This window comes from Bacillus sp. PK3_68 (genome assembly GCF_003600835.1).
In the GTDB taxonomy this organism is placed as follows: Bacteria; Bacillota; Bacilli; order Bacillales; family Domibacillaceae; genus Pseudobacillus.
In genome coordinates this window covers 4,014,044-4,071,714 of record NZ_NQYC01000001.1, presented here as the reverse complement: position 1 = coordinate 4,071,714, position 57,671 = coordinate 4,014,044, and the positions used below count along the sequence as shown (strand labels likewise).

Sequence of the window (57,671 nt, the reverse complement as noted above, 5' to 3'; positions counted from 1 at the left end):
AGCAATTCATCTCCCGGCAAACATTTGTAATTTGATTTGACAGGTTTGCCGTTTACTTTTATTAATCCTGCTTTAATCCAGTCCTGCACCTGGGTACGTGACCACTCTTCATTAATGCCCGCGGCTACTTTGTCTATCCTTACATTCTCTTCCTCTTCACGGACAATATATTCTATGCTATCCATTCAACTTCCTCTTTTCTTTCTTGTCCTCAATAAATACGGCGATGAGCAGCAAAATCACACCGATTGTCAGCGCTGCGTCAGCAATATTAAATATTGGGAAATCATAGTTGAAAATATACGTGTTCACAAAATCAACAACTTCTTTACGGAATACACGATCAATAAAATTTCCAATCGCTCCTCCAAGCAAAAAAGCCAGAGCACTCTTCATGAGCGGTTTGTTTTTTGCCTCTGTCTGCATATAATAAACAATTCCTGCCACCACAGCAACCGTAATGACATAGAACAGCCAAAACTGCCCTTCCAACATCCCCCAGGCAGCTCCCCGGTTACGATGGGAAGTAATATAAAAGAAATTTTTAATAATTTCTACGCTTTCACCGATTTCCATACCCTTTACAACCAACCACTTTGTCCACTGATCAAGCAAAATTACTAGCAATGCTAATAAATAGTACAAGGAAACTCCTCCATTCTTGCCCATCTTTTTCGATCCATTAAAAAAGCTGCCCTGCAAGCAACAGGCGTTTCCGATAATTACCCGTAAGGCATAATTTATCAGAACCGACACTTGCAGGACAACCTCCCATTTAAGCCGATATTACCGACTTTCCTTTATCCATCTTACTTTACTTCTGAATAATGCTCTGAAACAACTTCCGCACACCGTGGACAGAGTGTCGGATGCTTCGAATCCTCTCCTACTTCAGTAGAAACAATCCAGCAGCGCTCACACGTTTCTCCTTCTGCTTTTTCAACCACAACCGCTACATGATCAAAATGAAGGGCATTTTCAGGGGCTTCGGCTTTTGTTCCTCCCCGTTCAAAACCAGAAACGATTAACAGTTGTTTCACATCTTCCTGGATAGAGTCAAGCAGGGCACCTGCTTCATTATCCGTATAAACGGTGACTTTCGCCGTTAATGATTTTCCAATCACTTTTTCATTTCGTGCTGCTTCAAGTGCTTTTAAAATATCATCGCGCAGATTCATAAACTTAGTCCATTTATCTGTTAGTTCTGCTGCGCCGGTTAATTCTTTCCACTCAGGCATATCTGTCAGCTGGACGCTTTCTTCCGATACTCCTGGTACATGTGCCCAAACTTCATCAGCCGTATGCGATAGAATTGGCGATAAAAGCTTCGTTAAGGCAAGCAATGTTTCATAAAGAACCGTTTGAATCGCACGACGATCTTTATGGCTTTCCGGTTCAATATATAAAATATCTTTAGCAAAATCAAGATAGAACGCACTCAAGTCGACTGTGCAGAAATTATTAACCGCATGATAAATGGCCGCAAACTCATAGTTTTCATAATGATGATGAACTTCTTTAATTAGACCATTCAGTTTTACGAGCATGAATTGATCCACTTCTCGTAGATTTTCGTACGTGACTGTGTCACGAGCTGGTTCAAAATCAGCCAAGTTACCAAGCAAGAAACGGAATGTATTACGGATCTTCCGGTAAACTTCTGCTACTTGCTTCAAAATCGCATCGGATACACGAACGTCTGCCTGAAAATCCACTGATGCTACCCACAAGCGTAAAATATCAGCTCCGAGCTGCTTCATTACTTTGGAAGGGACAACAACATTTCCTAGTGACTTACTCATTTTGCGGCCTTCACCATCAAGCGCAAAGCCATGGCTGAGCACCCCTTTGTAAGGAGCCTTGCCAGTAACAGCTACCGCTGTTGTTAATGAAGAGTTAAACCAGCCGCGATATTGGTCTGATCCTTCAAGATAGAGATCAGCCGGACGCTGCAAATCTTCGCGCTCTTCAAGTACAGCCTGATGAGAAGAGCCTGAATCAAACCACACATCCATAATATCCGTTTCTTTTGTGAACTGGCCGTTCGGGCTGCCTGGATGGGTAAAGCCTTCTGGAAGCAAGTCCTTTGCTTCCCTTTCAAACCAAACATTTGAACCATGCTCGCGGAACAATTCAGATACATGAGCAATTGTTTCGTCTGTGATAATTGGCTCGTTATTTTCAGCATAGAAAACCGGGATCGGCACTCCCCATGCACGCTGACGAGAAATACACCAGTCTCCGCGGTCACGCACCATGTTGAATAGGCGTGTTTCTCCCCATGCAGGTACCCACTTTGTTTCTTTTACTGCTTTAAGAAGTTCGTCGCGGAATTTGTCAATCGATGCAAACCACTGTGCTGTTGCTCGGAAAATAACCGGTTTTTTCGTCCGCCAATCATGTGGATAAGAATGCGTAAAGAACTCTAGTTTTAAAAGAGCACCGGCTTCTTCTAGTTTTTCGGTAATCGGTTTGTTTGCCTCGTCGTAGAATAGACCAGCAAAGCCTGTTGCTTCTTCTGTCATAACCCCACGATCATTAACCGGGCAAAGAACGTCCAGCCCATATTTTTTACCGATGATAAAGTCATCTTCCCCATGGCCTGGTGCTGTATGTACACAGCCTGTTCCCGCATCTGTCGTTACGTGTTCTCCAAGCATCACGAGAGAATCCCTTCCGTATAGTGGATGCTTCGCTACGATATATTCTAGCTCTGCTCCTTTTACTGTTTTCGCTACTTGATAGGATTCCCAACCTACTTTAGAAGCTACTTCTTCCACTAAATCTTCCACTACGACGTATCGTTCTCCGTCCGCTTCGATCACTGCATACGTTAACTCAGGATGAACGGAAATTCCGAGGTTGGCAGGAATCGTCCACGGTGTTGTCGTCCAAATAACAATTTTTGTACCTTCCTCCAACACGCCTTTTCCGTCTTTCACATCGAAAGCAACATAAATAGATGGAGAACGCTTATCTTTATATTCAATTTCAGCTTCAGCAAGAGCAGACTCACTGGATGGAGACCAATATACAGGTCGCAATCCTTTATAAATATATCCTTTCTTCGCCATCTCACCGAATACTTTAATTTGCTGCGCTTCATATTCTGGCTTTAACGTAATATAAGGGTTGTCCCAGTCTCCGCGTACGCCTAAATGCTTAAATTGTTCTTTCTGGTTAGCTATTTGTTCATAGGCATACTCTTCACATAGCTTACGGAATTCCGCGATTGTCATTTCTTTCCGTTTTACCCCTTTGTTTGTCAGCGCCTGCTCAATCGGCAGTCCATGCGTATCCCAACCAGGCACATATGGTGCCTGAAAGCCGCTCATTGATTTATAACGGACAATAAAGTCCTTCAAAATCTTATTAAGCGCATGTCCCATATGAATATCACCATTCGCATATGGAGGGCCATCATGCAGGATAAACATCGGCCGCCCTTTCGTCCGCTCTTGAACCTTTTTATAAATATCCATTTCTTCCCATTTTTTCTGCATATCCGGTTCACGCTTTGGCAAATTGCCGCGCATTGGGAATTCTGTCTTTGGCATTAATAACGTATCTTTATACTCCATTCATAGCTCCTCCTTTTTTTACAGCTGTGGCTTTAAACAAAAAAAACCTTCTCATCCCTAAAAAAGGGACGAGAAGGTTTCCCGCGGTGCCACCCTGCTTAACACAAAAATGTGTTCACTCAAGCATTCGTATCGTGAATGACTCGCTCTTCCCTACTTGATCCGTCGTTCGAAAAGAGCGCTCCAGGGTGATTTTCCATTTTTCGCTTATATCAGGCTCACACCGTTCCCCGACTCGCTTAAAAAATTGAAAAATGTACTCTCCCTATCATCGCATGTATGTTATTCGCTTTTCTAATGTTTCAATTATAAAAATTGTCTAGCGGTTCGTCAAGCTTACAATTTTTCTTCACTTAGTTTCTCAAGTTCATCATTATCTACTTCAAACTCCATTAGTGCATCCCAATCATCATTATTAAGCAAATCAAGCTGCGCTTCCATTAACATCTTGAAGCGTGTGCGAAACACCTTCGATTGTTTTTTCAGCTCTTCGATTTCGATAGCAATCTTTCTCGCTTTTGCCAGCGACTCATTTACAATGCGGTCTGCATTCTTTTCCGCTTCCCGAATAAGAAGCTTGGCTTCTTTATGGGCATTTCTTTTAACTTCCTCTGCTGTTTCCTGGGCAATAACAATAGATTTATTTAGTGTTTCCTCGATATTCGAAAAATATCCAAGTCTTTCGCTTTGGCTATTAAGCTGCTCTTCTAGCTCTTTTTTTTCTCGGATAATTAATTCGTAATCTTTAATAATTTGATTCAAAAAATTATTTACTTCATCTTCATCATATCCGCGAAACCCTCTGCTGAACTCCTTATTATGTATATCTAACGGCGTTAAAGGCATAAGCCCACCTCCATTGCAAATCTCTCATTCACATTTTTTTGTCCACTGCTTAATATTATAAAGGTTTTTCAACAGTTTGTGGTAAAATTCCTCTAATTTTGAGAATTTATTTTACCATTCCGAGTATAATTCGCCACTTTTCTTTCTTTGTTTTTCCTTCAATGGCTAACAGCTTGGCTCGCCCTGCTCCTCTGACAGAAAATACATCTCCTTCTGTACATTCAAAAGCCGGATTCTCTTGCTGCTTCCAATTTACTTTTACAAGTCCTCCTCTGATAGCAAGTTGTATTTTGTGTCTTGACTGCTTTGTAAAAGCGGATAAAATTGCATCGAGACGCAACGAACTAACAGTCGTGCTCATTTCCTTCCAGCTCTCCTCTTGCACCACAGCTTCCTCATAGCTTCTTCTATCCAGTGCAATAGCTGTTTTTCCAACCTGGCTAAAATTCAGCTCAATATAATGGCTGACTTCTTCTGCAGCTAAAAATTGAATCCTTCTTCCATCAGTTAGGATATCGCCAAACTTCCCACGGCGCAACCCAAGTCCCATTAAACTGCCAAGCACTTGAGGATGGGTAATAGAGACAAATTTATCAGGATATTTAATTTCATATAGAACAACATCAAAGTCCTTCTCTTGGGGGTAAAATAGCCGGGACAAATATAAGCTCTTTTCCTCTCCGATTGATCCGTTCCTCCGAAGAAGAAAGCAGCCGTGTCATCATGCCCTCCAACAATCGACTGAACGATTTCCTGTTCTCTCGGATCAAGGAAGTCTGTCAGCTTTGGCGCATACATTTCAGCCGCTTCTCTCTTCCATTCAAGCACCTGGTCAATAAATTCTCTTTCCTCCGGGCGGAAATGCTGATAAATGGATGACATAGTCTGCTCTCCTTCCATAATAAATAAAAAGCAAAAAAGGAAGCCATCGCTTCCCCTTGCAATCCAATCAAGTTATCAAATTACCCAAATGGCAAGCTGATGCAATCCTCTCACTGCCAGGTTTAACACTAAGAAAGCAACAAGTGGCGAAATATCAATCATGCCAAGCGGGGAACAATCTTCCGAAAAGGTTCTAAATACGGCTCGCAAATTCTGGCAAGGAAGCGTCCAATGGATGTTTCGCGGGCATTCGGAAACCAAGACATTAAAATATAGATAATAAGAGCCCATGAATAGAGCTCAATCAGTCTAACGAGCAAATCGACTACGATTAACATATTGCTTATGACCACCCCGTATTATTAGTATCGTCTTCTGTTATAAACTGTGTAATGTTGCCATCCACCTCCACATTATCCGGCGTACAAAGGAAGATTTTCTGGCCAAGCTGTTGAATGTCTCCACCGACTGCATAAACCGTTCCGCTTAAAAAGTCAATGATCCGCTTTGCCTGATCATGCTGGATGCGCTGCAAATTAACGATGACAGCCCGTCTGCTTTTCAAATGATCGGCAATTTCTTGTGCTTCCGCAAATACCCGCGGCTCACTGAGAATCACTTTGGAGGACTTTTGCACACTTTGCAGGCTTACTACATTTTTCTTTGCGGATTTTGGGCTCTTTGCTGTTCTTTCCTCTTCATCAGACTCAGTTTCTTCCACTAGCTGATAGTCATCCTCATCTAACAGAAAGAAAGCTTTAAATTTCGATTTGATTCCCATTACTCCACCTCCTGGGCTTATTCACCAACAAGTGCCGTTCCAATTCTCACCATTGTTGCGCCTTCTTCGATGGCAATTTGATAATCATTGCTCATTCCCATTGATAGCTCCGTGCATGGGGCATAAGGCAGCTGCTTATTTTGAATTTCCTCCTGAAGCTGTTTTAACTGTTTGAAGCAAGTTCTCAGCACCTTCTCATCATCTGTTAACGGCGCCATCGTCATTAGTCCGCACAGGACAATTTTCTCGTAATTGGCAAGCTGCTCCACAAATGTAATTACTTCTGCAGGCGACAATCCATGCTTTGACTCTTCTCCTGATACATTCACCTGAATGAAACAATTAATCGGCTTTTCCGCTCGTTTATTAATTTCCTTAGCTAGCGAAAGACGATCGAGTGAATGTATGTATGACACTTTATCAATGATATTTTTAACTTTTCTGGACTGTAAGCTGCCAATGAAATGCCATATAGGCTCTCCTTTTAACTTGTCCCACTTTTCCAGCAACCCTTCATCACGGTTTTCACCGAGATGAACGAGCCCGGCCTCGAGTGCTTCCTGCGCTCTCTCCACCGATACATACTTAGTTACAGCAATCACTTTTACTTCATCTGTTTGTCTGCCCGCTCTTTCGCAGGCTTCTTGAATTCGCAGCTGTACACCCTGCAACTTTTCTGCTACTTTCACGTTGAAACTCCTTCCTTCCATCCAATGAACCCTAGCATTCTTCCTGTTTTTCCTTTATCGCGGCGATGCGAAAAAAACTCTGCACCACAGCTTGTACATTGCATCGTTGATCGAATATTTTCCGGAGGAACTCCAGCTTTCATTAAAATCAGCTTATTCAGCTCTTGTAATGAAAGATGGAACTGTCCCGCTTCCCCAGCGACCGGTGAAAACGGCAGAGGATAACAATCGTCCAGCCACTGGCGCGCCTTATCGATCACCCTGCTGTCCACTTTATAGCAACTCTGGCAAATCGACGGACCGATCACCGCTTCTATCTCCTCCGGCTTAATTCCATCTCTCTTCCACTGTTCTACCATGCTGGCTCCAATGCCAAGCACGGTTCCTTTCCAGCCCGCATGAGCCGTTCCCACTCTTTTATGCTTTCTAGATAAAAAGTAAAGAGGGACACAGTCAGCAAAAACAAGCGTTAACAGGATGCCCTTTTCCTCCGTGTAAAAACCATCTGTATCCGAAAAGCTTGACTCATAGTCGAGGGCACCTTTTCCGCTGTCTGCTCCGGTTACGCAAGCAATACGGTTTCCATGTGTCTGGCAGGCGCCAATCCATGACTCTGCTGATAAACCTAGAAGCCGGCCAACCTTCATCCGGTTGGCTCTTACATCTTCCGGGCGGTCATTCACATGAAAACCGGTATTCAAACTGGCAAAATCCCCGGTGCTCACGCCGCCTGCTTTGGTAGAAAAACCTGCGACGAGGCCGGGTACTGCCTCGTGCCAATCTTTAATTATATAAAAGCTGTCATGCGCAGAAACAAAGGGTTCCGTCATTTTTCTACTCCCGAGCATTTTCTTTTAGTGTAACATAATCAAACAGGAAACGTCACTGAAAAACAAATTATTCCTCTCTTGATCCGCCCTCTGCAGATAATGAGTTCCCAGAATAACGGACAAGAATAACATCTTCTCCAATCTTAACAATCTGTGACCAAGGAATAACAATTTCTTCTTCTTTTCCAAAAAGCCCAAATATTTTTCCGGAACTACTAATGACAATAGAGTCGATCGTTCCCGCTGTTAAATTCAAATGAATATCAGAAATGTTTCCAAGTTTCTTGCCGTTGGCTACATTGACAATATCCTTCAGCTGAAAATCAGATATTCTTCCCAATGCCTTGCCCCCTTTAATGCTTAGTTGCCGATATATTACTATATGCAGAAATAAAAAATAAGACTCTTAGGCGGCCGCCCTGGAAGAGTCTTATTTCAACTTTTAATTAATATTTTTATTCATTTGTTTAATAGCTGCTTTTTCAAGCCTGGATACTTGAGCTTGCGAAATACCAATTTCTTCAGCAACTTCCATTTGTGTCTTTCCTTGAAAAAATCGTTTACGGATAATCATTTTCTCTCGATCATTCAGCCTTTTCAATCCTTCTTTTAAAGCGATCTCCTCGATCCATTGCGTATCTTTATGACTGTCATCACTTAATTGATCCATAACAAAAATCGGATCACCGCCATCATTATAAATTGGCTCAAATAAAGAAACCGGATCTTGAATCGCATCGAGGGCGAATACAATTTCTTCCTTCGGTACATCAAGCTCCCTGCTGATCTCTTCAGCCGTCGGCTCCTTTGATGTTTCAGCAATCAACCTCTCCCTCACCTGCAGGGCTTTATAGGCAATATCCCGCAGCGAACGAGAAACTCTGATTGGATTGTTGTCACGCAAATATCGCCGAATTTCGCCGATAATCATAGGCACAGCATATGTAGAAAAACGGACATTATGGCTTAAGTCAAAATTATCAATCGATTTCATTAGTCCAATACAGCCGACTTGAAATAAGTCATCTACATATTCACCGCGATTATTAAACCGTTGAATTACGCTTAACACGAGCCGCAAATTTCCATTTACAAGCTTTTCCCGTGCACTCAGCTCTCCTCCCTGAAGACGACGGAATAAATCTCGCATCTCTTCATTTTTTAACACGGGAAGCTTCGAAGTATCCACACCGCATATCTCCACTTTATTACGCGCCATTATGAAATTTCCCTCCTCGCAGGAACTGCTGTACAACCAACAGTATCTCCCCACAAAAAGAAAACTATGCATAAAAGAAATGCGGAAGGCGCTCGTTCTGCGCGATAGCGGATTGGAGCTCTCGACGAGGAGTTGCTTTCCAAACTCCGACTGAGAGAGCGAAATCCGTGTACGCGCAAGCGCCTGAAGCTGGACAAAGAAAAGCAGAAGCGGCTCAGTCAGAAGCAGGAGGAGCGCTACACTAAATAAATAACGATGTTGATTCGTAAACAAACTCTAACTTTAAAGAGCTCCTGTTCCAGCTTATAAGTATAATTTGAAATATGCACACAGTTACTTTCGTTCACAAATAATAAAAATTCCCCATTTTGTCTGCTTTCTGTTAGGCGCTTAGCCATTCATTTGCAAATGGGGAATACGAGTCAGTCAAACCATTTTATTAAATTCTTTTTGCAGCCGCTGAATAATTCTTTTTTCTAGTCTGGAAATATAAGATTGCGAAATTCCTAATAAATCCGCCACATCTTTCTGTGTTTTTTCCTCTTCTCCTTTTAGACCGAAGCGCAGCTCCATGATTTGTTTTTCTCTATCAGACAGATGTTCCATCGCTTTAAATAAAAGACTTCTGTCTACTCCTGCTTCAATGTCTCTTGTGATGATATCGTCATCTGTGCCAAGAACATCCGAAAGCAACAATTCATTCCCATCCCAGTCGACATTCAACGGTTCATCGAATGATACCTCTGAACGAATTTTATTGTTGCGACGCAAGTACATTAAAATTTCATTTTCAATACATCTGGATGCATACGTGGCTAGTTTAATTTTCTTTTCCGGGTTAAACGTATTCACCGCTTTAATTAAACCAATCGTGCCGATACTAATTAAGTCTTCAATATTGATGCCCGTGTTTTCGAACTTTCTTGCAATGTAGACAACAAGCCGCAGGTTTCTTTCAATCAGCAGCGCTCTGGCTGCCTGATCGCCTTTCGGCAACTTGATAAGCAGTTTTTCCTCTTCGTCCCGTGATAAAGGTGGGGGAAGCGCCTCACTTCCGCCAATATAATAAATTTCATCCGTTTTCAGCTTCAATTTAATAAGCAGCTTGTACCAATAATAAGTGATTTTTAATCGCAAACTCCTCATAAAGCAACCTCCTCATTAATAAGAATAAATATCGCAAGTTATGATACTTCTTCATAAGACAAAGACAAGGCCATTTTGGGGTGCAGAATACATGAAAACTGATTGTCAGATGACAAACTCATAGATGTAAAAGAAACAAGCGCTTTTGACACGACTGCTTTTTTCTGACCATTGCTAATCTCTACATAATCGGGTTTAAAAGCTGGTAGTAGCTGATGGGCCTTTCCGACAGACTTAGCTGGAATTAATCTCATTTTATCAAGCCATTCCCCTGGCAAATATTCATCCTGGAAAAGCAAAATTTCTGGCTGATCTGCGGCTTTAACCACTTCTTTAGGCAACTGTTCCTCTAAACCAGTAATAGAAACCAACATAACAGGCGCTTTAGAAAGAGGATCGTGTAATTGGTTCCCTGTATCAACAAGTCCCTTTAAAAGAAATTCCGCGCCGTTAATCATGATCTTTACATCAAGCAGTTGATCATGCTGAAGTTTTGCTGTCTCGAAATCGTCTGCCCGGCTCCTGGCAAAATAGAAGGCAATTGGCAAACCGAACATGACAAATACCCAGCTGATAGGGTCTCCAAATCCCTTTAATCCCGCCAGAAAAAATTCCGACTCCATCTGCATATCAAATTGAATAAAATAATGGGCCCCCAACAGCATGCCCCCGGTTAAAAATGTAGAGAAATAAAAGGCCATTAAATTAACAAAAAGTATTTCCATCGCCGATAGCCAAATACGGCTAACACCATCGCTACTGATAAAGAGAGTTTTGCAAATGGGTGTCCTGCAACTCCCGCAAAGGGTGTAACCATCAACAAAATACTAATGGAACCGATCCCTCCTCCAATTAGGAGGCGATACCATTTTACAGATCTTTTCAGAAAGATAGCCGTCATCCACAATAACAAGCTGTCCGCAAGTAGATTCAATAGCCATAGCGCGTCTAAATATAAAACCACACGTACCCTATCCTCCTTTTAGGTTCACTTGCATTTAATAAGAGTATTTATTAAAAGTATATCGGGCAATAAAAAAGAAGTGTGTCACAATATAGAAGGGAAATGAAACAATTTTTAAAGGAAAATTCCGGTTTTTGTCAGATTAGAGAGAGGAAAGAATTGCGCTTTGAGAACAGATGTTCTATAATAAAAAAAGATAAAGGCTGTCCCAATGGAACAGCCTTTATCTTTGTCGCTTACCCGTTTATTAGCGGCGTCTATTTCTATTTCTAAGGAATGTCGGTATGTCTAAGGTCTCTTCAGCTGGCTGAGACGGCTGTCTTGATGGCATCTCTTGTTGTGGAGGGGCCTCTTCTTGTCTCAGTTCGCGCTTCGGTGGAGAAACAGGTGCTTGAACAGACTGCTTCATTTGGCCAAAACCAGCTCGTGGCTGCTTCGGCTGCTGTAAATCCGACTCTTTAAAGCCAGTCGCAATAACAGTTACAACAATTTCGTCTTTTAAATTTTCATTAATCACGGAACCGAAAATCATGTTTACTTCCTGGTCTGAAGCAGAAGCGACAATATCAGCGGCTTCCTGTACTTCATAAAGGCTTAAATTCGTTCCACCTGTGATATTCATGATTACACCTTGCGCTCCATCGATAGATGTCTCAAGCAATGGGCTCGAAATCGCCTTTTTCGCGGCTTCTGCTGCACGGTTTTCGCCGGAAGCAATCCCGATTCCCATAAGGGCGGATCCTTTATTGGACATAATTGTTTTTACATCGGCAAAATCCAGGTTAATTAAACCAGGAGTAGCGATCAAATCCGATATCCCTTGAACCCCTTGGCGTAAAACATTATCCGCTTCTCGGAATGCTTCAAGCATTGGTGTGCTTTTGTCAACGATCTCTAGCAATCGGTCGTTCGGAATAACAATTAACGTATCAACCGATGCTTTCATTGCTTCAATACCACTAGCTGCTTGTGTGGCCCGTTTGCGTCCTTCAAATGTAAACGGACGGGTCACAACGCCAACCGTTAACGCACCAAGATCTTTAGAAATCTGGGCAATAACCGGAGCGGCTCCCGTACCTGTTCCACCGCCCATTCCGGCTGTAACAAATACCATATCGGCTCCACGCAACGCTTCCTCAATTTGTTCTTTGCTTTCTTCTGCTGCTTTCTTTCCTACTTCCGGATTTGCACCTGCACCTAGTCCACGTGTAAGCTTTGAACCGATCTGCATTTTCACTTCAGCTTTTGATAGATTAAGTGCTTGGGCATCGGTATTAACCGCAATAAATTCAACCCCTTGCACCCCGTGTTCGATCATACGGTTAACAGCATTGTTTCCGCCGCCGCCTACGCCAATAACTTTTATAGTCGCTAATGAATCTAAATTAGTATCAAACTCCAACATGACAAATCCTCCTAATTCGTCGTTATTTCTCTACGATGACTTATTCTTCGAAAAAGTATCCGAAAAACTTCTTTACTCTTGAAGTCAGCTTCTGTTCCGGCTGCTTCTCAGGCTTTGCTTTTTTAGGCGGCAAAGGTTCTTCATGCCGCGATTCAGGCACCATAATTGGTTCTTGGACAGCATTAACTTTTCTTCCTTGCAATTTAGCGTTTTTATAAGCATATTTGATTAAGCCAACCGATGCCGTATATTGCGGCTCCCTTACTCCAATATAATCAGGAATCGCCATGCGAACGCGGTTTTGGAAAACATCTTGAGCTAAATCCAGTATTCCTGGTAGAGCGGATGTTCCGCCCGTTAAAACAAATCCACCAGGCACATCCTGTACCCCCTGATGTCTTAACTCGTCAAGAATCATCTCAAATATTTCTTCTAATCTCGCTTCGATAATATCGGAGATCTCCAATTGACTAAATTGCTGATGCTGATCACTGCCAATAATAGGAACACTAAACACTTCTTCTTCAGAGGCCATGTCATAAAAAGCATGCCCATGCTTTAATTTAATTTGCTCTGCATCTTCAGTAGTCGTCCGTAATCCAATAGATAAATCTTTTGTAATATGGTCGCCGCCAATTGGAAAGACGGCTGTTGCCCTTATATTCCCTTGACTGAATGCGGCTACAGTAGTAGATCCTCCTCCAATGTCAATAAGAACAGTTCCTAAATTTTGCTCATCTTTCGATAAAGCAACTTCTCCCGCTGCCAGCGGTTGAAAAACAATGTCCATTATTTCAAGACCAGCACGCTCTACACAACGTAATGTATTATGTAAAAAGGTCTTAGAGCCTGTAACAATGATTCCTTCCATTTCCAGCCGGACGCCAATCATACCGCGCGGATCAGTAATTTCATCTAAACCATCCACGATAAATTGCTTTGGGATCACATTGATAATCTCCCGGTCTGGAGGAATAGACATTACCTGTGACGCATCGATGACTCTGGCTACATCCACATCAGTAATTTCTCGGTTTTCACTAGAGACAGCCACTACCCCACTGCATGGCTGTAGAAGAGCATGATTGCCGGCGATGCCGACAACCACCTGTTTAATTTCTATTCCTACCATTCTTTCTGCCTGTTCAATTGCTTTTTTTATTGAATGAACGGTTTCATCAATGTCTACGACTGAACCCTTTCGAATTCCTTTCGATTTTACGTTCCCGACACCGATAATATTTAACGATTCATTTACCATCTCACCAATTATTACCTTTATAGCGGACGTACCGATGTCAAGACTTACTAATACTTCATTGCTGTTCATTCTGTGGCACCTCCCTTGGCTCTGAAAAACTCATTGTCCGAACAACAATTTTTTCTCTTTTGGTCGAATTATTTATATAATAGAAAACATTCGTCATTTTCAACATAATTCCCTTTTAAAATTTAATATTTTTTGTTATTTTGCTTTTTTCATAGATTAATTGGAAAACTGTTAAAGATAAAAAATATCTAAAGTGTTACAGAACCGCTATCTACAAGTCTACACCAAGTTGCGACCCTAGAAAAGCCAATTTTACTGAAAGAAAGCGATTGTTTCCTTCTAAATAAAGGGATTTCAAACATTTTTTACCATTAACTAATTGACCTTTTAAATTCGAGATAGTTACAATTACTGTTGAGGGGTTGGTTCTTCAGCCTTTTTTCCTTTTTCTGAGTCATAGGCTTTAAAGTATGAGCCCACTTCCAAATCAATAATCCCTTTGACGTTGGGATCAAGCTGGCTGACAATCGCGGGGTAATAAACCATCTTGTCAGAAAAGGTTTTAAGGGTGGCTGAAACCTCAAATCCATCGTTCATGAATAGTTGAATATGAAGAGAGTCCGTTTTTTTAGGCGCATAGTAAATTTCTGAGATGGAATTTACTATTTCACTCGGCAACTTTTCCAATGATCTCATCAGCCGACTCAATTCTTTGCCCGACTTGAAACCATACAGAACTGGTAATTGTTCAGGTGTGCCGTCTGCTGCGTCTCTGAGTATTGTTCCATTGTTCAACACTGGGAATAGTTTTTTCCCTTTTGCCAGATAAGCGAGCTTTTGTTGTTCTTTCACAGAGATTTTTAATTTGTTAGGAAAAACAATTGACACATCGGCCTGATGAATTTTCGGATCACTTTCAAGTTTTTTCTCTGATCGGTTCATTCCTACTTTCCAGATGCTGTCTCCTTCTTTAATGCCGCTTTGGGCAATGATGTCAGCATTTGAGGACAGCTCGTTTCCTTCTACTTTAATAGATGAAACTTTGCTGAGTGGCGACTGAAGGTAACCAACAGCCAATACGATCAGGAAAAACAAGGAAATAATGAAGATGAGCCGCCGGTTTGTTTTTCTTTTTCTCAACTTTTTCAGCTTTGGAATTCTCTCTTCAATGGAGACGATTTTTCCTTTTTCCATATCCTTTCCTCCAGGTTCACCGATCTGTCCGATTAAATAATAAGTAGAAGAGCGGCTAAACATCTATGCCGCATCCCCCTATTACACTTATTGTAATGCAGAGAGAAAGAGGATAAAAGAAAAAACCACTCTTTTATTTACTTCCTATTAATTCTGCGTTTAGAAATTGTTCATTTGTTATTTATTGGCTAGCTCAAGCATGACTGCGAACAACCGCTCTGATGCGTCTTTAATGCCTAAATGAGCTGCAGCTTCCTTCATTCGATGCCATTCATCTTCATTTAACAAAACATTATCAAGATTTTTTAGCAGCGAGTCGGAAGTCAGCTCTTTTTCTCCAAGCATGATAGCAGCCCCATGGTCTGTCAGTGAACGGGCGTTTTTCTCCTGGTGATTATTTGTCACGTACGGACTCGGTATGAGTATGCTGGGAACACCAAGAGCGGTTAGTTCAGCTAAGGTGGTAGCTCCGGCTCTTGAAACAACAAGGTCGCATTCAACGAGTACCTCAGGCATGTTATGAATAAATGGGACGACGACTACATTTTCAGGCTTGCCTGCAGCTTCCGCTTCTTTTTGAACTTGCTCAAAATGGACCTCACCTGTTATATAGAGAACTTGATAGGGCCTGTCAGCGAATTGGGCAAGCGACTCCACAACGGCTTCATTAATCGGACGCGCGCCCCTGCTGCCTCCGAAAATGAGCACAGTTTTCTCTTTCTCAGATAAACCCAAGTTTTTTAAAGCATTAGACCGCTTGGCGTTGGCGACTTCTGAAGCGCGCGGATTTCCGGTTAGCACCACTTTGTTTTCAGGAAAAAAGCTGCCTGCCTCCTCAAAACAGATAGCTACCTTATCTACATATTTGCTCAAAAACTTATTCGTCAGCCCAGGTACGCTATTTTGCTCGTGAATAACGGTCGGAATGCCGAGCTTGGCAGCAGCATAGACGACAGGCCCGCATACGTATCCACCCGTACCAATCACAGCATCAGGCTTAAATTCTTTTATCATTCTTTTACATTCTTTTACACCTTTTAGAAAGCGCATTACTGTTTTTACATTCTCCATGGAAAGGCTGCGTTTAAATCCTGTTATCTCAATGGAGCGAAACGGAATATCTTCTCTCGTGACGAGTTTAGATTCCAAACCCTTTTCCGTACCGATATACAAAAATGAAGTTTCAGGATATTTTTCTTTTATTGTCCTTATAAGGGCGAGAGCTGGATAAATATGTCCACCAGTTCCTCCGCCGCTGACCACTATTTTCATTTTCTTTTCACCTCAAATTAATCACTGCACGTCTTGTTTCTATAAGTGTATGTATCGTTAAATCAAAAGGTTTCTTGCCTTCTCTCCATAAAAGCAGAGATAGGTCGCTGTCCTTTATCATACTACAATCACCCATTATATAAATATAACTTTGCTTATTTGAAAAGGAAACAAAAAAAATGTAGCAATTCTCACCTAATTGTTACATTTCTGACTCAAGCAATAATCTTATTCTTGTCGATTTCACTTAATGCAATCTCATATTAAATCAATAGATAGCGAGAATCAAATGATATCAGGTTAAAATCAAGGTTTTTCAAAAAAAAAAGAAACCTGAATAATCAGGTTTCAAGCTGTCGTAGGGATAATATACCTTAAAAAATTAGCAGCTGATCTGACAGAAGGCGCTTTTAACGTTTGGCGTAGCGGCTGATGTTAAGTAAAATACCAAACGCTGCGAGCATGAGCGTTAAAGACGACCCTCCATAGCTCAAGAAAGGGAGAGTAATACCAGTGACAGGCATCAAGCCGGTGACTACACCGATATTAATGATGACTTGTATGGCCAGCATCGAAATAATCCCCGCTGCAAGGAAACTGCCAAATAAATCAGGGGCATTAAGAGCAATCCTGATGCCCCGCCAAAAGAGCAATGAGAAGAGCAAGAGGGTGAAAATCCCTCCGATAAAACCAAGCTCCTCTGCTAATATCGCAAAAATAAAATCAGTTTGCGGCTCGGGCAAGTAATAATATTTCTGACGGCTTCCACCGATCCCAAGACCAAACAGTCCTCCAGGTCCAATGGCATAAAGCGATTGAATAATTTGAAACCCACTTCCTAACGGATCCGACCACGGATCCAGAAAGGAGGTAATCCGCTTGATTCGGTAAGGCGCTGACAACACCAACGCTGCAAAACCAGCAATTCCAGCGAACCCCATAAGAGCAAAGTGAAAAATCCGAGCACCGGATAAAAAAATCATCACAAGACACGTTCCTATCATGACCGTTCCTGTTCCGAGATCCGGCTGCAGCATAATTAATCCAAAAGCAGTAAAGGCCAGACCAAGCGCCGGCAGCAGTCCTTTTCTAAAATAAATCATATGCTTTTGGTTTTCTGATAAATACCCAGCTAAAAAGATAATCATCGCCAGCTTCATAAATTCGGAAGGCTGAATAGAAAATGCCCCTGCTCCGATCCAGCTTTGAGAGCCGTTCCTTACCATCCCAACCCCCGGTATTAACACAAGGATCAGCAGAACAAAACAGACAATCAATGCTGATTTTGAAAAGCGGCGCCATGTCCAATACTCCACGTTCATAATGGTAATCATGGCAACAAATCCAACAACCGCGAATAAAAGTTGCCTTTTAGCAAAAAAGAACGCGTCATGAAATTTGTATTCAGCCCATATTTCGCTTGCACTGTACACCATGGTGATCCCAATAGTGAGCAGAACTGAAATTAAAATTAGCAGGACGTAATCAGGAGCAAATTTTTTTACCGGCAATGGCATACACCTCTAATTCAAGAATCCAGAGCATGCCCCGACAATTTGCTTAAGAAGACAAGCTCTTTATTTCAATGTATGCACAGCTTCGATAAATATATCTCCACGCTGCTCAAAAGTTTTATATTGATCCCAGCTCGCACAAGCCGGTGACAATAAAATGATGTCTCCTTCCGCGGAAGACTCATAGGCCGCTCGCACAGCCTGCTGCATATTTTCCGTTTTTACCACTTTCTCTACCCCAGCCCTTTCGGCTGTTTCCGAAAGCTTTCCTGCTGTTTCGCCAAACGTAATTAATGCCTTTACATTCTTCATATACGGAATTAAATCATCGAATCCATTCCCTCTGTCCAATCCGCCTGCCAGTAACACGATCGGCTGGTCAAATGCGGCCAACGCGCTTTTGGTAGCAAGCGTATTGGTTGCTTTTGAATCGTTATAAAATTTCCGGCCGTTCCATTCGCGAACAAATTGTGTTCGATGTCTTACACCAGAAAAAGTAGTCAGCACTTCCTTAATCGCTTCGTTCGTCACCCCAGCCAATTTAGCTGCAGACACAGCTGCCAGGATATTCTCTAAATTATGAGCACCTGGCAGGGCAACCTCTGCAAGAGCTATAATTTTTTCGCCTCGAAAGACTATATACTTATCCTGCACACATGCACCTGTTGCTTTCATTTCCTTTGTCGAAAAAGGGACGAGTGCTGCTTCCGTCTTTTCTGTAAGCTGTAGCAAATGCTCCTGGTCCGCATTCACTATCAAAAAATCATTCTCTGTCTGGTTCTTCGTGATATTTAACTTTGCTTGCGCATATTCTTCCTTCGTTCCATGGTAATCAAGATGAGCCTCATACAAATTAGTAATAATCGCAATATGTGGGCGGAACTTGTCTATGCCAAGCAGTTGAAAAGACGACAATTCAATGATTACATGGTCCTTCGGCTGCGCTTCCTGCACTACCTCTGAAGCAACCTGTCCAATGTTCCCGGCGAGTACTGCACTTTTCTTGTCCGCCTTAAACATTTCATAGATCAGTGTGGTTGTGGTCGTTTTCCCGTTTGTACCGGTAATTCCGATAAATGGCGCTTCAGAGATTAAATAAGCAAGCTCGATTTCTGTCAATACAGGAATCCCTCTCTCAGCCGCCCCGGCAACAAGCGGATTATGATAAGGAATTCCTGGGTTTTTCACGATTATCTCGAACCCTTCATCAAGCAATTCAATCGGATGGCTTCCACAAATCACTTTAATTCCCTGTTCAAGTAAATGTTGCGCTTCCGGATTTTCATTTAGGGGCTGCCGGTCGTTTACCGTCACGAAAGCACCTAGTTTATGTAAAAGCAAAGCCGCGCTGACTCCACTTTTTGCAAGCCCTAAGACAAGAATTTTTTTATGCTGAAAGTTTGTTATTGTTTTCAATTAGATCCACGCTCCGATATAAATTCCGATCATCGCACACAGTACACCGACCGTCCAAAATGTAACTACCACCCGCCATTCTGACCATCCGCCCAGTTCAAAATGATGATGGAGCGGACTCATGCGGAACACACGCTTACCTGTTGTTTTAAAAGAGATAACTTGAATGATAACCGACAATGTTTCAGCCACGAAAACAGCGCCAATAACAAGCAGGAGAAATTCAGACTTAGTCAGGATAGAAATAGCCGCGATGGCGCCACCAAGAGCCAGCGATCCAGTATCTCCCATAAATACTTTTGCAGGGTTAGCATTAAATACTAAGAAACCAAGCACCGCTCCGACTACAGCAAAGGAAAAGATGGCAGTCTCATTGAGCCCTTGATTCCATGCAAGTACAGCAAACGCACCAAAAGCGATAGCAGCCGTTCCGGACACGAGCCCGTCAAGCCCATCAGTTAAATTTACGGCGTTGGAAAAACCAACAAGCCAGAAAATGACGAATACAGCATATAAAATGCCAGCATCAAATGATATATCTGTTAAAGGAATGCTTAATTCTGTAGATAAATTATTTTTCGTGTAGATAATGTAAAACAGAACAGAGATAACAATTTGCCCTGCAAGCTTTTGCTTGGACGTTAATCCCAAGTTTCTCTTCATAACGACTTTGATAAAGTCATCAAGAAAACCGAGCAGGCCAAAGCCAATCGTTACAAGCAGCAGCAATATCGTTTCTGCTCCAATACTTGCATAAACCTGGGACATAAACAAAACGGTCACAATGATAGCGAGCAGGAAAACAATGCCGCCCATCGTCGGTGTACCGGATTTTTTTTGGTGCGATTCAGGCCCTTCCTCACGAATACTTTGGCCAAACTTCAATCTCCGCAAAAACGGAATGAACATCGGCGCTATAATAACGGTAACGAAAAAAGCCATAAACATTGTTAAAAATACATCTCTCTCCAGCATATTAATTCGCCTCTTTCTTTCGGCTGCTGAGTGCCTCTTTGGCAACTTCCCGGTCATCAAAGTCCAGAACTTTATCGCCAATGATCTGATAGGTTTCATGCCCTTTCCCGGCTATAACAACAGCATCCCCTGGTTGGGCATGTTCGATGGCATAGAAGATCGCTTCTCTCCGATCGGGTATGACTTCGTATAATTCTCCTGTGACCCCAGCTTCCATATCATTTAAAATAGTGGCCGGGTCCTCACTTCGTGGATTGTCTGATGTAAAGATCGCATTCGTTGCATATTTACATGCTACGCTAGCCATGATTGGGCGCTTTGTCCGATCTCGGTCGCCTCCACAGCCCACGATCGCAAACACCCGCCCTTCAGTTAATGGCTGAACAGTTTTTAACACATTAACGAGACTATCAGGCGTATGGGCATAGTCAACGATAACAGCAATTCCCTGATCATTGGCTACCAGCTCAAATCGACCTGCTACTCCCTCTATCCGCTCAATCGCCCGCACCGCCGTTTCAACCTCTACTCCTCCCGCATAAGCAGCAGCAAGAGCAGCTAAGACGTTATAAACGTTAAACTTTCCGGCAAGCTTCGTTTCAACCTTTCTACTCCCTTCCGGATAACAAAGAAGAAATTCTGTTCCCTTAGATGTCAACTTGATATCCGTAGCCCGAAACATAGCTTCATGATCAATCCCGTAAGTCACAATATGAGCAGCTGTCTCTTTCTTGTAAAAGACAGTTGCTTCTTCATCCTCATTCAACACAGCGAATTTCGGCTTGTCAGTTGAATAGGTATTGCCTAGCTGAGCAAATAGCAGACCCTTTGCCCGCCGATACTCTTCCATTGTATGATGATAATCGAGATGATCTTGCGTTAGATTTGTAAAAACAGCGACATCATAATCACATCCCCACACTCGGCCTTCAACTAACGAATGCGAAGAAACTTCCATCACAGCTGCTGTCACATCGTTATCTTTCATTTTCTTAAAAGTTTTTTGTAGTGTCAGGCTTTCTGGAGTTGTGTTTTTCGTGTTGATCACTTCTTCTCCAATCTTCATGTACATCGTTCCGATCAAACCGGTTGTTTCGCCGGCTTCTTTATAAATCTCTGTTAAAAGATGGCTCGTCGTTGTCTTGCCGTTTGTACCGGTAATCCCAACAAGCTTCATTTTGGACGTTGGCGATCCATAGTAAAAATCAGCGAGAATAGCCATTGCTTTTTTTGTATCCGTTACGGTAATAACAGGCGCACCTTCCACTTTAACCGGCTGCTCCGCCAATATAGCCCGTGCCCCTCTGTTAACCGCCTCCTGTGCAACCGTGTGACCATCAAATGTATAGCCTTTAATGCAAATAAATAAAGACCCTTCTTGCACTTGCCTATGGTCGTTCTCTAAAGATAAAATCTCCGGATTTGATGAATGAGATAATTTATAAAAAGGGAGAGACTTTAATAAGTCTGATAGATTCACTTTTTTCAATCCTTTCCGTACAGCTTCTGTATATGTATTGTTGTTTAAGCAAAGCCTTTTACTATTTTAACTAAAAAGAGAGAAGGATGCGACTTCTTTTCAGAAAAAATCACAACGACCATATTATCACAAATTAAATTTTTTGCATGATTTTTTAGTCATGATTTTGTTATTTCCTTCCCAATAAATGAAAGACCCGCCGATAAAAAGCGGCGGGAAATAAACTTTTGGTCGGCTGGATCTTTGAAAAGCCCCATATCTAACGGTTAATTCATGAATAATCTAATGGTCGAGCCGGCTTCCACTTTAGTGCCAGCTTCGGGAGATTGCTGAACAATCTTTTGCCCGTTTCCTTCAATCTCAAGCTTAAAATTATATAGCTGCTGGGAAAGGTCTTTTTTATCCATTCCTTTAAAATCAGGCACCGCTACAATTTGAGGGTCATTCCATTGCGTTTCTTTTTCGATCTGCTTTTTGCGAGGTTTGACATCAAGCACTTGCAAGCTATCCTCCATAATTTTCCCTACAATCGGCGCTGCTACAGTTCCACCGAATTGGACAGTTCCCTTCGGATTGTCAATGGCTGTGTAAACAACAATTTGAGGGTTATCGGCGGGTGCTACACCGATGAAAGAAACGATATGATTGTTTTCAAGATAGCGACCGTCCTTTGCTTTCTGAGCCGTCCCGGTTTTCCCTCCTACACGATACCCTTCGATAAATGCGTTTCTTCCTGTCCCTTTGGCCACCACACTTTCAAGTGCAAAGCGAATTTTTTCTGACGTCTCAGTTGAAATTACACGTCTTTTTACAACGGGTGCCTTTCGTTTGACTACTTCTCCTGTCGTTGAGTCAATAAGTTCCTTGGCTACATATGGCTGGTAGAGAATCCCTCCATTGACGGCTGCAGAAACAGCTGTGACCTGCTGAATCGGCGTCACTGCTACCCCTTGTCCAAAAGCAGTGGTAGCCTGCTCCACTGGGCCGACTCTCCCCATGTTAAAAAGAATCCCCTTGCCTTCCCCTTGCAGATCAATACCTGTTTTCTCGCCAAAACCGAAATTACGGATGTACTGAAATAATTTTTCTTTTCCTAAACGCTCGCCGAGTTCTACAAATCCTGGGTTGCAAGAGTTTTCCACCACTTCCAAGAAAGACTGATGCCCGTGGCCTCCCTTTTTCCAGCAGCGTAGCCTTGCTCCACCAACTTCCACCGAACCAGAATCATGAAAATGGTCCTTATACAAATCCACTTTCTTTTCTTCGAGAGCAGCTGCCAGCGTAATAATCTTAAAGGTCGATCCTGGCTCATATGTGCTCCAAATCGGTAAATTGCGGTTATAAATTTCCGGAGAGACGTTTTGAAATTGCTCTGGGTTAAACGAAGGACGGCTTGCCATCGCCAAAATCTCTCCATTATTTGGGTTCATCGCAATGGTAATGGCTCCATCCGGCTCATATTTTGCTTCAGCAATATCAAGCTCTCTTTCCACGATTGTTTGGATATTTGAATCGATGGTCAATCTTAAGTCCAGGCCATCCACCGGTGCTGCATAACCATCCGGCATTTGCGGCATCCTTTTTCCTTTTGCATCTGAGAAGAACCTCATAGAACCTTTCTGTCCACTTAATTCCGCATCATAATAGGCTTCCAAGCCCATAAGCCCCTGGTTATCAATTCCAGCAAAACCAAGGACGTGGGCTAAGCTTTTTCCAAAGGGATAATGTCTTTTCGAATCCTCCGCGATATATATCCCTTTAACGCCAAGCCTTCGTATTTCCTCGGCTTTTTCAAATGAGATTTTTCTCCCTTCTGGATGGATCCTTTCAATAGATGACTTTTTCGTTAAGTGAAGATAGGCTTTTTTCTCTTCAATATTTAAGACGGATGCCAGCTTCTTGGCCGCTTCCTCCGGGTCCTCTATTTGTCGTGGAACAACATAAACAGTGGGTGCGCTTTTATTCTCTGCTAGAGCCGTTCCATTTCGATCGATAATCTTTCCTCTCTCCGGTTCAAAAGGGATATTGCGGCTCCATAAATCTTGTGCCTTGTCCGTCAAATCATCGCCTAAAGCGAACTGTACATACCCAAGCCTCAGCCCGATAATCATAAATATGGTAATGCCGGCGAGCAACGCGAACACAAGCCGTTTTCTAATCGTGACAGCTGAAACTCTTCTCAAGCATGTCCCCTCCTTCCATTCTCATTCAATATATGTAACAAGGAGGGGATTATGATTACAAGAAAACAAGAGTGTCCTTATTAAAGAGACAGAGCAAGATATATACAAAAAAGAAAGCTGCCTGCAGCAGCTTTCTACAAAGGATCATCAAGCCTGACGCATACTCCCTCAGCCTGTTGTTTCCTCATTTGCTTCTGATGTTTCCGATTGTTGCTCTTCTTGTTCGTTTTGGCTTTCTTCTTCTTGCTGTTCTTTCTGTTGCTGATCAAATTGTAATTTTTCTTCTTGTTTCATTAGCTTTAAAATTAGTTTTTGTCCCTTTTTTAAAGGCGCCCCTGGCTTAATGTTCTGGCTGGCAACATATCCTTCTCCTGTATAGCTGACTTTTAAACCGGCAAGATTCGCTGCTTTCATTACATCTCGCAGTGACCAGTTTTCCATGTCCGGCATCGTAACAGTATCATCTGTTTGCAAGATTACTTTTTCGCCTTGCAAAAGTGTCGACCGCGCTTCTGGGGACTGACCAACTACTTTTGTTCCTGTTCCCATAACGATCGGTTCAATCTTATTGTGTTTCAACTCCTGAACTACTTGGTTTACAGTCTTATTTTTAAAATTCTCCAGTTTAATAGATTTGGCTGCTGGCGTTTGCTTCGGTTCAATGTTCAAATATTGCAAGCTGTTACGCATAACTGGATTAAATATTTTCGAGACCGGAACAGAGCCTGCTTCCCCATCAAGATTCGGCTGGGCAACACCTACATAAACGACAAGCTGAGGGTCTTTCGCAGGGGCCATACCTAAAAAGGAGAAAATATAGTTATTTGCTCCATGTAAATAACCGCCTTGAGGGTTTGGCATTTGAGCCGTTCCAGTCTTTCCTGCCACTTCGTACCCCTGAATTTGATACATTTGTCCGGTGCCATGTTCGGCAGTTGTTACACTTTTCAATACTTCTCTTGCCTGTTGAGCTGTCTCTTTTGAAATCGGTTCTCCTACTTTTTCAGGCTTGTTCTCCACAAGAGCTTTCTTTGTCTTATCATCTACTATTCTATCAATTACATAAGGACGCATCATCTTTCCATCGTTAGCAACAGCAGTCGCAGCCTGGATTAATTGCAAGGCTGTAACCGTCGTGCCTTGGCCAAAAGCTGTCGTTACTTTTTCCAGCGGATAGTTGTAGAGAATTTTTCCTTTTGCTTCGTTCGGCAGCCTGATGCCTGTTCTTTGCCCGAAATGAAAATCATCTAAATACTGCCTGAAAACATCCGGTCCCATTTTTTCCAACAAGTTAGCCATAGCAACGTTTGAAGAACGCTGCACTCCTTCTAAATAAGTAATCGGCCCCCAGCCTGCTCCTCCATTATGATCACGAATAGCCTCTCGGCCCACTTTATACGTGCCTGACTTGTAAAGCTCATTCGGATGAAAAACACCTTCCTCGATGGCCGAAGCAAGTGTAAAGATTTTCATTGTTGAACCTGGTTCAAATGAGTATTCCACAAGATCATTGCTCCAATTGTCTCCAAGACCTGCTCGTGTATCCGGGTGAAAAGACGGCCGCTGGCCCATAGCAAGAATCTTCCCAGTTTTAGCATCGGCCACAATCGCAAAAGCTTTTCCTGGCTTATATTCCTTTTCTACTTCATTCAACGCATCTTCTAAAAAGGTTTGAATTTTTGTGTCGATCGTTAAATAAATGTGATCCCCATCATCGGGCTCTTGAATCATCTCCTTCTTATCCTGAAGCAAGTATCCCCATAAGTCGCTTTTATATTGGATTTTCCCATCTTTTCCTTTTAAATATTTTTCATAAGTTTTTTCAATTCCCATTTGTCCAACAGTACGCTGAATCACTTGATTGCCTTTTTTCTCTTCAAGCTTTTGCGTAAAACCAATTAAATGAGAAGCAAATTTACCATTCGGATAAAAACGTTTTGAATCCCTTAAGAAGATAATCCCCGGTAGTCTTTCTGCCTCAATTTTCTTTTTTACACTGTTTGACAGATCTCGGCCCTCTTTTCCGAATTCTACTTGGAAAGCCCCTTTTTTCTCCAAACGCTTTTCAATTTCACTTTTGTCCATATCAATATATTTGGCCAACACAGTTGCGGTCTTTTCCGGGTCCGTTACGTGCTTTGGCTTTTTTGGATTCGTTGTCATCGAAGGATCTAAAATAGCGGCAAGTGTAAAAGAGGTGGCATCCTCGGCAATCACTGCTCCATGCTGATCATAAATCGTTCCTCTGTTTGACTCCAGCACATCCGTTCGCAAATACTTTTGCAGAGCTTCACTCTTTAATGCGTGTCCATCTGCTTTTCCCGATATTTGTATAAAGAGAAAACGGGCAAATAAGACAAAAAAGAGCAGGGCGAATATTACAAATAATATCGCTGCTCCTCTTTTCATATTCATTCGATTTTCATTCATTGCGGCTGCACAACCTTAATATTTTGTTCGCTTAAATTTAATCCTAGCTCCTTCGCACGCTTCCAGATTCTTTCGTATGTACTTTCTTCGCTGACTTGTGCTTCGAGGTCGTGATTAATTTTTTTCTGCTCCTTAATCTGCTGCTCGACATCTTGAATGTCCCTGTTTACCTCATAAAGAGCTGCCTGTGTCGAAACTACCTTTGCGCCTAAAAAACAAATCATTAAGGCAAAAAGCAGGAACAACACTTTTTCCCCCGGTGTAAACAGGCGCTTTTTAATCTGCTGTTTTTTACTCTTGGATAGCGTTTTTTCTTCGTGTCTAATTTGTTGTTTTCTCGCAAGATTGCTCATTTTTTCACCCCTGTTTATTTTATTTTTTCAGCAATACGCAGCTTCGCGGACCGGGCTCGATTGTTATCTTCTAATTCCTCTTCTGTCGGCAAGATCGGCTTGCGTGTAATGAGTTTTAACTCAGGTTCATACTCTTCTGGTATCATTGGCAATCCAGGTGGTAAATCTGGCCCTTGGCTTGCTTCTTTGAAAATAGATTTGCAAATGCGATCTTCAAGTGAATGAAAAGTAATGACACTAATCCTTCCCTTGGGACGTAATAATCCGATAGCTGTTTTTAAAGACTCTTCAAACACGCGCAATTCATCGTTTACTGCAATGCGAATTGCCTGGAAAACACGCTTAGCCGGATGCCCCCTTTTCTGCGGGCGGGAGCTGGGATTCCTTCCTTAATCAATTCCACCAATTCTCCAGTTGTCTCAATAGGTTTTGTCTCCCTGGCTGCTTCAATCTTACGAGCAATTTGTTTAGAGAATTTCTCTTCCCCATATTGGAAAAAAATTCTCACCAGGTCGGCATACTCCCAATGGTTCACTACCTCATAAGCGCTAAGACCGCCAGTCAAATCCATTCTCATGTCAAGCGGCGCATCGTGGTGGTAGCTAAAACCTCTTTCCGGTGTATCAAGCTGAGGGGAAGAAACACCGAGGTCATATAAAATACCGTCTACTTTATCAACCTGTAATCGCGCAAGTTCTTCCTTTATATACTTAAAATTACTCTTGATAAAGGTTACCTTGTCCCCGAACCGGTCCAGTCTTTTTGCAGCATGACGAATCGCCGTTTCATCCTGGTCAAAGGCGTACAGCTTCCCTTGATCTCCAAGCAGCGACAGCAAATACTCGCTGTGGCCTGCACCACCCAGCGTGCAATCGACATAAACTCCATCTGGTCGAATGTTCAGCCCTTCTACTGTTTCTTTCAACAGTACCGTTGTATGTTCGAAATTCATCTGTCACCATTCCATTCAAATTCTAAATATCGAAGTCAATCATTTTTTCGGCTATTTCAGAGAATGACTCTTCCGATTTCATAAAGTAGTCTTCCCATATTGGCTTGCTCCAAATCTCAATGCGGTTGGATATTCCAAGAATCACGCATTCTTTTTCAAGCCGGGCATAGTTAGAGAGTGTCGATGGAATGTTGACTCTGCCCTGTTTGTCAAGTTCGCAATCATTGGCCCCTGAGAAGAAAAAACGCATAAAAGCACGAGCATCCTTCTTTGTTAATGGCAGAGCTTTCAATTTTTCTTCCAGCGCTTGCCATTCCTCTAATGGATAACCAAACAAACACTGGTCAAGCCCTCGCGTAAGCACGAAATTTTCGCCTAAACGCTCACGCCATTTAACAGGTATGATCAAACGGCCTTTCGCATCAATATGATGATGGTATTCACCCATGAACATACCTATTCCCTCCACTTCCAATCCTAACTGTACCACATCCCCCACTTATCTCCACTATTTTTCATTTCTCCAGAAGTGAAGAATTCCCTTCTTCGCTTCAGCCATTTTCGTTCGATACTTTCTCCTGAGAAAAGCTTTATTTCTACATAGTCATTTAAGGATGGGGAACATGGAGGAAAAATTTCTGCACCACTAAACATATGCTTTCAAAAACGACATAGTTTTTATGAAAATTGAAGGATTTTCCCGGGCAATAAAAAAACAGCTGCCTTCTAAGGCAGCTGTTCTAAAATGTAAACATAGTCTATCCTGCACATTCTCAGCCTTTGACTCTCAAAGTGCACAGTTTGACAGGGAGCGAAATGACTAGAAAGTTCACGTGCCCTACAATCAGACGAGCAACAAAGAAAGCACACGTTTGTCGACAGTCTAAAATGAGTCTACTCTATTTTTGAAATAGCTCATTTGGCTCAAAGCGTTCATATCTTTACTAAATAGTGATCACCAGTAAACGTAAAATCAAGTGCCATTAGTTCATCAATAAACTCCAAGCCATATTTATTTAAATACTCGTATACATTCCGTATACGTTCTTGGGGAGAATCGAGTGGTCTAAGGGCATTTTGTAATTTGTCATACTTGTTCAACACAATAGCGTGTCGTCTTTGAATCATTTCATCTGTTTTGCGAGTCAAAAAAGCAAGCTGATTTAAATGAAAGTCACGATTCTTTAAAACAATAGGCACTGTTTCTTTATGAAGATGACGGGCGCGATTTTCAATCTCAGCATATTGGTCCATCAAAGATTGTTGAACACCAGCGATCAACTCATGAAAGTGATCATCTCTGACAGAATTCCAAAATTTCTCTTTTTGTTCCTTCGCTCCCTTTTGAACGACTGAAGGGAGTGAGAGCTGAAGCTCTTCTAAATTCCGGACGATTCCTCTTTCTATGAGAGTCATATTTAAGCGTGCTTCAATCGGCGGCATCTTCATGTGAAGCTGTTCAAACGCCCCTTTAAGTTCTGCCCAGTAAGCAATTTCCCCAGGACCTGCAATAAAGGCAAGCGTTGGAAACAGCCATTCCTGCATAAGAGGGCGGGTAACGACATTGTTGCTGAATTTTTCTGGTTCCTCTTCAAGAAGAGCGAGCAGCTCCGCCTTCGTATATTGGGTATCACCATTTTTACTGAAAAAAATCTGTGTCTGCGGATCATATTCCAACAGAACCCTCTCTTCATTTTCATAAAGAAATAAATTAGCAGCAGAATCAGCTAACTCAATCAATGGATTAAAGTCCTGATCAGATATAATTTTTTGTCCATCGCGAACGGCTCTAGTGACCTCCTCTACCTGTTCAATTAATTGTTTGAAAAAAGGCCTTTCTAATTCCCGCAATGGTTTATAAGCGGAATCGATAAGCAATAGCCCGTAGCGGTTAAACAGAGAATGGATCAGCCGGCTGAAAAAACCGGTCACTGTCTCCGCTTTTTCAGCTTCTTCACGAACATGCTCCAATAGATCTTTCGTATGATCAGTTTCTCCAAACATAGAGAAAATTTTTTGGACCCAGCTGTTCATCTGTTGCTTATCATATTGAATATCTGAAACCATTCTTTTCCCGATGACTCGCTCAGGGTAAGACATTTTTTCCATAGAGAATTCACTTTCAACATACACGTGGTTAACCTCGAGAAAATCGTGGTCTTCCCCGGCAATCCAGAAGACTGGGACGACAGGAATATTTAATTCTTTTTCCTTTTCCTGGGCCAATTTTATAATTGAAATGACCTTATGAACAGTGTAAAGAGGGCCTGTTAAAAGACCAGCCTGCTGGCCTCCAATTACAACAGCGGAACGTTCATCTTTTAATTTCTCTAGCGAAACCCTCACTTCTTCCGAAAAGGAAAAAGGCTTCATATACGTCTCAATGCATGCGGCAAGGGACGCCCTTCTATAAGTGCGTGCCTGCAAATCTACGGCTCTTTCTTTATAAGCATTTCTTCTATCTGATAAGTTATAATGAAAAAAGTCCGTTACCGGTGCTTCCTGTTTTAAGTAGAGGGAGGCAAACCGGTTGATTGCAGGAACGGAAAGTGATTCCAACTCCATATATGTACTTCCTTTCTTCGCGCATTTTACTTGTTTGAGTATATCATTTCTCCGAAAAAAGAAACAACGTTGCGCTTCACTCTTTCTTCCCGTAAGCTATTCCCTTAATCATATGGTATAAAGCCGCTGATACCGGAAGAGCGATTTCCTTTTCTTCTGCCTGTGAGAGGACATAGCCTAGGATGGCATCAACTTCGGTAGGGCGCTTAGACTCGATATCCTTCAACATAGATGAATGGTTTGCAGCAGTCGTTCGGCATATGTGCATAATTTCATCCCAAGCCCCTTCGTTAAGCTTCTTGCCAAACACAGCAGTGAATTCCTGGTAAACCGTTTCAGCCATTTTTAAATAGTGAGGATTGCTTATGAGCTCCCCGTTCGGCACTCTTAAAATAGCTGTTAGCGGATTGATTACCGTATTAGCCGCCAATTTTCCGAGCAGCATAGTCTCATAATCTTCCCACCACTGAAAAGGAAAACTGATTTTAGCCTGCTCTGTCATGACCTTAACCGCTTGTTGATCACCCCGGAATACGGCTATATTTGTTTTTCCTCTCCCACGAACATTAATGCGCACAAGATCAGATTTGAGGATGCCATGCTCAACAGCAGCCACGTATATTTGCTTCTGAGGAAGGCTTTTAATCATTTCTATATGGCTCATCCCATTTTGCAAGAATACGAGCGCAGGATATGGACCTGTTTTTTCTAACAGCGGCAGGATGGCCGGTAGCGTGTATTGCTTTACTGCGACAACTAGACAGTCTAATCCACATTCAGGAAGCTCATCAATAGAGGCCCCTTGAACAAAGTGAACAGATGCAGTTCCCCTCTCTTCTATGATAATCCCCTGTTGATTAACCTTATCCGCCTGCTCTTTCGTTCGCGTAAAAAGAGTAACAGGAAACCACTCGGCCAAGCTTGCTGCAAAGAACATCCCGACCGCTCCACCGCCGACTACTCCAATTTTCACCTCATTTTTGCCCCTTTCACAAGAAATGAACCATTATTTAAGTAAATCCCCAAAATTGAAAGCGTTCCCAGAGGGGGTATTCATTTCTGTCTGTTTCTATTATATAATGAATGTAACTATAAGCTTAATAAAATTCTATACTTTCTATATAGACAGAGGAGGAGTAAGAAATATGGCAATAACAGTTGAGAACCTTAAAATGAATTTTAAGACCATGGACGAATTTAAAAGCTTCAAAGAGTATGGGCTAGAGGAACTTTCCATGCTTGAAGAGTTCCAAATATATATGGTTGAAGACAATGCCACCTCTCCGTTTTACGGTATTTACTATGGTGACAAGCTCGTTGCCCGGATGTGTCTTTATGTAAAGAAAGATGGCTCCGCCTTGTTTGAAAACGGGCCTGAACAATACTTGGAAATCTGGAAGCTAGAAGTCCTTCCTCAATATCAGCATAAAGGGCTTGGTTTAAAGCTTGTAGAGTTCGCCAAGTCATTCAGCCTGCCTATTCTAACAAAACCAAAAGTGAAGTCACATTCTTTTTGGGAAAAAATGGACTTTGCTCCTCTTTCGGAAAACAGCTCACGGCTAATTTGGAATCCCGCTGCTACAACAAGCCAAAAAATCAGCTGATTAGCTTTTGCTATATACCTGCCGCATGTTTAGCTCTATAAAATGCGGCAGGTTTCTTTTTTCTTACCTTTTTCTATTCAAAAACACATCCACAGCCTGATGGTGCTCTTCTCTTTCCCAAAGGACAGCACATTGCCGTACCTCCTGCATCATCCGTTCATATAAACCACTCGCTTGCCATTTGCGGATTTGAATCTGCTTATATGCCGATAAGACTTCACTTTGCATAGATCGTTCTTCTTCTAAAAAACGTTCTGCCACCGTGATGTCTACTTCGTCAACTACTTGGCTAATCATCCCAATATGGTCAAGCTGCTCCGCACGGTAAATAGATGCCTCGGTTAGCAGCTTTAATGCATGTGCGGCATCGATTCGTTCAAAGAGAAGAGTCCCGCCTCCCCAGCCGGTCGTTATCGCCAGACTGCCCTGGATAAACCCTAACTTAGCCCCTATCTTTGCTATACGAAAATCGCATGCTGTAGCAATTTCACAGCCTCCGCCTACCGCTGTGCCATTAATTAATGCAATCGTTGGCTTCGGAAGCACAGCCAGGTTATATAAGATCTCTCCCATCCTCGACAGCATTTCATGTGCTTCTTCCTCTGTGCGTAATGCGTGAAATACAGACAGATCGCCACCTGAACAAAAGGCCTGTTCTCCCTCCCCCGTAATGACGAGTGCTCGAACATCTGCTAATTTAGCACGTTCGATCGCTTCTTCCAATCCTTCCATCACCTTAAAATTAACAGCATTTCTTTTATCAGGACGCGTTATTTTAAAGACCAATATCCCGCTAGGTAGCTGCTCGATCAGATACTCCATTGTCCCCCTCCTTTTCTTCTTATTGTAGCTTTTCCCGACTCCTGTCTTCAATATAAAAAACGCGAAGAGCCATGGTCTCTTCGCGTTTTTCACAAATAGGATCGCCAGGTAGGCGAATCAATTATTTGCTTACTACTTCTTTTCCTTTATATGTTCCACAATTTTTGCATACACGGTGAGCAAGTTTCATTTCACCGCAATTTGGGCATGCTGTCATACCAGGTACTTGCAATTTAAAGTGTGTACGGCGTTTATTTTTTTTCGTAGTAGATGTTCTTCTAAAAGGTACTGCCATTATTTCCACCTCCTTAAAAGAAAATGTAAGTATGTGAAGCCAGAATTAGCTGGTACTTCTCAATTTTTATCCGATTTAAAAAAGTCTGCCAGCCCTGCTAATCGCGGATCCACTTTAGTTTCTTTTTCTGAAGCTTGCTCTTCGCTTTGGAATTCCCACCCTTTTCCGGCAGAAATCGTGTGTTCATCTGCTTCATCGCTAATCACCTGCATCGGCACTTCGAGAAGAATTGCCTCCTCTAGAACCGGATTCAAGTCAACAACATCGCCTTCTACTAAATGAACATCTTCGTTTTCCTCATATTCACTGAACGAAGAAGCTTTTAAAATAAATGTCTCCAACAAAGAGAATTCAAATGGATACTCCACATCAACAAGTGTACGCGAACACGGCAGGATCATCTTTCCTTTTACATCTAATTGAAAAGTTACTTTGTCTGATCCAATATCCGCTCGTCCCGTCACATGAACTGGAGGCAAATGTCTAATCTCCGTATTCCGGGCTTCTAAATGGCTCATATCTACCATTTCGTCAATCTGCAAGCCTGTATCACGAGATTTTTGTAATTGAATAATTGACCATTTCATCATCGTTATCACCTCAAGGCAACAAAAGTAATTATAGCTTTCACAAAAACGTTTGTCAATATATTTTCTTGACATTAAAGAAAAGCGAAAGGTGCTCGTTCTGTGCGATAGCAGATTGGAGCTCTCGACGAGGAGTTGCCTTTTCAAACTCTGACAGAGCGAGCGAAATCTCCGTACGCACAAGCACCTGCAGCTGGACACGAAAAGCGGAAGCGGCTGTTTAGACTCGGCAGACATAAGGCGGACCGCCAAAGTGATGCTTTTTGCCACACCGGCGTGACGGCTTATGACCGAGAGTCTAGCCGCTACAGCTGGACACGAGAAAAGTGAAAGGTGCTCGCTCTGTGCAACAGCAGATTGGAAAAACACCTCTTCCCTTAATAGCTAAGAAAGAAAACTTAATAACAATACATATTGACATTCGCCTTGTACTAACTAACAATAATACTAACACTAACCATAACAAAGGAACATTCTAATGAAAACAGTTGGCATTGTCGTTGAATATAACCCTTTTCATAACGGACATTTATATCATGCTCAAAAAGCGCGTGAATCAGCCCAGGCAGATGTAGTGGTTGCAGTCATGAGCGGGCATTTCCTGCAACGAGGTGAACCAGCTCTCGTCAATAAATGGACCAGGACACGAATGGCTCTGCAAAACGGTGTAGATATCGTGGTCGAATTACCCTATGTTTTTTCGGTTCAAAAAGCGGAATATTTCGCTAAAGGAGCCATTTCGATTCTCCATGAACTGTTTTGTGATTCATTTTGCTTTGGTAGTGAAAATGGGCAGCTTGCTCCTTTTGTAGAGACAATCCATCGAATGGAAGAGTCTGCTGAGCAGCTTAATCCGCTCGTTCGTAAATACATGAATGAGGGTTTTAGCTTCCCCAAGGCGCAGACATTGGCAAGAGAGTCCTTCTTTGGCCAGCAGCTGCCGCTCGACTTATCGAAGCCTAACAACATTCTGGGGTTTCATTATGTGCGGGCAAACAAAATCCTTTCGCAGCCAATGGAGCCGCTTACCATTAAACGCCAGCAAGCCGATTTTCACGAGGCTACATTGGGGAACCAGTCCATTGCGAGCGCCACTGGCATTCGCAAGGCTATTGCTGAACAGCAAGGCCAGCTTCAGACGATTAAACCGTATGTTCCCGCCACTACATTTGATGAATTACATCGCTATTTAAACACCTATAGCCATTTTCATGAGTGGAACATGTACTGGCCGCTCCTTCAGTATCGTCTGTTATCCAGCTCCACAGAAGAACTAGCACAAATATATGATGTCTCAGAAGGAATTGAATATCGTTTAAAAGAGACAGCTCGCCAAGCGACTAATTTTACTGAATTTATGCAGGCGGTTAAAACAAAACGGTATACCTGGACACGAATACAGCGTGCCCTTGTCCACATTTTATTGCATGTCTCAAAAGAAGAAATGGCAACAGCTATGGAGGCAGTACGATATGTTCGTCTGCTCGGAATGAACAAACAGGGACGCACCTATCTGAGCAAAATAAAAAAGAGTATGTCTCTTCCGCTAATTACTAAGCCAGCTGCCTTCAAAGAAATGCTTGCTCTTGACTTAAAAGCAACCGAAATTTATGCATTAGGCTTGTCCTCCTGCTCTTCTCATTCCCTTCTTCACAGCGAATTTAACGAACATCCAGTAATTTTGCCTTAAGCTTATAAAAAGTTCCTTAAAGACCTTTCTTTAAGGAACTTTTCATTTTATGTTTCTGTAAGCAAATAATGTAACGCCTCATCAAATGTATGCACGGGTACGATCTTCATTTTTGTTCCAATATCTTTAGCGGTGCGTAATGCCTCTTTATAGTTAGATACAATGCCAGGCACTTGCTTTTTTAATTCAGGTGAAATTTCATCGTCTGGTGCCAGGAAGATTTCTGCGCCTGCTCGATCGGCCGCAACCACTTTTTGAGCAATCCCTCCGATTCTTCCCACTGTTCCATCGGGTGCAATCGTTCCAGTACCGGCAATTTTTCTGCCTTTAGCTATGTCTTCTTTTACGAGCTGATTGTATATTTCAAGACTGAACATTAAACCAGCAGACGGGCCACCTATAGACTCGGCTTTTAATTTTACTTTTGGAGTGCTGATTAATTTTTTTGATCTGTCAGTCCAATGCCAATCCCTGTTTTCTTATTATTTCCTTCAAACTTTTTGAGTGCAATATCTTTCTCCAACTTTTCCTTATTTCGAATAAATGTAATCGTTACTTTCTCGCCAGGCCGCTTCGTCTGGATATAGTCGGTGAACATCTGAGAAGATTTAAACGCCTTGCCATCTATAGCAATGATACGGTCGCCCGCCTGCAGTACCCCTTCTGCTGGCATCCCCGGAAACACGTTTAACACATACACTCCTTGATAGAGAAAATGATAGGGCTTCTTCGCTGCGTCAAACGCCACAGTAATCGCATTTTGCTGTGAATTGGTCATTAAATATTGCTGGCGGACGTTGTATTCATCATTCGTTTCATGTGGACTGCGCACCTCTTCAACAGGCACGATCTCCTCATAATCACGAAGTGAAGCAATCGCGTAGGAAAGGTAGTTTGCCTCTCCCATTTTAATCGTCGTGAGCATCAAGGTGCCAGGATCTTTTTCCCCTCCAGCTACCTCGACGATTGGTTTTAATTCATGGGCCTCCCCTGGTTTCATCACATAATAAGGTAAATTGATAAAAGACGCTCCAATTAACAAAAGTACCAAAACATAAACAAGCGGCAGCCATTTATTTCTCGTGCGTTTATTTCTCATGCGGCTTCTCCTTCCAGTGTTCCATCTCTGCTATAATTTCCGGTATTCGCCGTTGGGTTTCTTCTTCGCCTGCAGTGATGATCTCATTAATATGAGTAAAAGCTTTCGAGCTATACATATCCACAGGCGGGCGAATCATTACGTGAGAAGCAGTCTGGCGATTGGCTACAATCTCCATTTGCAAAATATCAATGCTCTGCATAATGACATCGAAAATTGTTTGAATTTCAGCGCTCTTTTTTACAGATGATACATCAACCCCAACAATAATATCGGCTCCCATTTCTTTAACAACAGACACGGGTACCCGATCAATAACACCGCCATCCACAAGCAGACGGCCGTTTACTTTTTCCGGGACAAAAATACCGGGAATGGCAATGCTGGCTCGAACAGCATCCGCAACCGGTCCTTTTTTAAAGACGACTTTTTCGGCATTTTTAATGTCAGTTGCTACAATGGCTACCGGAATTTTTAAATCTTCAATATTTTTTCCATGAGTAAACAATCGGATAAAATTTTTTATCTTTTTCCCAGCGATAAAACCCATTTTAGGAATCATAAAATCCAGAAAATATTTTCTGCGAAATGCTGTAGAAAGCTTATGAAGCTGCTCCATATCGTGGCCAGTCCCATATAAAGCGGCCACAAAAGAACCCATGCTGCTACCAGCAATCATATCAATGGGAATGTCGGCTTTCTTAAGTGCCTTTAATACGCCAATGTGAGCAAAGCCTCTCGCCCCTCCTGCTCCCAGAGCCACACCTATTTTCGGACGAGTCAATGTATTCCCCCCGTGTGCAGATTTCTCTTTTAAGCTATGGTCTATTTCTCGATTGTATGAGTATATTGATTAAAAACAGGACAAGTTTCTTTATTATTTCCAGACTCCTATCCATCTGCTCACTAATGCTATTTTACCTGAAACATCAAACGAATCCTAGAATAGAGCCTGGCTTTTGAAGAACAGGAGGTATGAATAGTTGACGTCTACCCAGGTAAAAACCATTCTTTTAGCTATGGGCGTTACGGCTTTTGCTGGTTCATTAATTATCTTTCCCGAAATTTCATTTGAAGCATCCATTCGAGGATTAAATATGTGGTGGGAAATCGTCTTTCCTTCGCTACTTCCCTTTTTCATCGTTTCTGAAATGATGATTGGCCTCGGGGTCGTCAATCTTATCGGTGTTTTGCTGGAGCCGCTTATGCGCCCACTTTTCAGGGTGCCTGGAGCGGGCGGATTTGTATGGGCGATGGCGATGGCTTCGGGCTTTCCATCCGGTGCAAAGTTGGCGGCACGCCTTCGGCAAAACGGCGAACTGTCCCAGCTTGAAGCAGAACGTCTCGTTTGTTTCACCAACTCATCCAATCCTCTTTTCATTTTCGGAGCCGTTTCAGTCGGCTTCTTCTATAATTCTCATTTAGGGCTTCTGCTGGCCGCTGCTCATTATGGGGGAAACTTTTTTGTAGGGCTAACCATGAGATTTTACGGAGCAAAAAACGAGAAAAAAACAGATTCCTCTTCTTCCTTTTCAGTCTCTTCGGCTTTTGCCGCCATGCACAAAGCCCGAAGCCAAGATCAACGACCCATTGGAAAGCTGATGGGGGATGCCGTTCTCTCTTCCATTCATACGTTGCTTATGATCGGCGGATTTATTATTCTTTTTTCCGTACTCAATAAGATTCTTTTTCATATGAATATTACTTCTTTTCTTGCAACAGGAGCAGCTCAACTTCTGTCCTTTCTTCACTTGCCGTCTGAGTTGAGTGTGCCTTTTATCGCTGGCTTATTCGAGATCACCCTCGGCAGCCAAATGATCAGTCAAGTCCAACCTGCTAATCTGATGGAGCAGGTAATTGTTGTTAGCTTCGTTCTCGCCTTCAGTGGCCTTAGTGTCCATGCCCAGGTAGCCAGTATTCTGGCAGATACAGATATACGCTTTCGGCAATTTTTGTTTGCTCGCTTTCTTCATGGCATATATGCAGCCATTTTTGCCTTCCTCTTATGGAAGCCGGTGTATGAGCAATCTTTCAATCCCGAAGTTACTCAGCCTGCTATACCTGTTTTTCTTTATGAAAAAACAATCTGGGAGAAACTGTTGCTTTATTTACAGCAAATTGGGCCGATTTTCACTATTGGGATGCTGATCGCTTATCTATTCTTTTATTATGCCACTGCTAAGAAATAATTAGAAAAACACCCTCTGTTAAGTGAGGGTGTTTTTCCGTCTGAATATATTCAACCGTCTTATAACGTTTATTTACTTTTTCTCTTATCTTTTAAAGCTGCTTCCACAGCTGGCGGCACCAAATCGGAAATATCGGCATTGTATTTCGCCACTTCCTTTACGATGCTGGAGCTAAGAAAGGAATATTGGCTGTTAGTCATCATGAAAAATGTTTCCAGGTTTTCATCGAGTACCCTGTTCATAGAAGTGATTTGCATTTCATATTCAAAATCTGAAACTGCTCGCAGCCCACGCAGGATTGCCTTTGCTTCTCTTTCTTTTGCATAATCTACCAGCAATCCGTTATAGCTATCTACTTCTACGTTTGGCAGATGTTTGGTCACTTCACTAATTAATTCTTTTCGTTCCTCAACAGAGAATAACGGTTTTTTAGATGAATTGCTTAATACAACTACATATACTTTATCAAAGATCTTAGCGCCTCTTTGAATAATATCTAAATGTCCATTCGTGATCGGATCAAAGCTGCCCGGACAAACGGCAATGCTTGCCATTGATACTCCCCCTTTATTCTTTCCCCCATTTAAAAATTGACACGCGGATAATGCCATATGTTTCCATTCTCACCTGTCGCAGTCTGCCGATCTCCTCTGACAAGGTATGGTCAGAACCATGCTCACATACGATAAAACCATTTTGCTCCAGCAGTTCTTGCTCATCAATCCGCTTTAACAAACGTTCTAATTGCTGCTTTGCATAGGGAGGGTCTAAAAAAATACCATCAAAAACAAGACCCCGTTTGACAACTGCCTTCAGTGCCCGTTCTGCATCATTTCTGTACACTTCGCTCTGATCGGAAAAACGGCAAGCAGCTAAATTGGCCTTTACAGTTTGAATCGCTTTCATATCTCTATCAACAAAGATCATTTTCGAAAAGCCCCTGCTCAATGCTTCTATTCCAAGACCGCCGCTACCGGCATAGAGATCAAGGCCGATGCCACTTGAAAAATAAGGGCCGATCATATTAAAGATCGATTCTTTTACTTTATCAGTTGTCGGCCGAGTGCTGTTCCCTGGAACAGCTTTTAACGGCATGCCTTTTTGCGTCCCTGATATGACTCTCATATATATATTCACCATTCACAAAGATTTTCTTTCTCATGTTACCATAACTCATTAGGTGAATCCAGCAGGTTTCTTTGATAATTATCCTGCATATTTTCTAATAAATAACGTTTAAAATCTTCCCAAATGGTTCATACTACTAATAACAACATCACTCGGGATGTTGTCGATCACGGAGAAGACTTATATTCCCCATGAGTTCTTTCTCCAGTTTCTCCTCTCCCTTTGCCTTCTGTCTACTATAGACATAGAAGGGCCCTGCTGAACAGTTCAGCAGGGCATTTTTTATAGATCAAGATCCTGAATATAGATGCTTTGTTTATTTTGTACTTCTACTAAAAATATTTTTTGCAGCCACTTTTGATTAATGTAAAGCCGACCTTCGTATGTTTGCAAGGCATTTTCATATAACCCATACTTCTCTTCGTTTAAGATAAAGCGGTGCTGGCTAGGATAAAAACGGTATGTGTTATACTTTCGTTTAACGAGCAACGATTTTTCACCTGTTAAATTTTTCACCTCGTATCCAAGCGACTGAAGTGTTTCAGTGAGTGGGAAAAACAATTGACCGTTCTGAACAATTGCTTGCATCTCAGTTTCAGACCCATTTACTTCGATTGAGCGGGAATCATAAAAAAATAATGATTGAAGAGGCTTGTTTTCATTTTTATTTTTCACGAAAAAAGCTGTATTAGCTCCTTTCACCTCTGAAAGAATGTTATCCAGCTGCTCAGCTGTAATTGGCTCTTTCGTTAAATCGAAAAGTTGCTTTTTCCACTGGGCCTCCTCCTCCTCTGTCAATTGCTCATTTAACTGATTATACATTCTTCTTATTTTTTCAGAGCCAGTCGGTCGGCCAAGCTTATAAGAAGCAATTAAAAATGCAAGCCACTCCTCGCTTTCTTTAAAATGATAGTTCTGCCCCACTTCGCTCGTGATAAAACTTTCTGCCAGCCGAGAAAGCTGTTGATTGTCCTTTACTATGATCAAGCGGTCGGACAGATAAGAAGGATGTTGACCTGTAAAAATAATGGTGGCCCCATCAACCAATGATTTTCCTATAAGATCAAGCTGCTGATGATCAAGCCCGATTTCAGACTCTCCATAAACAACGAGCTTCTCATTTTTCCATTGTTTTAATGGTTTTAGTTGCCAATACAACGCTCCGGGCTGGCCTTTTCCTTGAAATAGATAATAATCAATCAAGTCTAGCTTCTTCATCTTCGAAGATCCCAAGCCCGAAAACCACATACCTTCTCTCATTTGTTCCTCTGTAAAGTGGATGATTGTATTCTCTGCGTTTGCTTCCTTTAATTTAATCGACCAGTCGGATAATAGAAGGGTCGTTCCAAAGGAAGGGAGCTTCACTGAGTAAGTAATCGAGAACGTTTCTCCTGCTGGAATGATATTGGCACTTTGTCCCCTAAAAGAACATTTTCCTTCCTTTTTGTTATAGGACGCCTTTAAAGCATTAGGCGGCATGATGATAGACAAAGGTTCCTCCGCTTTTAAACGTGTAAATGTATGTTTAACAAACAATCCTGCCTCTTTATGCTCTACATGAATTTCCTGATCTACTCTTGCTTCTTGAGAGGCCATAGACGTTTTTTCATAGCCTATCCATTGAATAAGCAGTACGGTTCCGGAAATAACTATCAAAAAAAGATAAACAACATGGATTTTTTTAGCATATAATTCTCGCCTTCTCTAGTTAATTCAACCCAATTATAAAATAGCAAATTAGTCCTGTAAACAGCCGAAAATCTACAGTTTTATGTACGCAGCACATATTGTAGTCGTTTACTTGTCATTGCATGCAGAAGAAAGAAGGGTTTCTTTATTAGGTTAAAGAAATACATGTAAGACTACTGTATAAATAATGAGGTGACCTAACTTGAAATTTGCTTATACAAACATTAAAAGTGGCAGTGCCACATGTGTACTGGAAATTAATGATCAAAGGCTTGAGTTTTACCCTACTTTTCATTCAGACGCTCTTGGTGATCTGGTTACATATTTAGCCTCTGTTCATCCTTTGTGTAAACTAAGTTGGAAAGAAGGGGCTTTTCATAAAAGGAATGGCGGTATTGAGTGGCAGACCGGCCCTTTTTTATTGCGTTGGGAATTCAAGCGCGATTTTGAAGACTTAGAAATTATAATTACAGAAATTCAAAATCCACTTGTAGATAGAATAAAGAATACAGATTTGCCAAGAGAAGTGTTAAAGGCAAAGTGTAACTTTGATGAGTTTGTTTTTTGTATAGTAAAAGAGTTAGATCGGATAATAAAACAACGGGGAATTTTAGGGTATCGCCAAGAATGGCAAAACGATACATTTCCGCTTGATGGATTTCTGGCTTTGAAACACGCCTGTCTTTACAACAAACCTTTCGAGATTTCTCAAAAAAGAAATGGCACATCATTGGAAGAAGAACTTAACCTATTAATGAAAAATATAAATGAACAATGAATGAAGGAAGCAGCATGCTTTCCGCTTTTCATCAACCTGATTAACTTACCTACAAAATTATCCTTTTCACTTGAGAAACTACTTTCGTTTGGAGTAATCTTTTTTCAAATCGGAATGTTAGATAGCCCAGCATATAAGTTAGTGCGCTCTTTTTGCAACTTGAGCTTCTCTCCCTGTAAAGGTACAATAAGAAGGCTTTCATCAGTCCCTATTACAGAAATGGAGGTTTTAGCTTGGTTCAGCGATTTATCGAACTTGGAGAAGGATATTCAGATGTATATGAGCTTCTTGAAATTGTCCGTAATAATCACCATCGCCTTACACATATGATTGCTTTCCACTCATCAGAGGAAGGTCGCCAGATGACTTCTCTGGCAGTGGTTCTTTCACCAACAGACCCGGGGGATTTCCAGCCTATTTACATATGCCGTGAAGGGATTCCTTACCCGCACAGCACGCCAAACAAGCGCTTTGATCTATTTAAGGAGACGGCTGAATCGTTAAATCGGCCCCTTATAGAAATGGATGTAAAACCTTCCTCTGCTTTTGCAGAGACGGAGCTTTACTTCCAGCACCTGATCGGTATTCTGCGGCTCAACCATCTTCTTGCACGCTAGGCCGATAAAAACAAAAAGCAGGGGAGTCCCCTGCTTTTTTATACGCCGATTTTGTAATCATATTCTTTTGCTTTATCGGGTTTTGAGTTTTCATACTCTGTTTTCAAAAACGGCTTAAAAGATGGCTCCACTTTCTTAACAAACGATAATGAATTCAATCTTTCCGTCACTTCTTCAATTTCATCCTGATTACAATAAACTACCGCGTATTTCATGCGCTTCGATACGTAATGAACATTCCCATATTTTCGCAACGATTTGACTGGCTTTGTATTGTGAAGCCAGACAATGACAGCTTGTCGATCAATAAACATAATATCTCCCTCTGAATCAATGTGATAAAAACGCAAAAGGTTGCTTGGTCGGCACTCGATTGCGAATAGATCATTCCCCTTGCCTAAGAGCAAGTCCGCTTATAGAGATAAACAGCCGGCTATTAAGCGGAGCAGCCGCAGCTTGAGCCAGAACCACAGCCGCCACCACAACTAGAGCCCGATGAGAAAAATGGATTGCCTGTTGGAACTTTAATTCCTTCTGATACAGCCCGGCCAATTACGACGCTAATTTCATCAAGCAAGGCTTGTAATTCATTTTCAGCCACCCGAAAAGCAGCGACATTTTCATCTAAATCCATTTCTCTCTTTGCTTCCCTCACTTCTTTCATGACCCTGCTATAATCCGGATGATAACGTCCAAATCGTTGTACTTCTTCATATTGATCTTTCAGCCGGCTAAACCGATTGATTTTTTCTTTTGTGACAGGGTTTGTATATAAAAGAAAGTAGCATGACTGATAATGTTGAGCTACCTCCGATTTAAGAATCATATGTGCAAGCTCCTCAGCTTGTTCTACAGTTTTAATCTTTTCAATTGTAGCTGTAAGCATTTAGCCCACCTCCATTCCCTATTTTAACATATTATCTGTTAAATAAAACTATTTACGGAATGGATACAGCAAACGATTTTTCATAACCGAGCGGACGGTTCGCTTCATCGGTTAATTTAATCTCTATTTGATGGCTGCCTGAATGCAACCCTTTTACAATAAAAGCAGCAGTATGATAGGTTTGATAATGTTGGCCATTCACGTAAACAGACACCTGCCCCTTCTGTTGTGAATTTGTCCCATTATTTGAGAAAGAAACACCTGGCACAATTAATTCGACAAATACGTTATTCCCTCTTAATAAATGCCTCACAGTCCAAGTTTTCTCAGTTGTCTGGGCCTCTGCTTCTCCTATTGAAGCAGAGGGAGAAATTGCCTCTGGTTCTGGAATATTTGTTCTGCATCCTGACAAGGTAATCATTGCAAAAATGACGATTAACCACTTCATTGCCCACACTCCTTTTCAGGTAGTGTGTGCATATTCGGCGATTTTTATTGCTCGTTTCCGCTCATTTCTCCCGTCTGTTCCGCCGCTTCTTCTGGCTGCGCCGCTGTCTCGGACGCTTCTTCAGGTTGGGGGGCTGCTTGAGGTGCAGGTTGAAAGAATTGCGATTGCATCATATACATTAAAGCCGAAGCCATCTGTATTCCATCGTTTAAACGGCCTAACCGATCAGGGAAGGTCTTTTTGTAAAATTGTAGACTAGCCCTTTCAAATTCCTCTATTTGATAAGGGTTGCGACTTAACAACCGGTACCAGGACGGTTCTTTTCGTAAATAATTGCGCCATTCTTTATTTGTTCTTATTTTTTCCATAATCTCCTGTCTCATCCTATCCCTCCTGTGAACGTATGAGCTCAGCTCATTTATTTTTTCTCTTTCTGCTGTTCTGCTAAATCAGCTAAATAAATTTGTGCCATCTCTAACATTCCTTGTACGTCGGATAAAATATTGCTCCATTTCATCCCTTCAAATAATGACAGCACTTTTGCTAATTTAACTGTCCAGTCCGCTGACTGAAAATTTGTTTCCGATTTATTGCGACTGTCCTCTTCTTCCTTGAAGGTGACAGTTCCTGATAAATGCCACTCCTCAAAAAGCTCCTGTAATGTAAGGCTCCGCTTCCGCACCATCCGCCTTAAATCTGGCCTCTCCTCCATAAACTCTTTGAACTCCTTTACTCGTGGATGTAACAACTATTTCCCCTCCGTATCCCCGCCCAACTGATTTGCTACTAATACATTATGGAACAACCGCCAAAAAGTGAAGAAATGTTTATATTTGCAAAAAGTGATATGATAATAAAAACAGAGTTGGATGCCTTGGATGGCAGGCAGAAGACATACCGGCTGAAGGGTCGTTCTTTAGCCTTTCCGATAGATAAACCGGGGAGAAAGGGAGAAATTTAAATGAAAGAAAAAATCTACTCGTTGATTGAACAAAGTCTGGAACAAGCAACCGAAAAAGATCTAGAGGTATTGGAGCAATTGCTGAAAGGCTATTTGGAGAAAAGAGAAGGAAACGGTACTTACATAGGAAGACTGTTTCAATTAGAGAGAGAAATCGAGGAGAATGAATGTGTCGTCCGGATGCCGATTACTGACTTGTCGAATAATTCTCTCAATATTGTTCATGGAGGTGTGACGGCTACGGTATTAGATTCAGCTATGGGTTCAGCTGCCTACACCGCCACTCCTGAAGGCTATGCAACCGTTACGTCTAACTTAAATATTCATTACATCGCTCCCGGAACAGGCGATGAACTTACTGTAAAAGCTCGCGTGCTGCACAAAGGCTCAAAAACAATCGTTGTAGAGGGAGAAGCTTTGAGAGCAGATGGAAAAAAAGTAGCCCATGCAACGGGTACCTTTTTCCTCTTAAAGAAAAAATAATTAAAAAGCAGCTGTTTGCTAGAACGGCTGCTTTTTTAATTATTTGGCAATAAAATTTTGAGTATAATATTTCTGGTAAACACCTACGCCTAGAGAAGTAAATTCTTTTTGTAGTAAAGCTTCTCGATGCCCTTTGGAATTTAGCCACCCTTCTACAGCAGACGGTCCATCTGTATAATTCGCTGCTATATTTTCGCCAGCGAGCTCATAGTCAATCTTAGCTTCTTTCAGCCGATCCCCCAGATCTCCTGAGGAAGGAGATTCATGAGCAAAATATTGTTTATCATACATTTCTTTACTATGCTGTTTTGCTACTTTAGCTGTTTCTTCATCCCATGACAATCCATTTAAGTTATGCTTCTCTCTAATAATATTGGTAAGATCAAATATTTGCTTTTCACTCCCGTTTTCAATCTGCTGCCATGCAGAGTCAGAGAGCTCCGGATCGGCTGGCAATTCTCCTCTATACACCATCTCATAGGGCCTTTGTTTAATTAAGTAATCCCTCGTTAAGTAACGCACGCTAGACAACGTACCAGAGAATTTATCCATATACAACTGGGCATATATATCTCCAACCTTAACCATTGGTCTCATATTATAATCTTCTTCTGACAACTCAAAACGATAGGTACCAGAATTATTCTCAACCACTATATCCATGCGAAGGTCATACATTTGAAAAAGATCTTTGGCAGGCTGATCCATTTTAAATGGAGAAACGTCCGTGTCGCCAGCGGCATAGGCTGTGACTACTTGATTATTCTCCACACCAAATTGTACATATTGATGATTGCTATTATAAATCCACCATTCATACCCGTAGGCGGAAGGATCTTTGCGAATAGGTTCTCCCATGGCTTTTCTTAATAACGCCGACTCTTTCCCAATATAAAATCCAGCGCCGGATGCTGGCTTTTCCACCGCTCGGACTGGCTTATTTCTATCTTCCAATTCCTTTTGCATATTCATGTCATGTTTTGCAGGATTGGTTGTAGCGGAATTGTGCAGGACTTCATTTTCTTCTCTCGCCTGGTTAAAATAAATTCCGCCTATTAAAATGATAGACATTACCACCAGAATTCTGATGACTGATCGCAGAAGACTCCCCCCTTTTTGTTCCTGTGCAGGCATTATTGCCATATATTACTCACATTATAACACTATGCTCATCTTGTATCACTCACTGCAAATAATTTAAAAAATATTCTGCTATTTTCTATGAAATTGCTCCATTATTTGGTGGAAAAGATTTGTCTGTTTCTCCTCATTTCATTGCAAGAAACACTTTTTTCGACTATTATTATTATTGGAGCGGTAGATTAAAAGCGCGGAAATAGATTAGAGGTACGCTAAGATATTCAGGAGGGATTTTTCATGAAATTTGAAAATACGGGTTTAGAGAATTTACGGATTGATTTTGATCGATTGAACTATATCTGTCGGTCACACAAACTAGTTCTTGCAGGACAATGGGATTACGAACGGGTTACGTTCGACCGCAGGTTTGATCTTAAAGAAGGTACATACTATCTACGTGTTTTTGGATATGCTGTTGAAGGTGATGTTGGTTCCTCGGATGCAACTATCCAATTAATGTCTCCTGTACTTGGTAAATATTATTATCCACACGGTGTAGAATACGGAGAAGATGAAAACTTCCCAGCATCTCTAGTGGAAACATGTGAAAAAATTCTAAGTGATCTTAAAAACGAAGTGGAACAGTTCACTTTTTAATAATCTAAAAAGCGCATGAATCATTTCATGCGCTTTTTCTTTCCTTTAAAACCCAAGAATAGCTTTAATAACTGAAGTTGTTTCTCCACCTTTATAAAATACATACAGCAGCAAATAAACGGCTACGCCAGTTATAGCTGTAAAAAACCAAATAATGCTCGTAATTGGTCCAAGTTTTCTATGTTTTTCTAGATTATTTTTCAGCCCTAAAATAATAGTGATAATTCCTAAGACAGCTCCCACAGTGGCTAATGTGATATGAAAAATTAAAAAGATGGTGTAGTAAATCTTAATATCTTCCGGACCGCCAAAAGCTGTGTTGCCGATAAAAACCGTTCGGCTAGCATAAATAACAAAAAAAACAATAGCGAAAACAGCGGCCAAAAGCATTGTTTTTTTATGCTGCTCGATTTTTCTTTGTTTTATTTGCGCCCATCCAATGGCAACGGTAATTGCGCTTAACACGATAAAGGTTGTGCTAATTGTGGGCAAAATAGGTAGTGACATCTTTATTCCTCTCTCCCATTTGTAATCTTTCAGATAACTATGCAGGAAAAGGAAAGGAAGGTTTCCCTTTCCTTTCCACCATTATTTTGTGTAATCTGCCTGATGATTCATCAAAGCAGAAGCACTCATTTCCTCAGTTTCTTCTTTCTCCTTGCGAACCCACTCAAAAAATACGAAGGCAAGCATACAGCCGTACACAATCTCTTGAATGATTTTCATGATGACTCCACCAAGCTGTTGGTCTTCCATCACAGGCATACTCGAGAAAAGCTCAGGGCCACTTAGGCTCAATCCTTGCAGAGTAGAAGTTGGGACACAAAGCTCCATTGCTTGAAGCCAAGCACCTGCATCGCTGTAAGTAGCGTATACTGGAGCAGAAGCAAATATAATCAGCCCGCATGCAGGTGTCAATAGAATCCCATCAGCGAAAATATAGCCCACTTTCTTAAGACCGCTCAATTTTCTACCTTCTGGCATGTCATTTACTAATGGCCACCACATAAAGAGAGCAAAAACAAACAATCCAATCGTGTACAAACTATGGAGAAGCATGCTCATCTTAATATAATCAAAAACGATTGGCAAATGATAAATTGAAAATAGACCGTTAAACAAAATTAAAGCGATCAGCGGCTTTGTGAAAAAGTTAAAGACGGGCTTGACCATACGATGATCAATTATTTTTTTCCATACCCACCAAGGAACACCTCTTAAAAATAGAGGAACAACCACCAAATAAAGAACGGCCATCTGAATCATATGATACGTAAACATAATATGACCTAACAGATCAATTGGCGAACCCTTCACTGCATACAACACTACCATGGCTGTCACAAATAAAGCGGCCTGATGTTTCATCAACGGCTCCTTGCCTTCGAACTTACTTCTCCATTTCATTGTTCCTAAGAAGTAAAGGACGGTTAGCAATATTAACAGCACGAGAAAATAAGGACTCCATAGCGCTTGAGATCCAAAGATACTAATCGGCATTCCCTTTCACCTCGATATCATATTCAATGCCCTGCTTACATTATAACGTTCCCTATTTTCCCTAGCAATGTTCCGAATTGACAAGTTCATGACAACGCGATAAAGCTGATCGATCACAAAAAAAGCCGGCTCTAAAAAGAGCCGGCTTTTGTGTAACGATAAGAATTTGCAAATCTTAACGCTTGCGAACAATTACCACCAAATGATTGTCATAAAAGCTAATATGGTCAAGAAGGCAACTGTAACACCTGACCACATAAACAGGGATGGTGCTTCATGGCCCTTCTCACTCATATGCATGAAATAATAAAGCTGGAAGCCCACTTGTACTACTGCCAAGAGTAGAATAAATGGAATGACAAACCATTTAGAGAAATCTGCTCCTACTGCTACAAAAGAAACAACAGTGAAAAAGATCATTAAGGTAAATGTTGCTACCTGAATTCTCATACCTTCTGCATTCTTTTTGCGGCGGTAATCATAACTGAGTCTTGGGTTGTTTGAATTCGATTGATTATTTACCATCAATTATCCCACCATTCCCATTAAGTATACTACCGTAAAGATAAATACCCATACAACGTCGATAAAGTGCCAATAAAGGCTTGCCAAGTAAAATTTAGGCGCATTGTAAAGATTCAATCCACGGCCTGCATTCCGAACCATTAACAAAGTGATCCACACTAATCCAAAGATAACGTGGGCACCATGGAAACCAGTTAACGTATAAAAAGCGGAGCCAAATGCACTGCTAGTAAACGTATGGTTGTATTCAGTATAGTAATGATGGAACTCGTAAAGTTCACAGCCTAGGAAACCAAGGCCAAGAATAACCGTAATTAACAGCCAAAGCTGCATTTTCTTAAAGCTGTAGTTTTTCATATGGTACATGGCATATACGCTTGTTAATGAGCTTGTTAACAAGAGCATTGTCATGACGAATACCAACGGCAGTTCAAATAAATCTTTTGCCAGCATATGATCTGGGCTCGGTACCTTATCTTTCAATGCAATGTAGGTAGCGAAGAGAGAGGCAAACAATACCGTCTCTCCGCCTAGGAATAACCAGAAACCTAAAAATTTGTTTTTGCCTTCAAGGGTTGCTTTTTCAGGTGATTCAGGCCATGTTTGGGGTGTGTATTTTTCTTCAGCTTGCATTACGCCTTAACCCCCTTATCATCATTTTCCTCAATTAAATCTTCTTTATGAATATGGAAGCCATGATCGTCTTTAATTGAACGATAGATCATCGCACCAAAAGTGATCACTAATCCACCAATTAATACTGGAATTGCCCATGCTTTATCATCTACATGGTACATAGCTCCAAAAGCAGCAATGAATAAGCCAAGAGAGATCACAAACGGTGTAAATGAACCGTTTGGCATATGGATATCACCAATTGGCTCAGCCGGTGTTAACGTTTGTTTGCCTTCCATCTTCTCTAGCCAATAAGCATCCAGACCACGTACGAGTGGCAATTGCTTAAAGTTATAGAATGGAGGCGGTGAAGGGATTGCCCATTCTAACGTACGGCCATCTCCCCATGGATCATTGCCCACTCTTTCATTTTTGACAGAAGTGATTACTACATTCACTAACAATGAAATAACAGAGATTGCCATGAAAGCCGCTCCAATGGAACTGACTAGGTTTCCAGTATCAAGTCCTTGACCCGGAAGGAACGTCCACACGCGACGAGGCATCCCCATTAGACCAAGGAAGTGCTGGATAAAGAATGTTAAGTGGAAACCAATAAAGAAAAAGACAAACGTAAATTTCCCGATTTTTTCACTTAGCATGGTTCCAAACATTTTTGGCCAATAGAAATGTACTCCAGCTAACAGAGCAAATACTACCCCACCAACGATAACGTAGTGGAAATGCGCAACGATAAAGTAAGTATCATGATACTGATAATCTGCTGGCGCTACGGCCTGCATAATTCCTGTTACCCCACCAGCTACGAAAGACGGAATGAAGGCAACAGCGTAAAGCATCGGTACAGTAAATTTAATGCTTCCTCCCCAAATGGTGAGAAGCCAGTTAAAGATCTTAATACCTGTAGGTACCGCAATAGCCATTGTCGCAACTGCGAAAATAGCGTTTGCTACCGGGCCAAGTCCCACTGTAAACATATGGTGGGCCCATACCATGAATCCTAGGAATCCGATTAATACGGTTGCGAATACCATGGATGAATATCCAAACAGGCGTTTTCTTGAGAACGTTGAAAAAATTTCCGAGAAAATACCGAAAGCCGGTAAAATCAAAATGTATACTTCCGGATGTCCGAAGATCCAGAAGAAATGCTCCCAGATAATTGTATTACCCCCTGCTGCTACGTTAAAGAAGTTAGCGCCGAACATACGGTCGAACGTTAACATAAAGATTGAAGCAGTCAGTGGAGGAAACGCGAATAAAATTAATGCAGAAGCAACAAATGTTGTCCATGTAAACAATGGCATTCTCATATAAGTCATGCCAGGAGCGCGCATGTTAATGATCGTAACGAGGAAGTTAATCCCCCCCATTAACGTACCAAACCCTGAGATCTGTAACCCCAAAGCATAAAAATCAATTCCATGGCCTTCTGAAGCAAGTGATAAAGAGGCGTATGAAGTCCAGCCTGCATCAGGAGCTCCGCCTAGAAACCATGATAAGTTTAAGAATAATCCTCCGAAGAAAAATAGCCAAAAACCAAGTGCATTAATAAACGGGAATGCTACGTCACGCGCTCCAATTTGCAGCGGCATAACAGCATTCATAAAGCCGAGCAGCAAAGGCATCGCTGCTAAGAAAATCATTGTTGTGCCGTGCATAGTAAGCAATTCATTGTACAAGCCTGCGCTGACAAAGTCATTATTTGGTACAGCCAGCTGAGCCCGTATCATCATTGCCTCTATACCGCCCATTAGGAAAAAGATTCCACCCGCGATTAAATAAAGAATCGCAATTTTCTTATGATCGACTGTTGTTAAATAGTCCCATACCGTACTTGCGAAACCTCGTTTTTGTGCAATGGTACTCAACGGTTTTACCTCCTTCTTTTTCTAATCCTTATTGTTCTTCTACTTTTAAGCTCATCAAGTATGCTGCTAATTGATCAAGTTCTTGCTCATTCAATTGTTTATAAGTACCTGACATCTTATTGCCCGGCTTATACTTTTCAGGATTACGAATCCAGTTTTTCAACTCTTCTTCGTTATGATCCAATATTCCGGCAACACGTGAACGCTCACCGAATGTAGCTAAGTTCGGTGCAAGTCTAGCTTGCTCTGGACGTGCGTCGTCAGGGCTTGTTGCGTGACAGCTTAAGCAATTTTGTTCAAAGAGTTTTTGACCTTGCGCTGCAGCTGTATCAGTTGGCGTAGCTGCCTTAGCAGATTGCATAGCGCTCAACCAATTTTTGAAATCATCTTGTGATTTTGTTTCCACTTTGAAGTCCATCAAAGCATGGGACGGTCCGCAAAGCTCCGCACATTTTCCATAGAACAAGTTATTGGCTTCTTGCGCTTTATCGCCATCAAATTCCAGCCAAAATTTGTTCACGTTATCTGTGTTCGTATCCATTTTTCCTCCCGCAGCAGGAATCCAGAATGAATGCTTTACATCAGATGAAATCAAATTAAAATATACCTTTTGATCTGTTGGAACGACCAGTTCCTGAGACGTGATCACTTTATAGTCAGGATATTCAAACTCCCACCAGTAAAGATTTGCACGTACGTTAACAACAAGTGCATCACGCACTCCGTCTTTATTTGGCTTCTTATCCATTTCCTTTACATTAGCCTGTTCAAATGTAGCTGCAACAGTCGGCACAGCAAGGATCAGCAAAAGGATAATAGGAATAACTGTCCAAATGATTTCAAGCAAATGACTTCCTTCCACTTGCTTAGGAATTTTGTTTTCGTCACCTTTTTTCCGGCGGAAGCGAGTAATGGCAAGAACGAAAATGACAGTAACTACAACAATAACCCCTATCATGATGATTGTGCTTAAAATCATCAGATCATATTGCTGTTTAGCCACTTCTCCGGCAGGTTTGAGCGTGGAAAGGAATGGTTCACCACAGCCTGACAACACGAGTGCCAACACGGCAAAGACTGATAAAAGACGCCATTTAGTTAGCCTATCTTTCATAGCTTAATTAAACCCCTCTTTCTTATGAATTTCTGCAGCGATATGAGCTATATATGGATTTCTTTAACAAGAAAGAATTCCTGTGAATTAAATAACAGTAAAAATAACCATCGCTACAAACAGGACAGTTAAGTACTGCAACGAATAAATAAACATCAGCTTTGCCCATTTGAGATCATCCTTCATTCTATACCCAGATACCCCAAGAGCAAGCCACCCTATATTCAAAACTGTTGCTAAAACAACAAAGGCAGTGCCCAATGATGTCATAAAGAATGGAAGCGGCAAGAGAGCCAGCACCCAAATCATTGTATGACGTTTTGTAACAGCAAACCCCTTCACTACCGGTAGCATAGGAATGCCAGCAGCCCGATATTCTTCACATCGTCTCATAGCCAACGCATAAAAATGCGGCGGCTGCCAAATGAACATAATTAAAAATAACATCCAGGCAACAATATCCAGATTAGGGTCAATAGCTGCCCAGCCAATTAGCGGCGGCACAGCTCCAGAAATACTGCCCACTACTGTGTTGCTAACATGGCGACGCTTAGACCACATGGAATAAACGACAACATAACTAAATACGCCGATTAAGCCAATAAGGCCGGCTGTAAATGTTGTGAGGAACAAAAAAGCTGTCCCAATAATAATGAAAGCGACACCAATTAACATTACTTTTGGATAGCTTATTTTCCCTGTAACTGTAGGACGCCCTTTCGTTCTCTCCATAAGCGGGTCAATATCCCGGTCAATAAAGTTATTTAAACTGGCTGAACCTGCAATAATCAGGGATGATCCGATAAGCGTGTAAAAAACTGTATCCAGCTGAGTTAGAAAGTGCAGGCCGTTAAAAACGATTGCCAGCCACAGCCCTGTGAAAATAGTAATCAAGTTGGAATTAACGATACCGATTTTAATTAAAGCAAGGAAATCTTTCAGGGCTGTCGTTTCTGGAAGTTCAGTATTCCCCATCGTAGTTGTGGCACGTGACACCTTTTTCCCCCCTCTCTAAAAACAAGCGGTTTGTCTTTTGAATAGCTGGTGAGGCCTTAGCTTTTTTACCAAAGGGCACCAAAAACCACTGTTCATTCCATATTAAATCATATCAGCTTGTTTTTTTGTGAACACATAATGAACTAATTATGTCGAATTTGTGTCCGCTGAAAAAGCGCTATTCCTATCGATTTAGTTTTATAGGATAATAATAACAAAAGCTTATTTGTTCGCGTTTTCAAAGAAATCAGTCTACTCGTATCTTCTACGTATAAGCATAACATTTACAAATAATTTTACAAGTTGTCTTTTTATCTCATCTTCTGTATTATCGAGAAGATGAACTCTTTTATAATCTCCTTTTTGCACTATATATAAGTAGGTGAAAAACATGCAACGCTCTTTGAAATGGCTAGCGGTTTTGACAACGTTCGTCATGCTTCTTGTCTTACTGGGCGGTGCCTTAGTGACAAAAACCGACTCTGGACTTGGATGCGGGAATGAATGGCCGCTGTGCCACGGACAACTGATTCCTGAGGATATTACGATAGAAACAATTATCGAATTATCCCATCGGGTTGTCTCTGGTGTTGCCGGCTTGCTCGTAGCCGCATTGTCTATTCTCTCCTGGCGGCTAATAGGCCACAAGAGGGAAACCAAGTTCTTAGCTGTCATGTCTCTGTTCTTTTTAATTGCGCAAGCCTTGATCGGAGCAGCGGCAGTAAAATGGGGGCAAAGCGACTTTGTTCTCGCTCTTCACTTTGGCATTTCGCTCATTTCTTTTTCTGCTGTTCTGTTGTTAACTCTTTTGATCTTTGAAGTTGATCAAAAGTTCGATGCTTCTTCGTTAATTATTGACAAACGAATGAAATGGCATACTATTTGTGTAACACTTTATAGTTACTTAGTTGTCTACACCGGAGCTCTTGTACGGCATACCAACGCCAGTTTAACTTGTTCCGATTGGCCCTTTTGCCTGAATAGCAATCCTTTTATGCCACTGAATACTTATCAATGGATTCAAATGGGGCATCGTCTTGCTGCCGGTCTCATCTTTTTGTGGATCGTCTACATCACGGTTATTGCTGTGAAATATTATAAGCAGCAGCGAGTGATTTACTGGGGATGGATCATTGCTTGTTCCCTTGTCTCTTTGCAGGTCTTATCAGGTGCCACGATCATCTTTACCAAGCTTAATCTCTACATAGCATTAGCGCATGCTCTATTTATCTCTTGTTTGTTTGGCCTGCTATGTTATTTTATTCTTCTCATTTCCAGAAGCAAAATGAATGCCGACAATATTTCGAAAGTTTCATAAAAAAAGAAGCAGGTCTGGGCCTGCTTCTTTTTTTATTTACTTTTCTAGTTCTATTAACAAGTCTCCTGTAGAGATCGCTTCACCGTTTTGAACATGGATATTGGTTACAATGCCTGAAAATGGTGCCTGAACTGTTGTTTCCATTTTCATCGCTTCCGTAATCAATAAATGGTCGCCCTGAACGACTTTTTCGCCTTTTTCGACGAGCACCTTAATCACCGTTCCAGGCATAGTCGCTGCCAAATGGCTTTCATTTTTTGGATCTGCTTTGATCTTGGAAGCAACGGAAGATTTGATGCTTTCGTCTTTAATCACTACTTCACGTGGCTGACCATTTAATTCAAAGTAGACAATGCGGGTGCCATCTGCCTGCGCCTGTCCGATAGAAATAAGCTTCACAATCAATGTTTTTCCTGTTTCAATCTCAATTTCAATTTCTTCCCCTAATCTCATTCCATATAAGAATGTCGGTGTATCCAGTACGGATACGTCGCCAAACTGATCGATCGTTCCCACATATTCCTTAAACACTTTTGGATATAAAGCATAAGCGATCACATCATGATCTGTGACTTGTCTGTCCAGTTCCTTAGATAATTCTTCCCTCAGAGCCTCAAAGTCCACATCCTTTAGCAGCTCGCCCGGACGGACGGTAAGCGGCTCTTTTCCTTTTAGGATGACCTTTTGCAATTGCTTCGGGAATCCGCCGTACGGCTGGCCTAAATATCCCTCAAACAGTTCAATAACAGAATCTGGGAAGTCAATTTTATCCCCTTTTTCCAGTACGTCTTCTTCCGTTAGGTTGTTTTGTACCATGAAGAGCGCCATATCGCCAACGACCTTCGAAGAAGGCGTTACTTTGACAATATCGCCAAACATCAGGTTTACACGGCTGTACATATCCTTAACTTCTTCCCAGCGTTCCCCCAGCCCGACGGCTTTTGCCTGCTGCTGGAGATTGCTGTATTGACCGCCCGGCATTTCATGCTTATAGATTTCTGTATGAGGAGCGACCATTCCACTCTCAAAATCTTGATAATACTTTCTGACCCCTTCCCAATAATGGGACAGCTCTTCCAAAGCATCGATGCTGACGGAAGGCTCCCGCTCCGTTCCTTTTAGTGCGTAACAAAGCGTATTGGCACTTGGCTGTGAAGTTAACCCAGCCATCGTACTGACCGCTACATCCACAATATCAACGCCGGCTTCAATCGCTTTGGCATACATGTAAATGCCGTTGCCGCTCGTATCATGGGTATGCAAATGAATCGGAAGATCGACGGTCGCTTTTAATTCTGAAATTAATCGATAAGCGGATTGCGGCTTTAACAATCCGGCCATATCTTTAATGCCTAGAATATGTGCCCCCTGATTTTCAAGTTCCTTCGCCATATCTTTGTAATACTGAATATTGTATTTCGGGCGGGTTGAATCTTCAATGTCCCCTGTATAACAAATGGAAGCCTCTGCAATCTTTCCGGTTTGACGAACAGCATCGATCGCTGTTTCCATTCCCTTGATCCAGTTTAAGCTGTCAAAAATGCGGAATACATCAATACCGGTAGCAGCAGATTGCTCAACAAACTCGCGGATAACATTATCTGGGTAATTTGTGTAGCCCACTGCATTGGAAGCCCGGAGAAGCATTTGGAACAAGACATTTGGTACTTGCTCTCTTAACGAGGTCAGACGTTTCCACGGATCTTCTTTCAGAAAGCGGTAGGAAACATCAAAGGTGGCTCCGCCCCACATTTCTAAAGAGAACACATCCGGCAACAATTTTGCTGTTGGTTCAGCAATGCGGAGCAAATCATTGGTCCGCACGCGAGTAGCGAGCAAGGACTGATGAGCGTCTCGGAAAGTTGTGTCTGTCAGCAATACTTCGGACCGGGATTTCACCCATTCAACGAGCCCCTCTGCTCCTTTTTCATCTAAAATCTGTTTAGTACCAGAGGCAGCCGATTGTAGGCGGTTGACTTTGGGAACAGGTGGCTGGTCAAACAGGGGCTTTTTCTTTTTCTCAATGCCTGGAAAGCCGTTAATCGTCACATTTCCGATATAGTTTAGCATTTTTGTTCCGCGGTCTTTGCTTTTCGGGAAGATGAATAGCTCCGGTGTCGTATCAATAAACGACGTATCATAATTACCTGTAATGAAATTCTCATGACGCATGACATTTTCTAAAAATGGAATATTTGTTTTGATGCCCCGAATTCGGAATTCCTTTAGGTTGCGCAGCATCTTGGATGCGGCCTGCTCAAAAGTGAGCGCCTGTGTAGATACCTTCACAAGCAGCGAGTCATAATACGGAGTAATGATGGATCCTTGGAAGCCGTTCCCCGCATCTAGCCGGACGCCAAAGCCGCCGCCAGAACGATACGCCATGATTTTTCCTGTATCTGGCATAAAGTCATTCAGCGGATCTTCTGTTGTAACTCGTGATTGAATCGCATAGCCATGAATCGTAATATCCTCCTGTGCAGGGATGCCGACTTTTTCACTGTGTAAAGAATGGCCTTCCGCAATCAGGATTTGTGATTGAACAATATCAATTCCCGTCACCATTTCTGTAATCGTATGTTCCACCTGAACACGTGGATTTACTTCAATAAAATAAAATTGATTGTCAGCAACAAGGAATTCTACTGTGCCTGCATTCAAATAGTCGACGTTTTTCATTAACTTAACTGCTGCGTTACAAATGTCGTTGCGCAACTTTTCAGACAATGAGACGCATGGAGCGACTTCTAC

At 41.8% G+C, this 57,671-nt stretch carries 53 protein-coding genes, 5 pseudogenes and 1 other annotated feature (2 of these 59 running past the window's edge); of the genes and pseudogenes, 8 read left to right on the top strand and 50 right to left on the bottom strand.

The genetic code is table 11. From position 1 onward, the window contains the following. The 28 genes and pseudogenes from CJ483_RS20425 to CJ483_RS20290 form a co-directional block, all read right to left on the bottom strand. Positions 1-185, bottom strand: partial view of an RluA family pseudouridine synthase gene (locus CJ483_RS20425; protein ID WP_120037116.1) — the 5' portion only. It extends 727 nt beyond the left edge of the window; 185 of the gene's 912 nt are visible here — the first part of the coding sequence; its start codon is at positions 183-185; its stop codon lies beyond the left edge, outside the window. Next, positions 178-669 (bottom strand): signal peptidase II, encoded by a 492-nt coding sequence (gene lspA, locus CJ483_RS20420; RefSeq protein ID WP_120038175.1) that lies wholly within the window; start codon positions 667-669, stop codon positions 178-180. Before lspA ends, CJ483_RS20425 begins: the two co-directional genes overlap by 8 nt. A gap of 140 nt (positions 670-809) precedes the next feature. Continuing rightward, positions 810-3,581, bottom strand: coding sequence for an isoleucine--tRNA ligase (gene ileS, locus CJ483_RS20415; RefSeq protein WP_120037114.1), 2,772 nt, complete (start codon positions 3,579-3,581; stop codon positions 810-812). A 61-nt stretch (positions 3,582-3,642) separates the two neighbouring features. Next, positions 3,643-3,862, bottom strand: a binding site (T-box leader). Positions 3,863-3,917: 55 nt separating this feature from the next. Further along, positions 3,918-4,427: a DivIVA domain-containing protein gene (locus CJ483_RS20410; protein WP_120037112.1), complete on the bottom strand. Its 510-nt coding sequence runs from the start codon at positions 4,425-4,427 to the stop codon at positions 3,918-3,920. 106 nt (positions 4,428-4,533) lie between these two features. Then, positions 4,534-5,309 (bottom strand): annotated as a pseudogene (locus tag CJ483_RS20405) (YlmH family RNA-binding protein). 75 nt (positions 5,310-5,384) lie between these two features. Beyond that, a pseudogene (locus tag CJ483_RS20400) lies at positions 5,385-5,647 on the bottom strand (YggT family protein). Positions 5,648-5,652: 5 nt separating this feature from the next. After that, the gene (locus CJ483_RS20395) at positions 5,653-6,090 is read right to left on the bottom strand and encodes a cell division protein SepF (RefSeq protein ID WP_120037110.1); all 438 of its coding nucleotides are present in this window, start codon (positions 6,088-6,090) and stop codon (positions 5,653-5,655) included. Between the two features lie 17 nt (positions 6,091-6,107). Next, the gene (locus CJ483_RS20390; protein ID WP_120037108.1) at positions 6,108-6,779 is read right to left on the bottom strand and encodes a YggS family pyridoxal phosphate-dependent enzyme; all 672 of its coding nucleotides are present in this window, start codon (positions 6,777-6,779) and stop codon (positions 6,108-6,110) included. Continuing rightward, complete coding sequence (gene pgeF, locus CJ483_RS20385) at positions 6,776-7,609, bottom strand: peptidoglycan editing factor PgeF (protein ID WP_120037106.1); 834 nt, start codon at positions 7,607-7,609, stop codon at positions 6,776-6,778. Before pgeF ends, CJ483_RS20390 begins: the two co-directional genes overlap by 4 nt. Before the next feature lie 67 nt (positions 7,610-7,676). Continuing rightward, positions 7,677-7,949, bottom strand: coding sequence for a YlmC/YmxH family sporulation protein (locus CJ483_RS20380; protein WP_120037104.1), 273 nt, complete (start codon positions 7,947-7,949; stop codon positions 7,677-7,679). 102 nt (positions 7,950-8,051) lie between these two features. After that, positions 8,052-8,828 carry an RNA polymerase sporulation sigma factor SigG gene (gene sigG / locus CJ483_RS20375; RefSeq protein WP_041099837.1) on the bottom strand — a complete coding sequence of 259 codons (777 nt, stop codon included), beginning with the start codon at positions 8,826-8,828 and terminating at the stop codon, positions 8,052-8,054. 426 nt (positions 8,829-9,254) lie between these two features. Then, on the bottom strand, positions 9,255-9,974 hold the full coding sequence (gene sigE / locus CJ483_RS20370; protein WP_041099835.1) for an RNA polymerase sporulation sigma factor SigE: 720 nt from the start codon (positions 9,972-9,974) through the stop codon (positions 9,255-9,257). Positions 9,975-10,012: 38 nt separating this feature from the next. Continuing rightward, positions 10,013-10,875, bottom strand: a pseudogene (spoIIGA, locus tag CJ483_RS20365) (sigma-E processing peptidase SpoIIGA). Positions 10,876-11,185: 310 nt separating this feature from the next. After that, positions 11,186-12,343 (bottom strand): cell division protein FtsZ, encoded by a 1,158-nt coding sequence (gene ftsZ / locus CJ483_RS20360; protein WP_120037102.1) that lies wholly within the window; start codon positions 12,341-12,343, stop codon positions 11,186-11,188. A gap of 40 nt (positions 12,344-12,383) precedes the next feature. Further along, the gene (ftsA, locus tag CJ483_RS20355) at positions 12,384-13,673 is read right to left on the bottom strand and encodes a cell division protein FtsA (RefSeq protein ID WP_120037100.1); all 1,290 of its coding nucleotides are present in this window, start codon (positions 13,671-13,673) and stop codon (positions 12,384-12,386) included. Positions 13,674-14,021: 348 nt separating this feature from the next. Continuing rightward, positions 14,022-14,870: a cell division protein FtsQ/DivIB gene (locus tag CJ483_RS20350; protein WP_342754424.1), complete on the bottom strand. Its 849-nt coding sequence runs from the start codon at positions 14,868-14,870 to the stop codon at positions 14,022-14,024. A gap of 114 nt (positions 14,871-14,984) precedes the next feature. Continuing rightward, positions 14,985-16,079: an undecaprenyldiphospho-muramoylpentapeptide beta-N-acetylglucosaminyltransferase gene (murG, locus tag CJ483_RS20345; RefSeq protein ID WP_120037098.1), complete on the bottom strand. Its 1,095-nt coding sequence runs from the start codon at positions 16,077-16,079 to the stop codon at positions 14,985-14,987. Positions 16,080-16,489: 410 nt separating this feature from the next. Beyond that, positions 16,490-17,590: a stage V sporulation protein E gene (spoVE, locus tag CJ483_RS20340; RefSeq protein WP_120038171.1), complete on the bottom strand. Its 1,101-nt coding sequence runs from the start codon at positions 17,588-17,590 to the stop codon at positions 16,490-16,492. Positions 17,591-17,656: 66 nt separating this feature from the next. Then, positions 17,657-19,009, bottom strand: a complete 1,353-nt coding sequence (gene murD, locus CJ483_RS20335) for a UDP-N-acetylmuramoyl-L-alanine--D-glutamate ligase (protein ID WP_120037096.1) — start codon at positions 19,007-19,009, stop codon at positions 17,657-17,659. After that, on the bottom strand, positions 19,010-19,984 hold the full coding sequence (gene mraY, locus CJ483_RS20330) for a phospho-N-acetylmuramoyl-pentapeptide-transferase (RefSeq protein WP_120037094.1): 975 nt from the start codon (positions 19,982-19,984) through the stop codon (positions 19,010-19,012). A 1-nt stretch (position 19,985) separates the two neighbouring features. Then, positions 19,986-21,464, bottom strand: coding sequence for a UDP-N-acetylmuramoyl-L-alanyl-D-glutamate--2,6-diaminopimelate ligase (locus CJ483_RS20325; RefSeq protein WP_120037092.1), 1,479 nt, complete (start codon positions 21,462-21,464; stop codon positions 19,986-19,988). Positions 21,465-21,730: 266 nt separating this feature from the next. Next, the gene (locus tag CJ483_RS20320) at positions 21,731-23,647 is read right to left on the bottom strand and encodes a stage V sporulation protein D (RefSeq protein WP_120037090.1); all 1,917 of its coding nucleotides are present in this window, start codon (positions 23,645-23,647) and stop codon (positions 21,731-21,733) included. 168 nt (positions 23,648-23,815) lie between these two features. After that, the gene (locus CJ483_RS20315) at positions 23,816-26,077 is read right to left on the bottom strand and encodes a penicillin-binding protein (RefSeq protein ID WP_120037088.1); all 2,262 of its coding nucleotides are present in this window, start codon (positions 26,075-26,077) and stop codon (positions 23,816-23,818) included. Further along, on the bottom strand, positions 26,074-26,430 hold the full coding sequence (ftsL, locus tag CJ483_RS20310) for a cell division protein FtsL (RefSeq protein ID WP_120037086.1): 357 nt from the start codon (positions 26,428-26,430) through the stop codon (positions 26,074-26,076). The genes CJ483_RS20315 and ftsL overlap by 4 nt, the downstream gene beginning before the upstream one ends. Positions 26,431-26,444: 14 nt before the next feature. Then, positions 26,445-27,382: pseudogene (gene rsmH / locus CJ483_RS20305) on the bottom strand (16S rRNA (cytosine(1402)-N(4))-methyltransferase RsmH). Between the two features lie 22 nt (positions 27,383-27,404). Next, the gene (gene mraZ, locus CJ483_RS20300) at positions 27,405-27,836 is read right to left on the bottom strand and encodes a division/cell wall cluster transcriptional repressor MraZ (RefSeq protein ID WP_120037084.1); all 432 of its coding nucleotides are present in this window, start codon (positions 27,834-27,836) and stop codon (positions 27,405-27,407) included. A 479-nt stretch (positions 27,837-28,315) separates the two neighbouring features. Further along, a complete protein-coding gene (gene bshC, locus CJ483_RS20295; RefSeq protein WP_120037082.1) occupies positions 28,316-29,947 on the bottom strand; it encodes a bacillithiol biosynthesis cysteine-adding enzyme BshC in 1,632 nt (543 codons plus the stop codon). A gap of 76 nt (positions 29,948-30,023) precedes the next feature. Further along, positions 30,024-30,920: a 2-dehydropantoate 2-reductase gene (locus tag CJ483_RS20290; RefSeq protein ID WP_120037080.1), complete on the bottom strand. Its 897-nt coding sequence runs from the start codon at positions 30,918-30,920 to the stop codon at positions 30,024-30,026. Between the two features lie 172 nt (positions 30,921-31,092). On the opposite strand from CJ483_RS20290, the gene CJ483_RS20285 reads away from it, so the two are divergent. Beyond that, a complete protein-coding gene (locus tag CJ483_RS20285; protein ID WP_120037078.1) occupies positions 31,093-31,551 on the top strand; it encodes a GNAT family N-acetyltransferase in 459 nt (152 codons plus the stop codon). Between the two features lie 63 nt (positions 31,552-31,614). Here CJ483_RS20285 and CJ483_RS20280 read toward each other — a convergent pair whose 3' ends face one another. From CJ483_RS20280 to CJ483_RS20270, 3 genes are all read right to left on the bottom strand, one after another. Next, positions 31,615-32,373 carry an enoyl-CoA hydratase/isomerase family protein gene (locus CJ483_RS20280; RefSeq protein WP_120037076.1) on the bottom strand — a complete coding sequence of 253 codons (759 nt, stop codon included), beginning with the start codon at positions 32,371-32,373 and terminating at the stop codon, positions 31,615-31,617. Between the two features lie 121 nt (positions 32,374-32,494). Further along, on the bottom strand, positions 32,495-32,668 hold the full coding sequence (rpmF, locus tag CJ483_RS20275) for a 50S ribosomal protein L32 (RefSeq protein ID WP_041099796.1): 174 nt from the start codon (positions 32,666-32,668) through the stop codon (positions 32,495-32,497). 59 nt (positions 32,669-32,727) lie between these two features. Next, complete coding sequence (locus CJ483_RS20270) at positions 32,728-33,258, bottom strand: YceD family protein (RefSeq protein WP_340854792.1); 531 nt, start codon at positions 33,256-33,258, stop codon at positions 32,728-32,730. 475 nt (positions 33,259-33,733) lie between these two features. Between CJ483_RS20270 and CJ483_RS20265 the strand changes: the two genes are divergently transcribed. Then, entirely contained in the window at positions 33,734-34,945 is a 1,212-nt protein-coding gene (locus CJ483_RS20265; RefSeq protein ID WP_120037072.1) for a nucleotidyltransferase, read from the top strand. 47 nt (positions 34,946-34,992) lie between these two features. Here CJ483_RS20265 and CJ483_RS20260 read toward each other — a convergent pair. Continuing rightward, a pseudogene (locus tag CJ483_RS20260) lies at positions 34,993-36,044 on the bottom strand (SepM family pheromone-processing serine protease). Continuing rightward, a complete protein-coding gene (locus tag CJ483_RS20255) occupies positions 36,034-36,828 on the bottom strand; it encodes a patatin-like phospholipase family protein (RefSeq protein ID WP_120037070.1) in 795 nt (264 codons plus the stop codon). Before CJ483_RS20255 ends, CJ483_RS20260 begins: the two are co-directional and overlap by 11 nt. 199 nt (positions 36,829-37,027) lie before the next feature. On the opposite strand from CJ483_RS20255, the gene ylbJ reads away from it, so the two are divergent. Next, the gene (gene ylbJ / locus CJ483_RS20250; protein ID WP_120037068.1) at positions 37,028-38,233 is read left to right on the top strand and encodes a sporulation integral membrane protein YlbJ; all 1,206 of its coding nucleotides are present in this window, start codon (positions 37,028-37,030) and stop codon (positions 38,231-38,233) included. A 68-nt stretch (positions 38,234-38,301) separates the two neighbouring features. On the opposite strand, the gene coaD is transcribed toward ylbJ, so the two are convergent. From coaD to CJ483_RS20235, 3 genes are all read right to left on the bottom strand, one after another. Next, on the bottom strand, positions 38,302-38,787 hold the full coding sequence (gene coaD / locus CJ483_RS20245; protein ID WP_120037066.1) for a pantetheine-phosphate adenylyltransferase: 486 nt from the start codon (positions 38,785-38,787) through the stop codon (positions 38,302-38,304). A gap of 13 nt (positions 38,788-38,800) precedes the next feature. After that, positions 38,801-39,358 (bottom strand): 16S rRNA (guanine(966)-N(2))-methyltransferase RsmD, encoded by a 558-nt coding sequence (gene rsmD / locus CJ483_RS20240; RefSeq protein ID WP_120037064.1) that lies wholly within the window; start codon positions 39,356-39,358, stop codon positions 38,801-38,803. 285 nt (positions 39,359-39,643) lie between these two features. Then, the gene (locus CJ483_RS20235; RefSeq protein WP_120037062.1) at positions 39,644-40,957 is read right to left on the bottom strand and encodes a stalk domain-containing protein; all 1,314 of its coding nucleotides are present in this window, start codon (positions 40,955-40,957) and stop codon (positions 39,644-39,646) included. A gap of 295 nt (positions 40,958-41,252) precedes the next feature. Here CJ483_RS20235 and CJ483_RS20230 point away from each other — a divergent pair, with 295 nt between their 5' ends. Next, positions 41,253-41,828: a hypothetical protein gene (locus tag CJ483_RS20230; protein WP_120037060.1), complete on the top strand. Its 576-nt coding sequence runs from the start codon at positions 41,253-41,255 to the stop codon at positions 41,826-41,828. A 233-nt stretch (positions 41,829-42,061) separates the two neighbouring features. Next, positions 42,062-42,445 (top strand): DUF7147 family protein, encoded by a 384-nt coding sequence (locus CJ483_RS20225; protein ID WP_120037058.1) that lies wholly within the window; start codon positions 42,062-42,064, stop codon positions 42,443-42,445. Positions 42,446-42,483: 38 nt separating this feature from the next. Here CJ483_RS20225 and CJ483_RS20220 read toward each other — a convergent pair whose 3' ends face one another. The 5 genes from CJ483_RS20220 to ylbD form a co-directional block, all read right to left on the bottom strand. Continuing rightward, positions 42,484-42,759, bottom strand: a complete 276-nt coding sequence (locus CJ483_RS20220) for a YlbG family protein (RefSeq protein ID WP_120037056.1) — start codon at positions 42,757-42,759, stop codon at positions 42,484-42,486. Between the two features lie 122 nt (positions 42,760-42,881). Next, positions 42,882-43,331 carry a YlbF/YmcA family competence regulator gene (locus tag CJ483_RS20215; protein WP_120037054.1) on the bottom strand — a complete coding sequence of 150 codons (450 nt, stop codon included), beginning with the start codon at positions 43,329-43,331 and terminating at the stop codon, positions 42,882-42,884. Positions 43,332-43,383: 52 nt separating this feature from the next. Beyond that, on the bottom strand, positions 43,384-43,779 hold the full coding sequence (locus CJ483_RS20210; RefSeq protein ID WP_120037052.1) for a hypothetical protein: 396 nt from the start codon (positions 43,777-43,779) through the stop codon (positions 43,384-43,386). 44 nt (positions 43,780-43,823) lie between these two features. Then, positions 43,824-44,162, bottom strand: coding sequence for a YlbE-like family protein (locus CJ483_RS20205; RefSeq protein ID WP_120037050.1), 339 nt, complete (start codon positions 44,160-44,162; stop codon positions 43,824-43,826). Positions 44,163-44,197: 35 nt separating this feature from the next. Continuing rightward, positions 44,198-44,527 (bottom strand): spore coat protein YlbD, encoded by a 330-nt coding sequence (ylbD, locus tag CJ483_RS20200; protein ID WP_120037048.1) that lies wholly within the window; start codon positions 44,525-44,527, stop codon positions 44,198-44,200. A gap of 213 nt (positions 44,528-44,740) precedes the next feature. On the opposite strand from ylbD, the gene CJ483_RS20195 reads away from it, so the two are divergent. Then, entirely contained in the window at positions 44,741-45,223 is a 483-nt protein-coding gene (locus CJ483_RS20195; protein ID WP_120037046.1) for a PaaI family thioesterase, read from the top strand. 39 nt (positions 45,224-45,262) lie between these two features. Here the strand turns inward: CJ483_RS20195 and CJ483_RS20190 are convergent, their stop codons facing one another. Beyond that, positions 45,263-46,294 carry a CAP domain-containing protein gene (locus tag CJ483_RS20190; protein ID WP_259455731.1) on the bottom strand — a complete coding sequence of 344 codons (1,032 nt, stop codon included), beginning with the start codon at positions 46,292-46,294 and terminating at the stop codon, positions 45,263-45,265. Positions 46,295-46,600: 306 nt separating this feature from the next. Here CJ483_RS20190 and CJ483_RS20185 point away from each other — a divergent pair, with 306 nt between their 5' ends. Next, on the top strand, positions 46,601-46,960 hold the full coding sequence (locus CJ483_RS20185) for a YugN family protein (protein ID WP_120037044.1): 360 nt from the start codon (positions 46,601-46,603) through the stop codon (positions 46,958-46,960). A gap of 45 nt (positions 46,961-47,005) precedes the next feature. Here CJ483_RS20185 and CJ483_RS20180 read toward each other — a convergent pair whose 3' ends face one another. The 7 genes from CJ483_RS20180 to cyoE all read right to left on the bottom strand — a co-directional run bounded on the left by CJ483_RS20180 (position 47,006) and on the right by cyoE (position 53,581). Next, entirely contained in the window at positions 47,006-47,467 is a 462-nt protein-coding gene (locus CJ483_RS20180; RefSeq protein WP_182917118.1) for a DUF420 domain-containing protein, read from the bottom strand. A gap of 81 nt (positions 47,468-47,548) precedes the next feature. Continuing rightward, on the bottom strand, positions 47,549-48,460 hold the full coding sequence (gene ctaG, locus CJ483_RS20175; RefSeq protein WP_120037040.1) for a cytochrome c oxidase assembly factor CtaG: 912 nt from the start codon (positions 48,458-48,460) through the stop codon (positions 47,549-47,551). 192 nt (positions 48,461-48,652) lie between these two features. Beyond that, positions 48,653-48,985: a cytochrome c oxidase subunit IVB gene (gene ctaF / locus CJ483_RS20170; RefSeq protein ID WP_120037038.1), complete on the bottom strand. Its 333-nt coding sequence runs from the start codon at positions 48,983-48,985 to the stop codon at positions 48,653-48,655. A 3-nt stretch (positions 48,986-48,988) separates the two neighbouring features. After that, the gene (locus tag CJ483_RS20165) at positions 48,989-49,618 is read right to left on the bottom strand and encodes a cytochrome (ubi)quinol oxidase subunit III (protein ID WP_120037036.1); all 630 of its coding nucleotides are present in this window, start codon (positions 49,616-49,618) and stop codon (positions 48,989-48,991) included. Beyond that, positions 49,618-51,492, bottom strand: coding sequence for a cytochrome c oxidase subunit I (ctaD, locus tag CJ483_RS20160; RefSeq protein ID WP_120037034.1), 1,875 nt, complete (start codon positions 51,490-51,492; stop codon positions 49,618-49,620). The genes CJ483_RS20165 and ctaD overlap by 1 nt, the downstream gene beginning before the upstream one ends. Positions 51,493-51,520: 28 nt before the next feature. Continuing rightward, positions 51,521-52,606 (bottom strand): cytochrome c oxidase subunit II, encoded by a 1,086-nt coding sequence (coxB, locus tag CJ483_RS20155; protein WP_120037032.1) that lies wholly within the window; start codon positions 52,604-52,606, stop codon positions 51,521-51,523. Between the two features lie 87 nt (positions 52,607-52,693). Further along, positions 52,694-53,581 (bottom strand): heme o synthase, encoded by an 888-nt coding sequence (gene cyoE / locus CJ483_RS20150; protein ID WP_120038167.1) that lies wholly within the window; start codon positions 53,579-53,581, stop codon positions 52,694-52,696. A 412-nt stretch (positions 53,582-53,993) separates the two neighbouring features. Here cyoE and CJ483_RS20145 point away from each other — a divergent pair, with 412 nt between their 5' ends. Continuing rightward, positions 53,994-54,920, top strand: coding sequence for a COX15/CtaA family protein (locus tag CJ483_RS20145; protein ID WP_120037030.1), 927 nt, complete (start codon positions 53,994-53,996; stop codon positions 54,918-54,920). A 36-nt stretch (positions 54,921-54,956) separates the two neighbouring features. On the opposite strand, the gene pyc is transcribed toward CJ483_RS20145, so the two are convergent. Beyond that, positions 54,957-57,671: the 3' portion of a pyruvate carboxylase gene (gene pyc / locus CJ483_RS20140; protein ID WP_120037028.1), read on the bottom strand. It continues 723 nt past the right edge of the window; only the last 2,715 of its 3,438 coding nucleotides appear in the window; its start codon lies beyond the right edge, outside the window; its stop codon occupies positions 54,957-54,959.

Bases quoted from the DNA above. Each gene is read 5' to 3' on its own strand.
- CJ483_RS20210 (WP_120037052.1), bottom strand. From the start codon at position 43,779: ATGAAGTGGTTAATCGTCATTTTTGCAATGATTACCTTGTCAGGATGC.
- rsmD (WP_120037064.1), bottom strand. From the start codon at position 39,358: ATGAGAGTCATATCAGGGACGCAAAAAGGCATGCCGTTAAAAGCTGTT.
- sigE (WP_041099835.1), bottom strand. From the start codon at position 9,974: ATGAGGAGTTTGCGATTAAAAATCACTTATTATTGGTACAAGCTGCTT.
- lspA (WP_120038175.1), bottom strand. From the start codon at position 669: ATGGGCAAGAATGGAGGAGTTTCCTTGTACTATTTATTAGCATTGCTA.
- rpmF (WP_041099796.1), bottom strand. From the start codon at position 32,668: ATGGCAGTACCTTTTAGAAGAACATCTACTACGAAAAAAAATAAACGC.
- ftsA (WP_120037100.1), bottom strand. From the start codon at position 13,673: ATGAACAGCAATGAAGTATTAGTAAGTCTTGACATCGGTACGTCCGCT.
- CJ483_RS20410 (WP_120037112.1), bottom strand. From the start codon at position 4,427: ATGCCTTTAACGCCGTTAGATATACATAATAAGGAGTTCAGCAGAGGG.
- CJ483_RS20270 (WP_340854792.1), bottom strand. From the start codon at position 33,258: ATGATGAAATGGTCAATTATTCAATTACAAAAATCTCGTGATACAGGC.
- ftsZ (WP_120037102.1), bottom strand. From the start codon at position 12,343: ATGTTGGAGTTTGATACTAATTTAGATTCATTAGCGACTATAAAAGTT.
- ftsL (WP_120037086.1), bottom strand. From the start codon at position 26,430: ATGAGCAATCTTGCGAGAAAACAACAAATTAGACACGAAGAAAAAACG.
- CJ483_RS20180 (WP_182917118.1), bottom strand. From the start codon at position 47,467: ATGTCACTACCTATTTTGCCCACAATTAGCACAACCTTTATCGTGTTA.
- ileS (WP_120037114.1), bottom strand. From the start codon at position 3,581: ATGGAGTATAAAGATACGTTATTAATGCCAAAGACAGAATTCCCAATG.
- CJ483_RS20285 (WP_120037078.1), top strand. From the start codon at position 31,093: ATGGCAATAACAGTTGAGAACCTTAAAATGAATTTTAAGACCATGGAC.
- CJ483_RS20205 (WP_120037050.1), bottom strand. From the start codon at position 44,162: ATGAGACAGGAGATTATGGAAAAAATAAGAACAAATAAAGAATGGCGC.
- bshC (WP_120037082.1), bottom strand. From the start codon at position 29,947: ATGGAGTTGGAATCACTTTCCGTTCCTGCAATCAACCGGTTTGCCTCC.
- CJ483_RS20165 (WP_120037036.1), bottom strand. From the start codon at position 49,618: ATGCAAGCTGAAGAAAAATACACACCCCAAACATGGCCTGAATCACCT.
- CJ483_RS20350 (WP_342754424.1), bottom strand. From the start codon at position 14,870: ATGTTTAGCCGCTCTTCTACTTATTATTTAATCGGACAGATCGGTGAA.
- CJ483_RS20145 (WP_120037030.1), top strand. From the start codon at position 53,994: ATGCAACGCTCTTTGAAATGGCTAGCGGTTTTGACAACGTTCGTCATG.
- CJ483_RS20315 (WP_120037088.1), bottom strand. From the start codon at position 26,077: ATGAATGAAAATCGAATGAATATGAAAAGAGGAGCAGCGATATTATTT.
- mraY (WP_120037094.1), bottom strand. From the start codon at position 19,984: ATGCTGGAGAGAGATGTATTTTTAACAATGTTTATGGCTTTTTTCGTT.
- CJ483_RS20190 (WP_259455731.1), bottom strand. From the start codon at position 46,294: ATGTCTATCATTTTAATAGGCGGAATTTATTTTAACCAGGCGAGAGAA.
- CJ483_RS20265 (WP_120037072.1), top strand. From the start codon at position 33,734: ATGAAAACAGTTGGCATTGTCGTTGAATATAACCCTTTTCATAACGGA.
- ctaG (WP_120037040.1), bottom strand. From the start codon at position 48,460: ATGCCGATTAGTATCTTTGGATCTCAAGCGCTATGGAGTCCTTATTTT.
- coaD (WP_120037066.1), bottom strand. From the start codon at position 38,787: ATGGCAAGCATTGCCGTTTGTCCGGGCAGCTTTGATCCGATCACGAAT.
- CJ483_RS20280 (WP_120037076.1), bottom strand. From the start codon at position 32,373: ATGGAGTATCTGATCGAGCAGCTACCTAGCGGGATATTGGTCTTTAAA.
- ctaF (WP_120037038.1), bottom strand. From the start codon at position 48,985: ATGGTAAATAATCAATCGAATTCAAACAACCCAAGACTCAGTTATGAT.
- sigG (WP_041099837.1), bottom strand. From the start codon at position 8,828: ATGGCGCGTAATAAAGTGGAGATATGCGGTGTGGATACTTCGAAGCTT.
- mraZ (WP_120037084.1), bottom strand. From the start codon at position 27,836: ATGTTCATGGGTGAATACCATCATCATATTGATGCGAAAGGCCGTTTG.
- CJ483_RS20220 (WP_120037056.1), bottom strand. From the start codon at position 42,759: ATGTTTATTGATCGACAAGCTGTCATTGTCTGGCTTCACAATACAAAG.
- murG (WP_120037098.1), bottom strand. From the start codon at position 16,079: ATGAAAATAGTGGTCAGCGGCGGAGGAACTGGTGGACATATTTATCCA.
- CJ483_RS20395 (WP_120037110.1), bottom strand. From the start codon at position 6,090: ATGGGAATCAAATCGAAATTTAAAGCTTTCTTTCTGTTAGATGAGGAT.
- CJ483_RS20235 (WP_120037062.1), bottom strand. From the start codon at position 40,957: ATGGCCTCTCAAGAAGCAAGAGTAGATCAGGAAATTCATGTAGAGCAT.
- pgeF (WP_120037106.1), bottom strand. From the start codon at position 7,609: ATGACGGAACCCTTTGTTTCTGCGCATGACAGCTTTTATATAATTAAA.
- CJ483_RS20185 (WP_120037044.1), top strand. From the start codon at position 46,601: ATGAAATTTGAAAATACGGGTTTAGAGAATTTACGGATTGATTTTGAT.
- cyoE (WP_120038167.1), bottom strand. From the start codon at position 53,581: ATGGGGAATACTGAACTTCCAGAAACGACAGCCCTGAAAGATTTCCTT.
- CJ483_RS20195 (WP_120037046.1), top strand. From the start codon at position 44,741: ATGAAAGAAAAAATCTACTCGTTGATTGAACAAAGTCTGGAACAAGCA.
- coxB (WP_120037032.1), bottom strand. From the start codon at position 52,606: ATGAAAGATAGGCTAACTAAATGGCGTCTTTTATCAGTCTTTGCCGTG.
- CJ483_RS20215 (WP_120037054.1), bottom strand. From the start codon at position 43,331: ATGCTTACAGCTACAATTGAAAAGATTAAAACTGTAGAACAAGCTGAG.